The 57,671-nt window shown below is 72.7% G+C and carries 44 protein-coding genes and 1 pseudogene (1 of these 45 running past the window's edge); 22 read left to right on the top strand and 23 right to left on the bottom strand.

Annotated features, from left to right (window positions below; genetic code table 11):
• Nucleotides 1–19 precede the first annotated feature (19 nt).
• From ACH4TG_RS10430 to ACH4TG_RS10420, 3 genes are all read left to right on the top strand, one after another.
• Nucleotides 20–877, top strand: a complete 858-nt coding sequence (locus tag ACH4TG_RS10430; RefSeq protein WP_398241777.1) for a helix-turn-helix domain-containing protein — start codon at nt 20–22, stop codon at nt 875–877.
• Nucleotides 874–1,128, top strand: a complete 255-nt coding sequence (locus tag ACH4TG_RS10425) for a DUF397 domain-containing protein (protein ID WP_398241776.1) — start codon at nt 874–876, stop codon at nt 1,126–1,128. The genes ACH4TG_RS10430 and ACH4TG_RS10425 overlap by 4 nt, the downstream gene beginning before the upstream one ends.
• A gap of 286 nt (nt 1,129–1,414) precedes the next feature.
• On the top strand, nt 1,415–2,677 hold the full coding sequence (locus ACH4TG_RS10420; RefSeq protein ID WP_398241775.1) for a DNRLRE domain-containing protein: 1,263 nt from the start codon (nt 1,415–1,417) through the stop codon (nt 2,675–2,677).
• Between the two features lie 60 nt (nt 2,678–2,737).
• On the opposite strand, the gene ACH4TG_RS10415 is transcribed toward ACH4TG_RS10420, so the two are convergent.
• The 6 genes from ACH4TG_RS10415 to ACH4TG_RS10390 form a co-directional block, all read right to left on the bottom strand.
• Complete coding sequence (locus ACH4TG_RS10415; protein WP_398241774.1) at nt 2,738–3,181, bottom strand: hypothetical protein; 444 nt, start codon at nt 3,179–3,181, stop codon at nt 2,738–2,740.
• Nucleotides 3,182–3,412: 231 nt separating this feature from the next.
• Nucleotides 3,413–4,969, bottom strand: coding sequence for an aromatic amino acid ammonia-lyase (locus ACH4TG_RS10410; RefSeq protein WP_398241773.1), 1,557 nt, complete (start codon nt 4,967–4,969; stop codon nt 3,413–3,415).
• Between the two features lies 1 nt (nt 4,970).
• Nucleotides 4,971–5,924: an ABC transporter substrate-binding protein gene (locus tag ACH4TG_RS10405; protein ID WP_398241772.1), complete on the bottom strand. Its 954-nt coding sequence runs from the start codon at nt 5,922–5,924 to the stop codon at nt 4,971–4,973.
• A gap of 213 nt (nt 5,925–6,137) precedes the next feature.
• Complete coding sequence (locus tag ACH4TG_RS10400; RefSeq protein WP_398241771.1) at nt 6,138–6,809, bottom strand: ABC transporter permease; 672 nt, start codon at nt 6,807–6,809, stop codon at nt 6,138–6,140.
• Nucleotides 6,806–7,561, bottom strand: a complete 756-nt coding sequence (locus ACH4TG_RS10395; protein WP_398241770.1) for an ABC transporter permease — start codon at nt 7,559–7,561, stop codon at nt 6,806–6,808. The genes ACH4TG_RS10400 and ACH4TG_RS10395 overlap by 4 nt, the downstream gene beginning before the upstream one ends.
• Nucleotides 7,558–8,727 (bottom strand): ABC transporter ATP-binding protein, encoded by a 1,170-nt coding sequence (locus ACH4TG_RS10390; protein WP_398241769.1) that lies wholly within the window; start codon nt 8,725–8,727, stop codon nt 7,558–7,560. Before ACH4TG_RS10390 ends, ACH4TG_RS10395 begins: the two co-directional genes overlap by 4 nt.
• A gap of 312 nt (nt 8,728–9,039) precedes the next feature.
• Here ACH4TG_RS10390 and ACH4TG_RS10385 point away from each other — a divergent pair, with 312 nt between their 5' ends.
• A complete protein-coding gene (locus tag ACH4TG_RS10385) occupies nt 9,040–9,855 on the top strand; it encodes a type 1 glutamine amidotransferase (protein WP_398241768.1) in 816 nt (271 codons plus the stop codon).
• 92 nt (nt 9,856–9,947) lie between these two features.
• The gene (locus ACH4TG_RS10380; RefSeq protein ID WP_398242120.1) at nt 9,948–11,777 is read left to right on the top strand and encodes an FG-GAP repeat domain-containing protein; all 1,830 of its coding nucleotides are present in this window, start codon (nt 9,948–9,950) and stop codon (nt 11,775–11,777) included.
• A 19-nt stretch (nt 11,778–11,796) separates the two neighbouring features.
• Here ACH4TG_RS10380 and ACH4TG_RS10375 read toward each other — a convergent pair whose 3' ends face one another.
• Nucleotides 11,797–12,270, bottom strand: coding sequence for a DUF4240 domain-containing protein (locus tag ACH4TG_RS10375; RefSeq protein ID WP_398241767.1), 474 nt, complete (start codon nt 12,268–12,270; stop codon nt 11,797–11,799).
• An 80-nt stretch (nt 12,271–12,350) separates the two neighbouring features.
• Nucleotides 12,351–12,488, bottom strand: coding sequence for a hypothetical protein (locus ACH4TG_RS10370; protein ID WP_398241766.1), 138 nt, complete (start codon nt 12,486–12,488; stop codon nt 12,351–12,353).
• 126 nt (nt 12,489–12,614) lie between these two features.
• Between ACH4TG_RS10370 and ACH4TG_RS10365 the strand changes: the two genes are divergently transcribed.
• Entirely contained in the window at nt 12,615–13,430 is an 816-nt protein-coding gene (locus ACH4TG_RS10365) for an alpha/beta fold hydrolase (RefSeq protein ID WP_398241765.1), read from the top strand.
• A gap of 379 nt (nt 13,431–13,809) precedes the next feature.
• Nucleotides 13,810–15,042: pseudogene (thrS, locus tag ACH4TG_RS10360) on the top strand (threonine--tRNA ligase); the annotation flags it as partial.
• A 754-nt stretch (nt 15,043–15,796) separates the two neighbouring features.
• Here thrS and ACH4TG_RS10355 read toward each other — a convergent pair.
• The 3 genes from ACH4TG_RS10355 to ACH4TG_RS10345 form a co-directional block, all read right to left on the bottom strand.
• The gene (locus ACH4TG_RS10355; RefSeq protein WP_398241764.1) at nt 15,797–16,078 is read right to left on the bottom strand and encodes a hypothetical protein; all 282 of its coding nucleotides are present in this window, start codon (nt 16,076–16,078) and stop codon (nt 15,797–15,799) included.
• Between the two features lie 528 nt (nt 16,079–16,606).
• Nucleotides 16,607–17,137 carry a hypothetical protein gene (locus tag ACH4TG_RS10350; RefSeq protein ID WP_398241763.1) on the bottom strand — a complete coding sequence of 177 codons (531 nt, stop codon included), beginning with the start codon at nt 17,135–17,137 and terminating at the stop codon, nt 16,607–16,609.
• Nucleotides 17,138–17,198: 61 nt separating this feature from the next.
• Nucleotides 17,199–18,173 (bottom strand): WD40 repeat domain-containing protein, encoded by a 975-nt coding sequence (locus ACH4TG_RS10345; RefSeq protein WP_398241762.1) that lies wholly within the window; start codon nt 18,171–18,173, stop codon nt 17,199–17,201.
• 452 nt (nt 18,174–18,625) lie between these two features.
• On the opposite strand from ACH4TG_RS10345, the gene ACH4TG_RS10340 reads away from it, so the two are divergent.
• The 4 genes from ACH4TG_RS10340 (at nt 18,626) to ACH4TG_RS10325 (ending at nt 27,518) form a co-directional block, all read left to right on the top strand.
• Entirely contained in the window at nt 18,626–19,879 is a 1,254-nt protein-coding gene (locus ACH4TG_RS10340) for an ROK family transcriptional regulator (RefSeq protein ID WP_398241761.1), read from the top strand.
• Between the two features lie 124 nt (nt 19,880–20,003).
• Entirely contained in the window at nt 20,004–21,620 is a 1,617-nt protein-coding gene (locus ACH4TG_RS10335) for a beta-N-acetylhexosaminidase (RefSeq protein WP_398241760.1), read from the top strand.
• 79 nt (nt 21,621–21,699) lie between these two features.
• Nucleotides 21,700–24,591, top strand: coding sequence for a discoidin domain-containing protein (locus ACH4TG_RS10330; RefSeq protein ID WP_398241759.1), 2,892 nt, complete (start codon nt 21,700–21,702; stop codon nt 24,589–24,591).
• A 1,526-nt stretch (nt 24,592–26,117) separates the two neighbouring features.
• Nucleotides 26,118–27,518, top strand: a complete 1,401-nt coding sequence (locus ACH4TG_RS10325; RefSeq protein ID WP_398241758.1) for a glycoside hydrolase family 76 protein — start codon at nt 26,118–26,120, stop codon at nt 27,516–27,518.
• A gap of 95 nt (nt 27,519–27,613) precedes the next feature.
• Here ACH4TG_RS10325 and ACH4TG_RS10320 read toward each other — a convergent pair whose 3' ends face one another.
• Nucleotides 27,614–31,051, bottom strand: coding sequence for a glycoside hydrolase family 3 C-terminal domain-containing protein (locus ACH4TG_RS10320; protein ID WP_398241757.1), 3,438 nt, complete (start codon nt 31,049–31,051; stop codon nt 27,614–27,616).
• 372 nt (nt 31,052–31,423) lie between these two features.
• Between ACH4TG_RS10320 and ACH4TG_RS10315 the strand changes: the two genes are divergently transcribed.
• Nucleotides 31,424–33,322 (top strand): M1 family aminopeptidase, encoded by a 1,899-nt coding sequence (locus ACH4TG_RS10315; RefSeq protein ID WP_398241756.1) that lies wholly within the window; start codon nt 31,424–31,426, stop codon nt 33,320–33,322.
• Between the two features lie 276 nt (nt 33,323–33,598).
• Complete coding sequence (locus tag ACH4TG_RS10310; RefSeq protein WP_398241755.1) at nt 33,599–35,503, top strand: LuxR C-terminal-related transcriptional regulator; 1,905 nt, start codon at nt 33,599–33,601, stop codon at nt 35,501–35,503.
• Nucleotides 35,504–36,919: 1,416 nt separating this feature from the next.
• On the opposite strand, the gene ACH4TG_RS10305 is transcribed toward ACH4TG_RS10310, so the two are convergent.
• Nucleotides 36,920–38,038, bottom strand: coding sequence for a Gfo/Idh/MocA family protein (locus ACH4TG_RS10305; protein ID WP_398241754.1), 1,119 nt, complete (start codon nt 38,036–38,038; stop codon nt 36,920–36,922).
• Nucleotides 38,039–38,297: 259 nt separating this feature from the next.
• On the opposite strand from ACH4TG_RS10305, the gene ACH4TG_RS10300 reads away from it, so the two are divergent.
• Together ACH4TG_RS10300 and ACH4TG_RS10295 are read left to right on the top strand one after the other, a co-directional pair.
• A complete protein-coding gene (locus ACH4TG_RS10300; RefSeq protein WP_398241753.1) occupies nt 38,298–39,305 on the top strand; it encodes a LuxR C-terminal-related transcriptional regulator in 1,008 nt (335 codons plus the stop codon).
• A 174-nt stretch (nt 39,306–39,479) separates the two neighbouring features.
• A complete protein-coding gene (locus ACH4TG_RS10295; RefSeq protein ID WP_398241752.1) occupies nt 39,480–39,722 on the top strand; it encodes a hypothetical protein in 243 nt (80 codons plus the stop codon).
• Nucleotides 39,723–39,948: 226 nt separating this feature from the next.
• Here the strand turns inward: ACH4TG_RS10295 and ACH4TG_RS10290 are convergent, their stop codons facing one another.
• The 3 genes from ACH4TG_RS10290 to ACH4TG_RS10280 form a co-directional block, all read right to left on the bottom strand.
• On the bottom strand, nt 39,949–40,518 hold the full coding sequence (locus tag ACH4TG_RS10290; protein ID WP_398241751.1) for a hypothetical protein: 570 nt from the start codon (nt 40,516–40,518) through the stop codon (nt 39,949–39,951).
• 72 nt (nt 40,519–40,590) lie between these two features.
• A complete protein-coding gene (locus ACH4TG_RS10285; RefSeq protein WP_398241750.1) occupies nt 40,591–41,082 on the bottom strand; it encodes a glutathione peroxidase in 492 nt (163 codons plus the stop codon).
• A gap of 155 nt (nt 41,083–41,237) precedes the next feature.
• Nucleotides 41,238–41,891 (bottom strand): pentapeptide repeat-containing protein, encoded by a 654-nt coding sequence (locus tag ACH4TG_RS10280; RefSeq protein WP_398242119.1) that lies wholly within the window; start codon nt 41,889–41,891, stop codon nt 41,238–41,240.
• 107 nt (nt 41,892–41,998) lie between these two features.
• Between ACH4TG_RS10280 and ACH4TG_RS10275 the strand changes: the two genes are divergently transcribed.
• Nucleotides 41,999–43,411, top strand: a complete 1,413-nt coding sequence (locus ACH4TG_RS10275) for an FtsW/RodA/SpoVE family cell cycle protein (RefSeq protein WP_398241749.1) — start codon at nt 41,999–42,001, stop codon at nt 43,409–43,411.
• Nucleotides 43,408–44,904: a penicillin-binding transpeptidase domain-containing protein gene (locus tag ACH4TG_RS10270; protein WP_398241748.1), complete on the top strand. Its 1,497-nt coding sequence runs from the start codon at nt 43,408–43,410 to the stop codon at nt 44,902–44,904. The genes ACH4TG_RS10275 and ACH4TG_RS10270 overlap by 4 nt, the downstream gene beginning before the upstream one ends.
• Here the strand turns inward: ACH4TG_RS10270 and ACH4TG_RS10265 are convergent.
• The 3 genes from ACH4TG_RS10265 to ACH4TG_RS10255 all read right to left on the bottom strand — a co-directional run bounded on the left by ACH4TG_RS10265 (nt 44,882) and on the right by ACH4TG_RS10255 (nt 48,340).
• Nucleotides 44,882–45,736, bottom strand: a complete 855-nt coding sequence (locus ACH4TG_RS10265; protein WP_398241747.1) for a polysaccharide deacetylase family protein — start codon at nt 45,734–45,736, stop codon at nt 44,882–44,884. The genes ACH4TG_RS10270 and ACH4TG_RS10265 overlap by 23 nt on opposite strands.
• A gap of 188 nt (nt 45,737–45,924) precedes the next feature.
• Entirely contained in the window at nt 45,925–47,109 is a 1,185-nt protein-coding gene (locus tag ACH4TG_RS10260) for a CapA family protein (protein ID WP_398241746.1), read from the bottom strand.
• A 121-nt stretch (nt 47,110–47,230) separates the two neighbouring features.
• On the bottom strand, nt 47,231–48,340 hold the full coding sequence (locus tag ACH4TG_RS10255; protein WP_398241745.1) for a ferritin-like domain-containing protein: 1,110 nt from the start codon (nt 48,338–48,340) through the stop codon (nt 47,231–47,233).
• Between the two features lie 108 nt (nt 48,341–48,448).
• Between ACH4TG_RS10255 and ACH4TG_RS10250 the strand changes: the two genes are divergently transcribed.
• Nucleotides 48,449–49,342, top strand: a complete 894-nt coding sequence (locus ACH4TG_RS10250) for a diiron oxygenase (protein ID WP_398241744.1) — start codon at nt 48,449–48,451, stop codon at nt 49,340–49,342.
• Nucleotides 49,343–49,456: 114 nt separating this feature from the next.
• Here the strand turns inward: ACH4TG_RS10250 and ACH4TG_RS10245 are convergent, their stop codons facing one another.
• Nucleotides 49,457–50,179, bottom strand: coding sequence for a TetR/AcrR family transcriptional regulator (locus ACH4TG_RS10245; RefSeq protein ID WP_398241743.1), 723 nt, complete (start codon nt 50,177–50,179; stop codon nt 49,457–49,459).
• A gap of 40 nt (nt 50,180–50,219) precedes the next feature.
• Here ACH4TG_RS10245 and ACH4TG_RS10240 point away from each other — a divergent pair, with 40 nt between their 5' ends.
• The 3 genes from ACH4TG_RS10240 to ACH4TG_RS10230 all read left to right on the top strand — a co-directional run bounded on the left by ACH4TG_RS10240 (nt 50,220) and on the right by ACH4TG_RS10230 (nt 52,922).
• On the top strand, nt 50,220–50,459 hold the full coding sequence (locus ACH4TG_RS10240) for a hypothetical protein (RefSeq protein ID WP_398241742.1): 240 nt from the start codon (nt 50,220–50,222) through the stop codon (nt 50,457–50,459).
• A 157-nt stretch (nt 50,460–50,616) separates the two neighbouring features.
• Nucleotides 50,617–52,236, top strand: a complete 1,620-nt coding sequence (locus ACH4TG_RS10235; RefSeq protein WP_398241741.1) for a chitinase — start codon at nt 50,617–50,619, stop codon at nt 52,234–52,236.
• Between the two features lie 116 nt (nt 52,237–52,352).
• Complete coding sequence (locus tag ACH4TG_RS10230; RefSeq protein WP_398241740.1) at nt 52,353–52,922, top strand: hypothetical protein; 570 nt, start codon at nt 52,353–52,355, stop codon at nt 52,920–52,922.
• A gap of 6 nt (nt 52,923–52,928) precedes the next feature.
• Here ACH4TG_RS10230 and ACH4TG_RS10225 read toward each other — a convergent pair whose 3' ends face one another.
• Together ACH4TG_RS10225 and ACH4TG_RS10220 are read right to left on the bottom strand one after the other, a co-directional pair.
• Nucleotides 52,929–53,903 carry an RNA polymerase subunit sigma-70 gene (locus ACH4TG_RS10225; RefSeq protein WP_398241739.1) on the bottom strand — a complete coding sequence of 325 codons (975 nt, stop codon included), beginning with the start codon at nt 53,901–53,903 and terminating at the stop codon, nt 52,929–52,931.
• 92 nt (nt 53,904–53,995) lie between these two features.
• Nucleotides 53,996–54,844 carry an SDR family NAD(P)-dependent oxidoreductase gene (locus ACH4TG_RS10220; protein WP_398241738.1) on the bottom strand — a complete coding sequence of 283 codons (849 nt, stop codon included), beginning with the start codon at nt 54,842–54,844 and terminating at the stop codon, nt 53,996–53,998.
• A gap of 326 nt (nt 54,845–55,170) precedes the next feature.
• On the opposite strand from ACH4TG_RS10220, the gene ACH4TG_RS10215 reads away from it, so the two are divergent.
• A complete protein-coding gene (locus tag ACH4TG_RS10215; RefSeq protein WP_398241737.1) occupies nt 55,171–56,517 on the top strand; it encodes an NlpC/P60 family protein in 1,347 nt (448 codons plus the stop codon).
• Nucleotides 56,518–56,527: 10 nt separating this feature from the next.
• Here the strand turns inward: ACH4TG_RS10215 and ACH4TG_RS10210 are convergent, their stop codons facing one another.
• On the bottom strand, nt 56,528–57,671 hold the 3' portion of the coding sequence (locus ACH4TG_RS10210; protein ID WP_398241736.1) for a styrene monooxygenase/indole monooxygenase family protein. 122 nt of this gene lie beyond the right edge of the window; only the last 1,144 of its 1,266 coding nucleotides appear in the window; its start codon lies off the right edge, out of view — the gene reads right to left on this strand; it ends in the stop codon at nt 56,528–56,530.

Raw genomic sequence — 57,671 nt, 5'->3', positions numbered from 1 at the left:
CACGCGGGAGGTGGCCGGAGTGGCCGGGTCAGCGGAGAACACGGAGGGGTCGGCGTCGGGCATCGGCGGCGAACCCGAATCGTCCGACAGTCTGCGGACGTTCGGGGCGTTCCTGCAAGCCCTCCGCGAGCACGCGGGGTACTCGCGCGAGGAGTTCGCGGCCGTCGTCCGCTTCTCGAAGCACACGGTGGCCTCCGTCGAGCAGGGCCGCCGCATCCCCGACGTCGACTTCGTCGAACGCTCCGAGCAGGCCACGGGCAACACCGGGGCCTTACGGAGTGCGGCACGCCATATCGCCCGCCAGCCGGGCCTGGCGAGCTGGTTCCGTAGGTGGGCGCGCCTCGAAAGCCATGCGATCACGCTGTACACGTACGAGTGCCGGCTCATCCCTGGCCTGCTCCAGACCGAGGCGTACGCGCGCAGATTGTTCGACCAGCGACTCCCGCCGCTGAGCGACGCCGACATCGACGCGCAGCTAGCTGCCCGGTTGGACAGGCAGAGGCTTTTGAAGGAACGCCCGCACACGGCCTTTGGCTTCGTACTCGACGAGCACCTGTTCACACGGACGACTGGTGGATCGGCGGTCACCCGGGAGCTGATCGACCACGTCCTTGAGGTCGGCGCCCAACGGAACGTGGAAGTACAGGTGTTGCCGACCTCCGTCGACGTTCATCCTGGCCTGGATGGCCCGATCGTTCTCCAGGAGACCCCCGAGAACCGGTGGTTCGCATACAACGAAGGGCAGGAGACGGGACAGTTCATCAGCGACCCGAAAGTGGTCAGCGTGCTCCAGCAACGGTATGTAAAACTGCGCGCACAGGCTCTCACTTCGGAGGACTCCACGAGCCTGCTGGAGCGAATGCGAGGAGCGCTATGAGCACGTCCGCCCTGTCCTGGTTCAAGAGCAGTTACAGCAGCGGCTCCGGCGACAACTGCATAGAGGTCGCTCTGGACTGGCACAAGTCCAGCTACAGCGGCAGCTCCGGAGACAACTGCGTCGAGGTCGCAACCTGCCCGAGCACCGTCCACGTGCGGGACTCCAAGGACAAGGAAGGCCCCCAACTGGCCTTCACGCCCGCGGAGTGGGCGCACTTCGTGGAGTTCGCGCGGGCCGCGGTCGCGGGCTGAGAGCCGGGAGCGGGCCGTCCGCAGCGTGGAGGGCCCGGCGCATTCCATGGACCACGGAGTCGCCCCGCGGACGAGGCCGCTCTGCGGGAGCGGGCCCCCGCGGCGCTAGGATGCTGATCCTTCGTTCGCATGTCCGGTTGCAGCGCTGGGCTTCGACCCCGCAGCGGGCACTCGGATCCCCTGTTCCGCCGAGCTGCCGCATGCGACAGGCTGGATGCGGGGTACGTGGATGCAGGGCACGAGCCGGACCGGACGAACCTTCCGCCGCCGCGGGAGCATCGCCGGGATGATGGAGGGGCTGCCCTGGTGGCAGGCGATGTTCGTCCTGGTGCCGTGGATGCTGGCGCCGACGGCAGGCTCGCAGTTCGGCGGCAAGTTCGGCGGCGGCTTCATCGGCGCGGTGCTCGCCGGGGGAATCGGCGGCGCCATCGGTGGCGGCGCCGCGATGATCTGCTCGAAGCTGGCCCGCCGCCCGGGGAACGCGGGGCTCAAAGTCCTCGCCCTGTCCTGCATCGGCGCGCTCGCCTACGGCACCTTCTTCGGCGTGGCCGACCTGGCGAGCGGTGCGCTCCCCCCGGTGCCCGTATCAGCCGCCTCTCCACCGCCGGGGTCGCTGAGCCCGACAGGCGCCGCGGCGGCTCCACAGACGCCGGTGTACACCCCGACAGCGCCCGTCACTCCGTCCTGGGTGCGCCAGCCGGTCAACCTGAACCCGCCGACGGTCCTTCACGCGACGGGCGCGGAACTGCATTGGCCCGCCGTCTACAACGGCTCGTCTCCGTCGAGCGGCCCCTCCGATCTCGAGGTGTATCGCGGCACGCAGGCAGACTTCACCCCGTCGCGCGCAACGCTGATAGCCAAGCTCGACGCCGAGGCGGTCGGTTTCGTCGACACGACTGCGCCTGCGGCACGCGGCTCACACCTGGACGACTATTACTACATGGTCGCCGTGCGCACGAAGGACGGCGAGCTGATCATCGGCAACTTCCAGTTCGCGCAGCTGCCCGGATTCGGCAAGACCGAGGTCGCCGTACCGGCCACCGTGGCAGCGACACTGAGCTCGGGCTACCCGGACGTCTCGAACCCGGGCCTCATCGGAGTCAATCCTGACATCGCCGGCCACGGCGCAGCGCGTGCGGTATTCGGATTCGGCCCGCTGCGCGCAGTCCCCCGCGGCGCGCACGTATCCAGCGTCCACCTGGGCGTGGCATGCGATGGCAGCGTCCCGGGTCCGCTCGAAGTCTTCGCCTTGACGCGATCCTTCAAGGAGCAGGCGACGTGGAACAGCGCGGCGATCGGCATCGCGTGGTCACATCCCGGTGGGGACTACGCCGGTCCCGCCGCACACATCCTGCCCACCGCGGGCCTTTGCCTGTGGGACGTGACGTCGATCGTGCACGGCTGGAGCGTCTCGCCGAAATCAGAGCACGGACTGCTGCTGCGGTTCATCAACGAGTCGCCCTCGTCTCCGTTCGGCCCGTTCAACGACGGGTCCATGCATCCGGGCCAGGAGCCGCAGCTCCTGTTCACGTACGCCAAGCGCTCCTGACCGAGGCCGGGCCGTCCGCAGCGGTGGACGGCCCGGCGGCTCACCCGGGACGGGACGTTCCTAGTGAACGGGGGCGGGAGGCGACTGAACGTCGCCGTAGTAGCCGTACTTTCCGTCGAGCGTGGCCCAGTAGCCCGCGTGCATGATGTAGTTGCCGGGGCTGGCCGCGTAGCTGCCGTTGTTGCCGTAGGCGCCGTATCCCACGCCCGGGTCGATCCACTTCCCCTCGCAGCCGAAGTCGAACACCTTGGTCCACGACGTGGTGCCGAACGGCTGGTACCAGAGTTGCGCGCAGGGGAAGGCCGGGGTCCCGCCGGGCTGGACGGAGCCATCGATCCAGCCGGAGAGCGTGGTCCCCGAGACCACCAGGCAGGGCCTGATCTGCACGCCAATCGGCTCCCTGGCGAAAGTGTCGCGGCAGTACGCGTCGCCCGCCGATGCCGAGCCCGCGCCCACCACGAGGCCGGCGAGCGCGACCCCGCTCACCGCCGCGCAACTGAGCACGCGCCTGAGCCTCTTCCGCGCTTTCGGTTGTCCGAACATGAACTCCCCCAGTGCTGTCCGGCAGTGCCCTCGGCCGGTCCCCGTGCAGCTGCCATGCGTAACGACCGCGGTAGGCGGCCGTGAATGACGGCTCCGACTCTAGAGCGGCCGACACCCGGCGAGGAGTACCCAATCGGACAGTCCCGCGGGGATCGGGTGCCGAGGCGCAACGAGCCCCGAACCGCAAGGACTTCAGAGGCCGGCCAGTGCGGGGAGCAGTGCGGCGGCCGCGGCGACATCCGCGGTGAGGGGGCGGTCCTCGCCGGCCTCGGGCAGTCCCGCGTCGAGCACGGCGTGGACCGGCGCGGTCGGCGCGAGGGACCGCACCCCGCTCTGCTGCTGGCGCAACGCCCGTATCGCGGCGACGAGTTCACTGGCCAGGACGAGCCGGTAGGCGTCAATGGCCCGCAGCGTCTGGCGGGCGCCCTGCGAGGCGAAGCTCGCGGCCTCCTCCAGCCCGCGGGAGAGCACGGCGTGCCCGGACGACGCCGGGGCAGCGCAGGCCCGCAGTTCGGCGAGGGCCGCGTTGGCGCTGTACTCCAGGATCATGATCCCGGAGCTGGCCGCGGGCCCGTCGGCCAGGAACGGGCGCAGGCCGGTGAGTTCGGGGTCGCCGTAGGAGGACAGGCGGGCCGCGGAGAGCTGGGCGGTCTGGAGCAGCGCCAGGCACAGGCGGTCCAGCGACAGGCCCAGCGGCGTCGCGAAGAACCCGCCGTGGTGGTAGGCGGCCGGGCCGCCGTCGGGGCCGCCGTCCTCGGTGATCAGCGGGTTCTCCGAGGGCGAGTTGAGCTCGACGGCGAGGATCCGGCGCAGTTCGCCGGCCGCCTCCAGCGCCGGACCGTGCGCCTGCGGGAAGGCCCGGAAGCCGTAAGGGTCCTGGATGCGCAGGCCGGTGGAGTGCGGGCGGTCGGGCGCGCCGAGCAGCCGCCGCACCTCCGCGGCGGCGTGCATCGCGCCGGGGTAGGGGCGCAGGGCGTGCACGGGTGCGGCGTACGCCTCCAGGGAGCCGGAGACCGCGGCCAGCGACAGCGCGGCGACGGCGTGCCCGGCGCGCAGCAGCATCTCGACCTCGTGGCAGGCCAGCGCGGCCTGGCCCAGCGTGAGGGCGCTGCTGCTCATCAGGGCGAGGGCGTCGCCGAGTTCGAGGGTGACCGGTGCGGGCACGGCCGTCGGGACGAGCCGCGCGGCGTCGGTCTCGCCGGGCGCCAGGTCCCCGCAGAGCCAGGGGCGTTCGCCGATCAGCGTGAGTCCGGCCTGCGCCAGCGCGGTGAGGTCGCCGGTGCCGACCGCGCCGAACTCGTTGACGGCCGGGTGCACGCCGAGCCGCAGCGCCTCCACCATGGCCTCGACGACGGCGGGTTGCAGGCCCGAGCCGCCGGCGAGCACCTGGTTGGCGCGGATCGCGAGCATGGCCCGCACCTGGCGGGACGGCAGCAGCGCGCCGATGCCGCCGGCGTGGCTGCGCAGCAGCCGCAGGTCCTGTCCCGCCTGGTCCTCGGCGGCGACGAACACCATCCGGTTGGCGCCGACTCCGGTGTGCCGTCCGTAGAGCCGTCCGGACGCGGCGAGCGCGCGGCCGGTGCGCCAGGAGCGGTCGGCGCGGGCGAGGGCGTCGGGCGGGATCGCCGGTTCCGCGTCGCGCCCGGCGAGGGCGGCGACCGCGTCGGGGTCCAGGCTCGCCCCGTCGAGCACCACGAAGGCACCCTCCCCGGGGGAGGGTGCCTTCGTGGGCGGCGACGCGGGGTCCATGTCAGGCCAGGCCGGCCGACTTCAGCCACGCCTGCGCGACGGCCAGCGGGTCCTTCTTGTCGTTCTGCACCTGGGCGTTCATGTCGAGCAGCGCCTCGGTGGTCAGCTTCGCGGAGACCGCGTTGAGCGCGTCCACGCCGTTCTGCTGCAGACCGGTCTTGGAGACCAGCGGCAGCACGTTCTCGAAGCCGAACAGGTTCTTCGGGTCCTTCAGCGAGACCCACTTCTCCTGGGCGATGGTGACGTCGGTGCTGAAGATGTCCGCGGCCTGCACGTTGTCGTTCTTCAGCGCGGCCTCGGTGAGCGGGCCGCCGACGTCGAGGGTCTTGTACGACTTGGGCGTGAGGCCGTACACGGACTTGAGCCCGAGCAGGCCCTGCTGCCGGTTCTTGAACTCCGGCGAGCCGCCGAAGGTGATCTCGTCGCCGTGCTTCGCCAGGTCCGCGATCGTCGAGTCGGCGGTCAGGTGGTACTTGGCGGCGGTGGCCGCGTTGACCGTCACCGAGTCCTTGTCCTCGGCGGGCGCCGGGTTCAGGATCGTGAGCTTCGAGTCGAGCTTCGCGGTGATCGCGGTCGCCGTCGCGTCCACGGTGGCCGGCGTCGCGGTCTTGTCGAGGTACGCCAGCAGCGCGCCGTTGTACTCGGGGAGAACGGTCACCGAGCCGTTCTGCAGCATCTTGTAGGTGGTCTCGCGGGTGCCGATGTTCGGCTTGTAACTGACGGTGATCCCCTTGGCCTTGAGCGCCTCACCGTAGATGTCGCCGATGAGGATGGACTCGGGGAAGTTGTTGGAGCCGACGACGACCGTGCCCGACTTGGCCTTGGGCGCGGCCAGCGGGTCCTTGGAGCCGGAGGAGGAAGAGGAACAGCTCGCCAGCAGGGGGGCTGCGGTGACCGCGGCGACGGCGAGCGCGGCCAGTCGGATGTTCCTCGGGCTGGACAAGGTGTTCTTCACGTGGGGATTCACGATTACCGCTTCCGGACGAAATGGGCTTCGGACATGGATCGCTTGTTCGAGCGGGGCCTGCGGCTACCCCGAAATCCAGCCATGGGCCTTCGGGGCAGTCAAGCGAATAAGGTCACCGATCGGCATGGGATCGGCATCGGATCGGCCTCCGCTCGCGGGAGTTGTGCCTCCGCTTGCCGAGGCCGTCCGGCGGCCGCGGGCTCACCGGCGGCGCCGCACGCCAGGGGACACGACGAGCCGGCCGACCGCCCAGAACAGCCCCATCGTCACGAGCGCCAGCCCGGCGACGAGGACCGCTCCGCCGACCACCTGCGCGTAGGTCTGCTGGGCGAGGCCGTCGATGATGTAGCGGCCGAAGCCGCCGAGGCTGATGTAGGCGGCGATGGTGGCGGTCGACACGACCTGGATCGCCGCCGAGCGCAGGCCGCCGAGGATCAGCGGCAGCGCGACCGGGAGTTCGACCTGGAAGAGCACGCTCAGCGGGCTCATCCCCATGCCGCGGGCCGCGTCGACGGGCGCCGGGTCCACGTTGCGGATCGCCTCGTGCGCGGTGACGAGGATCGGTGCGACGGCCAGCGCCACCAGCGGGACCATCGCCGGCGTGGTGCCCAACTGGCCCAGCCAGACGGTCATCAGCACCAGCAGGCCGAAACTGGGCAGCGCGCGGGCACCGGTGGCGAACGCGGACAGCGCGTAGCCGCCGCGCCCGGTGTGGCCGGTGAACAGGCCCAGCGGCAGCCCGATGGCCGCGGCGATGGCGAGCGCGATCGCGCTGTACTGGACGTGCTCCAGCAGGCGGTGCGGGATGCCGTTCTCGCCGTGCCAGTTGGCGCCGTCGGAGAAGAAGGAGTTGAGGAAGTGCAGGAGGTTCATCGGGCGGCCTCCCCGAGCGCGGCGGTTTCCTTGTCCTTGCCCGCGGCGGGATCGGCGCCGGGCCCGATGTCGTCGCCCGGCCCGGTGCGGGCGGCCCGCCGCGCGGCCGCCCGGCCGTGCGGCTGCCACGGCGTGAGCAGCACCTGCGCCAGCACCAGCAGGCCGTCGACGGCGATCGCCAGCACCGCGGTGGTGACCACGGACGTGACGATCAGCGGATCGCGGTGGTAGATCATGCCGTCGTGCAGCAGGTTGCCGAGCGCACCCTGGTTGCCGATGATCGCGCCGACGCTGACCAGGCTGATGCTGGACACCGCGGCCAGCCGCAGGCCCGCCATGATCGCCGGTACCGCGATGGGCAGTTCGACCTGCACGAACCGCCGGAACGAGCCGAAGCCCATCGCGGTGGCCGCGGCCACCGTGTCCGGCGACACCGCGCGGGTGCCCTCCACGATCGCCGGCACCAGCAGCACCAGGCTGTAGACGGTCAGCGGGATCATCACGGTGGTCTCGGTGGCCCCGGTGTAGTCGATGAGGACGACGAAGAAGGCCAGCGAAGGGATCGCGTACAGCACGGTGGTGACCCACAGCACCGGCGCGTAGAACCAGCTGAAGCGGGCGCACACCAGGGCGATCGGCAGCGCGATGAGCAGGCCGAACAGCACCGGCAGCAGGGCTTCCTGCAGATGCAGGCCGATCAGGCCGGCGTAGGAGTGCTGGAGGTCGCTCGGGATGTCGAAGTACTGGTTCATCGCAGCGCCTTCACCGGCTCCCCCGCGTCCCCGTCGGGGCTGTCGGGTTTGGCCGCGCGCCGGGCGTGCGCGCCGCGGATCGCCGTCGCGATGGTCTCCTGCGAGGTGACGCCGACCGCCTTCCCGGTGCCGTCCACCGCGACCGCCCAGCCGGTCGGCGAGAGCACCGCGCAGTCCAGCGCGTCACGCAAGCTCTCGCGGCCGAGGACGAAGGGACGGCCGTGCGGCAGCAGCGCGGCGGCCGACGCGTCCGCGGCCTGCTCGGCCGGCCGCCCGGCCTCGGCCCAGCCCAGCGGCTTGCCCTCGGCGTCGGTGACCAGCAGGTACGGCAGTTCGGGCAGGGTGCGCTCGGCGATCTGCGCGGCGTCGGCGTCGACCGTGACGATGGGCGTGGCCGTCACGTCCAGGCCGGCCGAGGTGAAGAACGACAGGCGGCGGATGCCGCGGTCGGTACCGAGGAAGTCCTCCACGAACGCGTCCGCGGGCGACGACAGCAGCTCGTCCGGCGGCGCGAACTGCGCCAGGTGCCCGCCGGTGCGCATCACCGCGATCATGTTGCCGAGCTTGATGGCCTCGTCGATGTCGTGCGTGACGAACACGATGGTCTTGCCCAGTTCGGCCTGGATCCGCAGCAGCTCGGCCTGAAGCCCCTTGCGGACGATCGGGTCGACCGCGGAGAACGGCTCGTCCATCAGCAGCACCGGCGGGTCCGCGGCCAGCGCCCGCGCCACGCCCACCCGCTGCTGCTGGCCGCCGGAGAGCTGGTACGGGTAGCGCTTGGCCAGGGCAGCGTCCAGGCCCACCCGCTCCATCAGCTCCGTCGCCCGCTCCCGGGCCCGCCCGCGGTCCCAGCCCAGCATCCGCGGCACGGTCGCGATGTTGTCGATGATCGTGCGGTGCTGGAACAGGCCGGCGTTCTGGATGACGTACCCCATGGAACGGCGGAGCGCCGTGACCGGCTGCTGTGCGATGTCCTGACCGTCGAGCAGGATGCGGCCGCCGCTCGGCTCGACCATCCGGTTGATCATGCGCAGGGTGGTCGTCTTGCCACAGCCGGAGGGACCCACAAGCACGGTGATCGACCCGTCGGGAATGTCCAGGGTGAGGTCGTCCACCGCGACGGTGCCGTCTGGGTACCGCTTGGTGACTGACTCGATGCGTATCAACGTGCTTCCCCTTCGGGGGTGGACGGGCCGTCCCGCGGGAGCCTATCCCGCGGGTACGTCAAGACATGGAGATGCGGATGCCCCGCCACACCGCGTTCACACCTGTGCAACACGTCTCACCCGGGAGGGGTCGGGCGGCCCCGCCCAGGCGTGGCGCGGGCCGCTTCGCAGTGGCGCGGCAGGCTGTGTCCTGGGTCACGGGAGCCCGTCGCCGCCCCCTTCACGCGCCCTTCACGGGCCGGCGCGTCACCGGCCGGCGGAGCGCCGGAGGTGTGAGGCACGTGACAGCGGGGCGCGGGCGCGGGGTGCAGCATGGGGGCGGCATACGGCGAGGTGGAGGAGAAGGACGCGATGGGCGAGGGTACGGAGCAGAACGCCGGCGATGGTGGCGCGACGGCCGGCGGTGCGGGCGCGACGGCGCTGGTGATCCAGAGCACCCCGAACGGCGGCCCGGGCCGCTGGGAGGGCTGGCTCCGCGAGGGCGGCCTCGACCTGGACGTGGTGCCCGCCTACGACGGCGCCCCCGTCCCCGAGTCCCTGGCGGGCCGTCAGGCACTCGTCGTGCTGGGCGGCGGCTACCTGCCGGACGACGACGCCCGCGCGCCCTGGCTGCCCGCGACCCGCGCGCTGGTGCAGGAGGCGCTGGCCACCGGCACGCCCGTCTTCGGGATCTGCCTCGGCGGCCAGATGCTCGCCCACGTCGCCGGCGGCGCGGTCAAGGGCAGCCACGGGCACCCGGAGTACGGCAGCACGCCGCTGCGGCTGCGGGACGCCGCCGCCGAGGACCCGCTGTTCCAGGGCCTGCCCGCCGCACCCACCGCGATCGAGCACCACGTCGACGCGATCACCGAACTGCCGCCCGGCGCCCACTGGCTGGTCGAGTCCGACACCTGCCCGTACCAGGCGTTCCGCCTCGGCGACGGGCCCGCGTGGGGCGTCCAGTTCCACCCCGAGACCACCGCGGACCGCATCCGCCACTGGGACGCCGCCAACGTCGAGTCCCACGGCTTCGACCGCGACACCCTCCACCGCACCGCCCTCGCCGACGAGCCGGCCGCCACCGACGTCTGGCACACCGTGGCCCTCCGCTTCGCCGCGCAGGCGACCGGGCGCGCCGGGGCCGCCTGACGCGGCGTACAACCAATGCGCCCGGCCGGTGGTCCGACCGGTAGGGGCGCACGGATGGCGTCCCGCTCCAGAGGGGGGAGCCTTCCTTGTCTGTGCACGTGTCCCGCCGTCGCCCATCTCCGCACGCCGGCCGGCGCCGGCTCGGCGCCGCGATCGCCACCGTTCTCGCCGTCACGCTGGGCGCGGCCTCGATGACCGCCGTCCCCGCGGATGCGACCCAAGTGCGGTCCGCGACTGCGGAGTCGGGCGGCCTGCTCCCGATGGTGCCCGGCGCGCGGCTCGCCTCCGCGGGCTCCCAGGGCTATCTGACGTCCGTCCCGCACCAAGGTGAGGACGGAAAGCTCCGGTGGACGCCGTACGGGGGCGGAGCGGCGCGCGACATCGTCTTCGACTCCATCGAGGGGCTCGCCTCGCCGTCCGGGGACACGGTGGTCACCGCGAGCGAGATCCACGGGACCGAGGTACGGAACATGGCCACCGGCACGTCGTTCCGCATGCGGACGGTCGACGACGGCCTGGACAGCCTCTACGGAGGCGCCGCAGGCCCGGACCTCTTCACCCGCGGCGCGACGAAGCTGTGGCTTCAGGACGGCGACACCGAACCGCGGGCCGTGCAGGGCCTGGACGCGCATTCCCTCGCCGGCTGGGTGCGGCCGGGCGACGCCACGCACGGCCTGGTCGACACGAAGGACTCGAACGGCGTGAACCACGTCGCCCTCATCGACCTCACCGACGCCACCACCACCTACCCGTATCCCCCGCAGGCGCGGAACCCCGTGATCTCCGGCAACCGCCTGGCCTGGGTCGAGGACGACACGGCCACGCACACGCTCCAAGTGATCGTCCGCGACCGGACCACCGGCGCGGACACGGTCGTCCCCGTCCCGGGGACCACGGCGGGTGCCGACCTGCCGATCGGTCTGCTCGGCGACTGGGTGACGTACGGGACGACGGCCCTGCGCGCCGGGACCGGCGAGAAGGTCACACTCCTGGACAGCGTCGACTCCTCGTCCACCACTCCCGACGGCACCGCGCAGATCGTGCAGGGCGCCAACTCCGTCGACGGCGCAGGGGTCTTCCGGGTCTCGCTCGGCGCGGACGGACGCCCGGCCGTGCGGCTCCTCGCGCACGCGGGCACCATCACCTCCGCCCTGCACGACCTCGACAACGACGGTCTCCCCGATCTGCTGGGCCGGGACGCCGCGGGCGTGCTGTGGCGGGACAGCGCGGGGGACGGTCGGCCGCGGGCCGAGGTCGGCGGCGGCTGGCAGATCTACGACAAGATCGAGGTGGTCGGCGACATCGGCGGGGCGTACTTCACCGGCTTCCTGCCCGAGATCGTCGCCCGCGACAAGGCCGGGGTCCTGTGGCTGTACTCCGGCCGGGAGGACGGCGGAGTCACCAAGCGCATGCGGATCGGCGGGGGTTGGCAGGTCTACACCCACATCACCGGCGGCAGCGACCTCACGGGCGACGGCCGTCCCGACCTCGTCGCCGTCGACACGTCCGGCGTCCTGTGGCTCTACCCCAGCACCGGCACGCCGTCCCGCCCCTTCGAGCCCCGCAAGCGCATCGGCTCCGGCTGGAACATCTACAACCAGCTCACCGCCGTCGGAGACCTCGCCGGAGCACCCGGCGGCGACCTCGTCGCCCGCGACAGGAACGGCGTCCTGTGGCTCTACCTCGGCACGGGCAACGGCACGTTCACCCAGCGCACGAAGATCGGCGGCGGCTGGCAGGTCTACTCCGAACTCGTCGGCGCCGGCGACGTCGACCACGACGGCAAGGCCGATCTCTTCGCCTACTCCCCCGCCACGCGCACCGTCTCCCTCTACTCCGGCACCGCCGACCGCCACCGCCCCTTCGCCCCCCGCACCCCTTCCGACGCTCTCAAGTCCGTCCCCTACAACCACATCAGCTGAGCTTCTCCCTGACGGCGCGTCAGCCCGAGTCGGGATCGGCGGCCGGTGCCCCGGCCCCGGCCCACCCCGCGGTGTTCGCGTACGACTCGTACGAGTAGCGGGTGTGGCGGCCCCATTCCTCACCCGTGATCCGCCGGTACGCCTCGTCCGGGACGTAGAGCAGGCTCTCCGCCCAGACGAGGCCGCGGGCGTACGGGGCGAACAGGCGCGGATCGCCGAGCGCCGCCTCGTACGCCGCCCGGCCGGCGGCCACCACGGCCGCTCGCGTGTAGAGGAAGGCGTCCCCCGACAGGTCCTGGCCGTACTCCCTGCGGTCGAGCCGGTAGAGCGCCCATGCGAGCCGTTCGGCGAAGCCGACGACCGTCGCCGCCGGGCCGGCGGACAGGCGTTCCACGAGTGCCGCCGCCAGCGCGTCGGCGTCCGGGTCGGCGTCCAGGTCGGGCACGGACGGCGTGCAGGCGTCGATGAGTTGCCAGAAGTCGTCCTCGTTCATGCGGTGAGCATGGGGCACGGGTGCGACAGCGGGAGCCGTTCACCGGGCCGGGGAGCGGGAGCGGCGTCCGGCGGCGGGGGTCAGGCGCCGGGGGGGTCCGGGGGCGCGGCGTCTCCGGGGCGGCCGAAGGAGGCGTCGGTCATCAGGTCGGCCTCCTCGGCCCAGCGGGCCCACTCGGCGAGGGCCTCGTTGACGCGGATCGCCGCCTCGATGGCCATGCGCTGGGCGCGGGTGCGGCGGCTCGTTCCCCAGTCGCCGCGGTCCTTGGACGGGTGCTCGCCCGTCGATGGCGGGGACGGCCGCCTTCCGTAACCGGGCCGGCGGCCGGCCCGTTAGGGAGAACCGTGAGGAAGAGGATGGACGCCGGCGACGCGCTGATCACCTACACGGACGAGGGCGAGGGGCCCGCCGTCCTGCTGCTGCACGGCTCGTTCACGGCCGGCTGGTTCACCCCGGCGGGCAGCCGCCTCGCCGCGGACGGCCATCGCGTGCTGACCATGCACCGCGCCGGGTACGGCGGCAGCGAGGACCTGACAGCCGGCGCCTCCGTGGCCGCGCACGCCGGGCACGCCGCGCGGGTGCTGGAGGCGGCAGGGGTGCGGCGCGCCCACCTGGTCGGCCACTCCTCGGGCGCCGCCGTCGCCCTGCAACTCGCCTCGACCCGGCCCGACTTGGCGGCTTCCCTCGTCCTCCTGGACGCCGCCTTCCCCTTCGCGCCGGACGAGCCGGAGCACCCGGCCATGCCCCACGCCGTCGAGGCGGCGGGCCAAGGCGACTACGAGCGGGCCTTCGACCTCTTCTTCGGCGGCGTGAGCGGGCCGCGCTTCCGCGAGGTGGTCGTGCGCGAGCTCGGCGAGGACGGCCTGCGGGAGGCCGTCGCGGGCAGCCGGTACTTCTTCACCGTCGAGGGCCCGGCCATGCGGGCCTGGCCCTTCGGGGCGGCGGAGGCGGCGGCCGTGACCGCGCCGGTGCTGCTGGCCGTGGGTGGGGAGAGCGGGCGGCTCGGCACCGGCTACCGGGCGCGCGCCGCCCAGCTCGCCTCGTGGCTGCCGCACGCCGAACGCCGCCTGCTGCCGGGCCTCAGCCATGCCGCCCCGCTGGAGGACCCGGCAGCGGTCGCCTCCACGATCGAGGAGTTCGTGGCGCGTCACTCCGGATGAGGGCGGATGAGGCCGGATGGGCTCGGACTCGGACGGGCTCCGGGCGCACCGGGGCGCGGTCGGGAGCGGGGGGCAGCTGCCGCACCCGGAGACGGGGGGGACCATCGCGCCCGGCGACGGGGGACCGTGCCGCCCGGGGGCGGGCGGCCACCGCACCCAGGGCCGGACGGCCGCAGCACCTGGGGGCGACGGGAGGACAGCAGCGCCCGGGGACGTGTGCGCGTCGTGCCGTCCTGCTACCGTCTCCGCCATGAAGCGCGCTGCCATGACGACGACGCCGGAGAGTGTCCCGGCGCGCTGACCGATGTCCTAGTCGAAGCCCCGGGGCGAGTGCCCCGGGGCTTCTGCTTGCGGTCACTCGCTCCCTGTCCGCGAGGAGACCGCCATGCACGACCACCGCAAGCTCGGCCGTGAACTGGGCCTGTTCGACACCGACCCGCTCATCGGCGCCGGCCTGCCGTACTGGCTGCCCGACGGCGCCACCGTGCGGCACACCCTGGAGGAGTACATCCGCGCCGCCGAGCGGCGAGCGGGGTACCGCCACGTGTACTCACCGGTACTCGGCAAGCGCGAGCTGTACGAGATCTCCGGGCACTGGGCGCACTACAGCGACGACATGTTCCCCCCGATGGAACTCGGCGGGGAGCAGGTCGTCCTGCGGCCGAGCCTGTGCCCCCACCACGCGGTGATCTACCGCTCCCGCGCCCACAGCTACCGCGAACTCCCCCTGCGGATGGCCGAACTGGGCGGCATGTACCGCTCCGAACTCTCGGGCGTGCTCGGCGGGCTGACCCGGGTGCGGGCCATCCAGCTCAACGACGCGCACATCTTCTGCACCCTGGACCAGGTCGCCGAGGAGGCGCGGGCGGCGCTGGAGCTGATCGGCCGGGCGTACGAGGCGCTCGGCATCACCCCGACCCGCTACCGGCTCTCCCTCCCGGGCGCAGGCGGCAAGTACGTTGCCGCGCCCGACAAGTGGCAGCGGTCCACCGCCCTGCTGACCGACGTCCTCGACCGCTCCGGCCTGCCCTACGAGGCGGCCGAGGGAGAGGCCGCGTTCTACGGCCCCAAGATCGACGTCCAGGTGACCGACGGCGCGGGGCGGGAGTCCACCCTGTCCACCGTCCAGGTCGACTTCCACCAGCCCGAGCAGTTCGACCTGCACTACATCGGCGCGGACGGTGCCAAGCACCGCCCGGTCATGGTCCACCGCAGCATCATCGGCAGCGTGGAACGGGCCGTCGCCCATCTCGTCGAGCAGCACGGCGGCGCCTTCCCTGCCTGGCTCGCCCCGACCCAGCTGGTCGTCCTCCCGATCTCCGACGCCGAACTGCCGGACGCCGCGGCCCTCGCCGAGCGCTGCGCCCGCCTCGGGCTGCGCGCCGAGATCGCGGGACCGGAACGCGGCACCCTGGGCGCCCGGATCCGCGAGGCCCGCCTGGTCCCCTACCAGGCCGTCATCGGCGCCAAGGAGGCCACCGACGAGCACGTCGCGCTGCGCCTGCGCGACGGGCGCAGGCTCGGCCCGCGGCCGGTCGACGAGGTGCTCACCCGTATCGGCGCTCTCGTGTCGGCCCACAGCACCGACCTGTGGACCGACGCGGTCTCGTAGCGGCGCCGCCGTCCCCGTGGACGCGCCCGGTTCCGGCTGGCCGGGCACAACCCGCCCAAGCGGGGTGCGGCGGCCGGCTTGCGCGTCGCGCAGTTCCCCGCGCCCCCTCGGCTTCCGGGGTGCCTCGCGCTGCGCTTGGCCGTGTGCTGGTCTCATCGTGGCTCGTCGCGCGGTTCTCCGCGCCCCTTCGGCTTCCGGGGTGCCCCCGGGGGTGCTTTGCCGTCGGACGGCCTCGTTTGGGCTGGTCGCGCAGTTCCTCGCGCCCCTGGCGGTGCACGTTCGGTGGGTGGGGTCGGGGCCGCCACGGGAGTGTCTCCTCGGAACTGTGCGTGCGGGTTCTTCCCTTGGGTTGCCCGGGTGGATGCACAGTTCCTGCGGGGACACTCCCGCACCGTCCCCTCCCGGGCCGTCCCCCGACTGCGGGAGGAATAGGGGCGGGGGTCACCCCGTACAGGCGCGAGGTCCCCCGGAGCTTCGCCTGGGAGGTGGCTTCAACGCGCCCAGCCACAACGCACCGGGCACCCGGCAACGTGGGCCCGGGGGCGCCCCCGGCCCCCCGCCCCGGAGGGGCGATGCTCCAGGAGCGCGGGGAACTCCGCACCCAGCCACGCACGCACGTCGCAGACGGCAAACCACCCGGCGGGGCACCCCGGTTGCCGAAGGGGCGCGGGGAACTGCGCGACAAGCCCCAATGGGCGGCGCACCCGGCAACGCACCCAAGAGGGCACCCCAGGAAGCGGCCACGCATCAGGCCTCAGCCCCGCTCGAACGTGGGCTCCGTATTGCACCAGAGCTCGTCGCCGATGAAAGGGCTGACCGGCAGCCGCCCATGGAAAGTGCGCACCAGGAACTCGACGATGCCCAGGTCGTAGCGGACCCAGTACGGGCCCGACTGCGGCAGGTGGCGGCGGATGACGATGGGCCATGTGTCCGGATCGCCGACCGGGTTCCAGAAGGCGAAGTCGTCGTCCTGGTTGAGGCCCCACATGAGCAGGCCACCAGGCTCCAGATACGCCGGATCGAGGCCCACGGACATGGACCGCCGGCTGATGGTAGCCGCCCGGACCCCTCCCGCAGACGGGGGCCGGCCGGGAGGGGACGGTGCGGGAGTGTCCCCGCAGGAACTGTGCATCCACCCGGGCAAGCCAAGGGAAGAACCCGCACGCACAGTTCCGAGGAGACACTCCCGTGGCGGCCCCGACCCCACCCACCGAACGTGCACCGCCAGGGGCGCGAGGAACTGCGCGACCAGCCCAAACGAGGCCGTCCGACGGCAAAGCACCCCCGGGGGCACCCCGGAAGCCGAAGGGGCGCGAGGTCCCCCAGCGCTTCGCCTGGGAGGTACCCCCAGCGCGGCCAGCCACAACGCACCGGGCACCCGGCAACGCGGGCCCGGGGGCACCCCCGGCCCCCCGCCCCGAAGGGGCGATGCACCAGGAGCGCGGGGAACTCCGCGCCCAGCCACCCACGCACGTCGCAGACGGCAAACCACCAGGCGGGGCACCCCAGTTGCCGAAGGGGCGCGGGGTCCCCCAGCGCGCACAACCACGGCGAACCGTTGGCCTCAGCCCCGCTCGAAGGTGGGCGACCCATTGCCCCAGAGCGCGTCCCCGCTGAACGGGCTGACCGCTAGCCGCCCATGAAAAGTGCGGACCAGGAATTCGACGATGCCGATGTCGTAGCGGACCCAGTGCGGGCCCGACCGCGGCAGGTGCCGACGGATGACGACCGGCCATGTGTCCGGATCGCCGACCGGGCTCCAGAAGGCGACGTCGTCGTCATGGTTGAAGCCCCACATGAGCAGGCCGCCGGGCTCCAGGTACGCCGGATCGAGGCCCACGTTCTCCTCCTCGAACTCGGACACCTCGCCGGACGTCGGAAAGACACCGGAGCGCGTCCCGATCTCGGAGGCCGGGAGCGGCGGGAAGATGCTGAGGTACCGCGAGATCTCGACCAGCCCGTACGTCTCCGCCAGCCACATGTAGTCGGCGGGAAGTGCGCTGCCGTAGCCCCGCACGATCTCCTCCGCCCCCGGGATCGGCCACTTCTCGGCCGGTGGCTCCAGCAGCCGCACCAGTTCTGCCTTCACCGACACGGAGACCCCCTCCACCAGGACTTTGACCGCCGGCTGATGCTAGCCGCTGGCAGGTGCCCCGTCAGCGCGGCGGGTCCGCCGACACTCGGGTGAGCCTCGCGCATCCGGCGGCAATGTGCACGGTGGCCAGGAGGACCGTGCCGTCGAGGCAGCCAAGAGCCGTGGGATTGACGCCCGGGATCGGGCTGTACGCGGGCTGCCCGGTGACGGCGTCCAGGACCCGTACGACGCCCCCGTCCGGCGACACGAACAGCAGTCCCCGCTCCCCCAGGCACGCCGCGGCGACGTCCCCGCAATCGGAGCCCAACTGCAAAGGCGGGCCCAGCAGTTCGCCCGTGACGGCGTTCCACCGCGAGAGCATGCCGTTCATGTCCAGCGACGCCAGCATGGCCCGCCGGTCGGGAAGGACGAGCGACGTCATCCGCATGTTGTACGCGCCGGGCCCGTCGACGAGCCGGCCGAAACACTCGCCGGTGGCGGCGACCCAACGGAACACCACCCCTGCCTCGTCCTCGGCCGCGATCAGGACGGTGCCGTCGGTGAGTGTCAGCGAGGTGATCGTCTTCAGCGGCCGGTCCGGCCCCCGCAACGGTGGGTCCAGTGCCTCGCCGGTCGCCGCGTCCCAGTAGCCGACGTACGGCTCGCACTGCGTCGCGGCGGCGATGAACGCCCGCCCCCCGGGCAGCATCCCGGTGGTGACGTCCCATATAGAGTCGTCGAAATCGGCCAACGCGCCGTCGCAGATCACTCGTCCGCTCTCGGCGTCGACCCGTAAGACCCCCATGTCCGTCCCCACCGCAACCACCGCGACACGGCCGGCCGGAGTGGCCACGGCGAGCGTCGACACCAGCGCGTCGCCCCGGAAATGCCACAGCGGTTCACCGGTGCGGTGATCCCAACGCCCCACGTCATAACCGGCGTCCGTCGTCAGCAGCACGGGTCGGCCGGCTCCGTTCCGGGACAGCGCCGGCACGACACGGCCCGCCTCGTCCTCGGCGAACGTCGGCCCCAGCTCCATGTGCAGCGAATCCAGCACGGCGCTCCTCTCCTCCATCCCTCCCGCAGACGGGGGCCGGCCCGGGAGGGGACGGTGCGGGAGTGTCCCCGCAGGAACTGTGCACACACCCGGGCACCTTCGCGGAGGGAGCCGCACGCACAGTTCCGAGGAGATACTCCCGTGGCGGCCCCGACCCCACCCACCGAACGTGCACCGCCAGGGCGCGAGGAACTGCGCGACCAGCCCAGACGAGACCAGCAGACGGCCACGCGCAGCAAGAGGCACCCCGGAAGCCGGGGGCGCGACGAGACCAGCAGACGGCCACGCGCAGCGCGAGGCACCCCGGAAGCCGACCCCGGACGACGCCCCGCGGAGCGAACACCCGTTCCGCCGCCGGACCTTGACACCCCCGCGCACCCCCGCCAATATCTAAAGCGTCTTAAGTAAAGCCACTTTAGAGATTGCCCGCGGCAGCGAACGGAGTACCCCCGGTGAAGGAACCGCTCGTTCCGCAGGCGCGGGCACCCCAACCCCGGGCACCCCAACCCCGGGAACCCCAACCGCAGGCACCCCGACCGCAGGCACCCCGCCGAGGGGACGAACTGGCCGCCTCACCAGCCCCGAAGCGCGCCAGCAACCCCCGCACGAAAGCCCAGGCCCAGGACAGCCGCGTCCACAACCGCGCCCTCGTCCTGGCGACCCTCTACCACGGGTCGGCCATGAGCCGGGCGGAACTCTCACGGGTGTCGGGGCTGACCGCCCCCACCGTGTCGGCCCTGGTGGCCGACCTCGAGGCCGACGGGTTGGTGGCGGACGTGGAGCCGCCCCGGGACAGCGGAAGGCGGCGCGGGAAGCCGTCGATGCTGGTGGCGATCCAGGACGACGCCGTGAACCTGGTGACCCTCGACCTCTCCCCGGCCGGGGCCTTCCGCGGGGCGGTGATGAACCTGCGCGGCAAGGTCCTGGCGCGCGGCCGGGTCCCGATCGGGGACGCCCTGGGCGCGCAGGCCGCCGCGCTCGTCCCGCAACTGGCCGCGGAACTGGTGGCCGCCGCACCCGGCAGGGTCCTGGGCATCGGTGTCGCCTCACCCGGGATCATCGACCGCCAGGGCGTGATCCGCCAGGCCGCGCACCTCGGCTGGAACGACCTGCCGGTGGCCGCCGGCCTGGCCGACGCCTTCGGGGTCCCGGCCCATGCCGGCAACGACGTGAACCTCGCCGCCCTGGCGGCCCTGCACTTCGGGAGGACCACCGCGCAGAGCCTGATGGTCGTCGGCATCGAGCACGGCGTGGGAGCCGGCCTGATCGTCGACGGAAAGCTCGTCGAGGGCGAGCAGTTCGCCGCCGGCGAGATCGGCCATCTGACCGTGGACCCCGACGGCGAGCGGTGCGTCTGCGGCCGCCGCGGCTGCCTGGATCCGCTCATCGACGCCGCCCGGCTCAAGGAGAGGCTGGCGGGCGCCACCGCCGACGAACGCGCGAGCGTCCTGAGCACGGCCGGCGTGGCGCTCGGCAGGATCCTGGCCCCCATCGCCAGCGCCCTCAACCTCAACGAGATCGGGGTCATGGGCCCCGCCGACCTGGTGGAAGGCCCGCTGACCGACACCGCGCAACTCACCGCGCGGGCGTACACGCTCTCACCGATCAGCGCGTCACTGCACGTCAGGTCCCTGTCCTCGGATCTGGACCTGCCCCTCCTCGGAGCCGCCTGCAAGGTGCTCTCCGGGGAACTCGGGGTCCTCTGACGGCTGCCGGGCCCCCTCGGCAGCCGGCCCGTCCGGCACCCGCAGCACCGGCAGCACCGCCGTGCCGCGCCCGCCGCCTCCCTCCGGCACGCCCGCCGGAGCGCTGAAAGGCTGACCTCATCCCATGCTGCCCCAACCCGCCTCCGTCCAGTGGCACGACGGCGCGTTCACGCTCGACGGGACCACCACCCTCGTCGCCGACCGCGCACTCGCGCCCACCGCCCACTGGCTTCAGGAGAACCTGCGCCCCGCCACCGGACTGCCGTTGCCGGTCAACGCCCCGGCAGAGCACGGGGACCGCGCCATCGTCCTCCGGCAGTCCCCGGACCTCGCGCAGGAGGCGTACCGCCTCGCGGTGAGCCCCGAGCGGGTCCTGATCGAGGCCGGCTCACGGGCCGGCGCCTTCCACGCCTGCCAGTCCCTGCTGCAGCTGCTGCCTCCCGCGATCCACCGCAAAGCCCGTGTCCAGGCGCGCTGGACGCTGCCGGCGGTCACCGTCGAGGACGCGCCGCGGTTCGCGTGGCGCGGGGTACTGCTCGACGTGGCACGCCACTTCATGCCCAAGCAGGACCTCCTGCGGTTCGTCGACCTGATGGCGATGCACCGGCTCAACGTCCTGCACCTGCACCTCACCGACGACCAGGGCTGGCGGCTGGAGATCGCCCGCTACCCCCGCCTCACGGAGACGGGTTCCTGGCGCCGGGAGTCGCAGCTCGGTGCCGGCGCCGACGCGCCGGGCAACGACCGTCCGCACGGCGGCTATTACACCCAGGACGACATCCGCGAGATCGTCGGCTACGCCGAGGCCCGCCACATCACCGTCGTCCCCGAGATCGACCTGCCCGGACACTCGCAGGCCGCCATCGCCGCCTACCCGCACCTCGGCGTCCACGGCAACGACCTCCCGGTGCACACCCGTTGGGGCGTCAACCCGAACATCTGCAACACCGAGGACAGCACGCTCGACTTCTTCCGCGACGTCCTGGACGAGGTCGTGGACCTCTTCCCCGGCCGCTTCATCGGTGTGGGCGGGGACGAGTGCCCCAAGGACCAGTGGCGGGTGGACCCGCGTACCCAGGAGCTCATGCGGCAGCGGCAGTTGGCGGACGAGAACGAGCTCCAGGCGTGGTTCGTCGGCCGGCTCGGCGCGCACCTGGCGGCCCGCGGACGGCGGGTCCTCGCCTGGGACGACGTTCTGGAGGGCGCGGTCCCGGACGGCGCGGTGATCGCCTCGTGGCGCGGGATGACCGGTGCCCGCACCGCCGCCCGCCGCGGGCACGACGTCGTCTCCTGCCCCGACGACCAGGTCTATCTCGACTACCGCCAGTCCGAGTTGCCGGAGGAACCCATCCCCTTCGCGGTGCCGCTGACCCTGGAGGACGCCTACCGCTTCGATCCCGTGCCGGACGGCCTGACCGGCGACGAGGCCCGGCACATCCTCGGCGGCCAGGCCAACATCTGGACCGAGCACATGGACTCGCCGCGCACCGTCGACTACTTCGCCTTCCCCCGGTTGTGCGCCGTCGCCGAGGCGCTGTGGTCCGGCGCGCAGCGCGACTTCGAGGCGTTCCGCGTCCGCCTCGCCGAGCACCTTCCCCGGCTGGAGGCGCTCGGCGTGGAGTACCGCCGCGAGTCCGGCCCCCTGCCCTGGCAGCGCCGCCCCGGCGTCGCCGGCAAGCCCGCGACCAGGGACGACTGGGCCGCCTTCATCGACGGCCAGGTCGCCGGCATCAAGAGCTGAGCGCCCCCGCCTCAGCACCCACCCAACCCCGACCACCCCACGCACCGCTCCCAACTCCCTTTCGGCAGCAGGAGGAATCGTGCACCGGAGAACCACCGCCACCCGGGCCGTCATCACCGCGGGACTGGCCGCGGCACTGGCGCTCACCGCGACAGGCGCCCTGCCATCAATCGCCACCGCGGCGTCCACGCCCCCAACCGCCTCCCCGACGAGCATCACCATCGGCGGCACGTGCCTGGACGACCCCGGGTCCAGCACGCGCGACGGCGCGACCGTCCAGCTCTCCGCCTGCGACGGGTCCGCAGGCCAGGACTGGACGTGGCAGGACGACGGCCGGCTGACCGTCACACCCGACGGCGCCACCACCAAGTGCCTCGACATCACCGGTGGTTCGAACGCCACCGGCGCTCTCGTCCAGCTCTACCGCTGCGCGAACGGCGCGACCCGGCAGAAGTTCAGCCATCTGCCGGACGGCACCGTCTACAGCCCCAAGTCCGGCAAGTGCCTGGCCGTGCAGGGCGGCGCCGTCGCGGAGGGCGCCCGCGTCGGCCTCGCGGTGTGCGACCCCTCCCAGGCGGTCCAGCAGTGGAGTTCGGGCAGCGCGCGCCGCTCCGCGTACACCCTCAGCGCCGGGGCCGGCCTGTCCTTCTCCAACGGCGACGACTCACCGTCCAGCCCCTACATCGACGCCGACGGCACGTTCTACTACCAGTCCGCCCACGCCCTCTACGGCAACGATCCGCGCAAGTGGAGCTTCTTCTCGGGCACCGACTTCGACCACGTCTCCCTCGACCCGATCAGCAACGCCGTCAACCCGGCCAACCCCTCGGACAGCAACGCCGACACCACCTGGCGCTGCAACAACAGCCCCACCGGGTCGAACGCCACCGCGTCGCCCACCGGCACCACCTACACGCAGCCCAACTACTGCGACCTGATGGGCGTGTGGGTCGACCCGGACACCGGCTGGTGGTACGGCCTGGTGCACAACGAGTTCACCGGGCAGCCGTTCGGCGACGGCCTCCACTACGACGCGATCGACTACGCCGTCTCCAAGGACAAGGGCGCCACGTGGACCATCCGGGACCACGCCCTCACCTCCCCCTACAGCACGGTCCGCGGCGACACCCAGGCATTCCCCCAGCAGACGTACTACTACGGCGACGGTGACCCGCGGCTGTTCGTCGACAACGCCTCCGGCTACTTCTACGTCTTCTACGCCACCCGCGTCGTCACCAAGCCCGGCACGGCGGGCGGTTCGGTCTGGCTCCAGCACGTGGCGCGCGCCCCGATCTCGGGCAAGATGGCCGCCTCGTCGTGGCGCAAGTGGTACGACGGCGCGTGGCAGAGCCCCGGCGTCGGAGGGGCGGAGAGCGACATCATCCCGGCCGACGGCGGCGGCAGCGGCTACGTCACGCCCGGCGAGGACTACCGGCCCACCACCGGCGGCGGCGCCTCCGGCCAGGTCGCGGACGGCACCATGCCCGGCGACTCCCAGCTCACCGTCATGAACATCGCCTGGGACGCCTACCTCGGCAAGTACATCGGCACCCCGCAGAACAACATCGCCCAGCGCACCGGGAACTACACCCCGCTGCACCTCTACACCACGGACGACCTGGCCACCCAGAAGTGGACCGACCTCGGCCTGGTGCCCGGCACCGACAACGCCTCCTGGTACCGCTGGCTCGTCGACTCCGGGAGCAGGACCGGCTCCACGGTCGTCGGGAAGACGTTCCGCTCGTACTGCTCCATCGAGTGCGGCAGCAGCGCGCGGGAGATCACGGTGGCCGCCCGCAGCACCGCCGACCTGCCCAAGTCCCCGGTGGACAGCGGCCTGACGTACACGATCGCCGCCGGGAACACCACCTACCTCCGGCAGTCAGGGGACGCGCCGGCCACCGGGACCGGCGGTTCCGGCACCGGCCGGCAGTGGAGGTTCACCGCGACCGGGGACGGCTTCTACACCGTCACCAACGCCGCCACCGGACAGGCCCTCGGCGTGGGGACGGGCAACGCCGGGCGCGCCTGGAACGCCCCCGTGACCGCGAGCGCCGTCGGTGCCGCCCCGACGATCGGCCAGCAGTGGTCGCTGCAGGCCATCACCCGGGCCCACGGCCCCAAGGGCGCCTCGACGGCCACCGGTGCCTACCGGCTCGTCAACCGCTACAGCGGCCTGGCCCTCAGCCTCACCGAGCAGGGCGGGCAGTCCGTCGTCACCGCTCCTCAGCGCAGCTGGGACAACGTCGGGACGGGCGGCGACACCCGATCGGTCAGGGCGCAGACCCTGACCTTCACGCCGGCCGGCGGCACCAGCACCGGCACCGTCGCCCTCACCGACCCCGGCGACCAGAGCGGGCCGGCGGGCGCGGCCATCACCCCGCTGCAGATCACCGGTACGGACTCCGGGGCGGGGCAGCAGCTCACCTACACGGCCACCGGGCTGCCCCGGGGGCTGACGATCTCCGCGTCCGGCCTCATCACCGGCACGCCGGTCAGTGTCGGCACCACGACCGTCACCATCACCGCGACCGACGCGGGCGGCGCCGCCGGCTCCCTCACCCTGAGCTGGACCGCCACCGGAACGGACCTGGCGCAGGGCCGCCCCACGACGGCGTCCTCGGTCGAGGCCGCGACGTTGCCCGCCTCCAACGCGACGGACGGAAACCCGGCGACCCGCTGGGCCAGCGACTACACCGACCCCCAGTGGCTCCAGGTCGACCTGGGCACTTCGCGCACCATCAACGAGGTCAAGCTCTCCTGGGAGGCTGCCTACGGCAAGTCCTACGAGATCCAGGTCTCGGACGACGCGACCACGTGGACCACGGTCCGTTCGACGACGACGGGCAGTGGGGGTACGGACGATTTCACTGGTCTGAACGCGGAGGGTCGGTACATCCGGATGTACGGGACGGAGCGGGGTAGCGGGTACGGGTACTCCCTGTACTCCTTCGAGGTCTACTCCTTCTGAGCTCCCCTGAGCCCCCCACCGGCCGGCACCCGGGGACATCCCCCGTTCCCCCTCCGGCCGGTGGCCGGGCCCCGACCCATCCGCCCCACGGGGGGCGGTGGCCCGGCCACGAACCCGTCTGCCCCACGGGGGCGGTGACGACCTGACGGCCGCGCCGTGGCTGGTCGCGCAGTTCCCCGCGCCCCTGGCGGTGCACCTTCGGTGGGTGGGGTCGGGGCCGCCACGGGAGTGTCTCCTCGGAACTGTGCGTGCGGGTCCTTTCGTGAAGTGACCCGGGGGGATGCACAGTTCCTGCGGGGACACTCCCGCACCGTCCCCTCCCAGCCCGGCCCCCGTCTGCGGGAGGAATGGGGACGGCGTCCATCCATGGGGGCGCGGGGTCCCCCAGCGCGACCAGCCACCACCGGTCCGCACCCGGCAACGCACCTCCTGGGGTACCCCGGCTGCCCGCCCCGAAGGGGCGATGCTCCAGGAGCGCGGGGAACTCCGCGCCCAGCCACAACGCATGCCGCGCACGGCAAACCACCGGGCGGGGCACCCCGGTTGCCGAAGGGGCGCGGGGAACTGCGCGACCAGCCACAGCGGGCCGAAGGACGGCAACGACGCCCAAGGGGCAGCCCGGTTGCCGTGGGGCGCGGGGAATTGAGGCGGCGGCGGCAACCGGGCTGCCCGTGCCCGTGTTTTGCCGTCTGCCGCACCGTCGTGGTTGCCCGCGGAGTTCCCCGCGCCCCTGGAGCATCGCCCCTCCGGGGCGGGGGTCGGGGCTGCCCCCCGAGGTTGCGTGCCGGGCGCGCGCACCGGGTGGGCAGGGAAGCCCGGACCCATTCCTCCCGCAGACGGGGGCCGGCCCGGGAGGGGACGGTGCGGGAGTGTCCCCGCAGGAACTGTGCACACACCCGGGCAAGCCAAGGGAAGAACCCGCACGCACAGTTCCGAGGAGACACTCCCGTGGCGGCCCCGACCCCACCCACCGAAGGTGCACCGCCAGGGGCGCGAGGAACTGCGCCACCAGCCGAGACGAGACCAGCACACGGCAGAGCAGGCCCGGGGGCACCCCGGACCCCGCCAGGGGCGCGGGGTCCCCCAGCGCTTCGCCTGGGAGGTGCCCCCAGCGCGACCAGCCACGACGAGACCAGCAGACGGCAACGCGCAGCGCGAGGCACCTCGGTTGCCGAGGGCAACCCGGATGCGGAGCAGCCAGAACCAGACCAGCAGACGGCCACGCGCAGCCAAAGGCACGCCCCGACACCACCCCCGGATGGGGGCCGGGCGCCGTTGACATGAACCGGGCAAGGCGGTGTCCTGAAGGGGCCCCCAGGTCCGCCCACACCCCCCACCGTCGGAACGGCGGCGCCCGCCGCCAAGGAAGCGGAGCCATGGTCCCTCTGACCCCACGTCACGCCCGCCGCGCAGGCAAGAGCGCGCCGCCCAACGACCCCGCCCGCCGCGCAGGCTCAACCCCGCGCACTCCAGGAAAAGCCGCGGCCGCGGCCACAAGCACGCTCGCCGCCCTCCTCCTGAGCCTCGTGCCCGGAGCCGTCCTGCCCGCCGGCCAAGCGCAAGCGGCAACCGCGATCTGCAACAACTACTGCGACGGCCGCGACCCGGCCGCCGCCCCCTCCGAGCGCGTCCCGGTCAGCACCTCGATCTACTCCCGCAGCATTCAACTCCACATAGATGACAACGATGCCATGGGCTGGGCCAGCATCGACAACGGCAACCCGGGCGACGAGGTCTGGCTCGACCGGTCCTTCGACGGGGGCGCCACCTGGGCCTCCGGCAGCAAGCTCGGGGACACCTCGACGCCGTCCGGATCCCGCGGCTGGCGCACCCTGATGTACAACGTGGACGACTGGAGCAACACCGGCGTCGGCGCCCTCCGCGCGTGCGGGAAGGCCGGCGACCGCCCGGAGATCGCGTGCACCGCCTGGGCCCGGTCCAACTGGAACGCGTGGAGCCCGAGCACCGCCGCGGCCACCACGCTGATGATGAGCTGGGACCGCGGCACTGGCCTGTTCGGCGGCAACGGCTGGTGGACCGCCGCCAACGCCCTGACCTCCGTGATCGACAACATCCGCACCAGCGGCATGCCCAGCTACACGTACGCCGTCTCCCGCACGTACGACCTCAACGTCAACGCGCGCGAGGGCAGTTTCCGCAACGACTACCTCGACGACACCGGATGGTGGGGGCTGGCGTGGGTCGACGCCTACGACCTGACCGGTGACAGCCGCTACCTGAACACCGCCCGCGCCGACGCGGACCACATGTTCGCGTACTGGAACGGCACGTGCGGCGGCGGCGTGCAGTGGAACGAGACCAACGCCTACAAGAACGCCATCACCAACGAGCTGTACCTGGAGCTGAACGCGGCCCTGCACAACCGGATCTCGGGCGACTCGGTCTACCTGGGCCGCGCGCAGAGCGAGTGGTCGTGGTTCCAGGCCAGCGGGATGATCAACTCCTCGCATCTGATCAACGACGGTCTCAACGGCAGTTGCGTCAACAACGGGCAGCCCACCTGGACGTACAACCAGGGCGTGGTGCTCGGCGGCCTCACCGAGCTGTACAAGGCCACCGGCGACAGCGGCCTGCTGACCACCGCCCGCACGCTGGCGAACGCCTCGACGACCGCGTCCGCCATCAACTCCTCGGGTGTGCTGCACGATCCGGGCGAGTCGGACGCGTGCGACAACGACGGGGCGTCGTTCAAGGGCGCGTACATCCGCGGCCTGCGCGACCTCGACAAGCAGCTGTCCGACCACCCGTACAACGGCTACCTGGACACCCAGGCGAACGCGGCGCACGCCAACGACCGCAACGCCCTGGACTCCTACGGACCGCACTGGAACGGCCCGTTGACCGGCACGGGGTACGGCTGCCAGCAGAGCGCGCTGGACGCGCTCACCGCGTCCGAGGCCACCTGACCGCGGCCCCGGAGCATCCGCAACCGTGAGATGCCGCCGCCCGCCCCGGAGTTCCGGGGCGGGCGGCGGTCATGTGCGGGTGGTGCGGAGGACGGTCAGCCGATGGAGACGGCGAACACGTGGATGCCGCTGTCGTTCGGCAGCGTCACCAGTGCGACCGTCTTGGACGGGTCGAGCGCCCCGCCGGTGGTGTAGAGGCTCACCGCGTGGTTGCCGAGGGTGTCGGTCGGCGGGCGGTTCCAGTTGGCGGTGGTGACCGCCAACTGGCTGTTGCCGCTGGCCTTGTTGCTGTACCAGTCGGGGAAGTCCACCGCGACGTCGGCGGTCGTCCCGTCGGTGTACGTGACGTGGACCGTGCCGGAGTGGGCCGAGCTGATGCCGGTGCCCAGCAGTCCGATCCTGCTGCCCTGCCCGGAGACCCGGATGGCCTGCCCGGCGGTGGCCACGTTGTCGGGCTGTCCCGGCGTGGTGTTCGGCCAGGCGTAGGTCAGGCCGTTCGCGGTGACCTGCGCGCCGGGCGTGTAGCCGACCGCGGCCAGCTGGGTGGCGGACAGGCTGTAGCCGCCCGGGTCCAGCTTGCCGGTGCTCGGGTCGCTGTCGGCGCTGATCCCGGCGTTGTTGAACGCGGCGGCGACCGACGCGTAGGGCACGGTGGTGCCGGCCTTGGCGCTGCGCGACTGGCTGCCGCCCAGGTCGTACGCGGCGGTGCCGGTGAACGCGGCCGCGCCCGGGGTGGCGCCGGCCGGCGCGGTGACCTTCCAGGTGGTGGTGGCGGTGCCGTGCGGGCCGACGGCGGGCACGGTCGTGGAGGAGCCGGCCGCGGGGGTCGCGGTCCAGCCGTCCGGCACGGTCAGCCCGAGGCGCAGGCCGGCGGCGGTGAAGTCACCGTCGTTGGTGAACTTCGTGGTGACCGTCTGGGTGCTGCCCGCGTCGGTGGTGGCCGGCGCGCCGACCGCGACGGACTGCACGCCGATGCTCTTGTGCACGGTCACGGCCGTGGTCAGCGGGGTGTCGGCGGACGACTCGCCGACGTACAGCGGGTAACGGCCGTCGAGCACCGTCCAGCCGTGGGCGCTGCTGTCCCACACCCGCAGGTCGTCGGCGTGCAGGGTGAGCTGCACCGTCCTGGTCTGGCCGGGCTTGACGGTGACCTTGGCGAACGTGGCGAGCGTCTTGGGCGGTTCGCCGGAGCCCGCGGGGTGGCCGAGGTAGAGCTGGACCACGTCGGAGCCCGTGCGCCGGCCGGTGTTGGTGACGTCGACGGACACGTTCACCGGGGCGCTGCCGTCGGGGGCGACGGTCAGGACGCCGGGCGCGGCGCGCAGGTTCGACAGCCGGAAGGAGGTGTACGCCAGGCCGTAGCCGAAGGGGAACAGCGGGGTCTGGTTCTCCTGCTGGTACCAGCGGTAGCCGACCTCCAGGCCCTCGCTGTAGGTGTAGACGCCGTTGACGGCCGGGTAGCGGCCGGGGGCGGCGGCGGTGGGGGTCTGGGTGTTGCTGGCGGGGAAGCTGACCGGCAGGCGGCCGCCGGGCTCGGCGTCGCCGGTGAGCAGCGCGGCGAGCGCGTTGCCGTCCTCTTGGCCCGGGTACCACATGTCGAGGACCGCGGGGACGTCGGACAGCCACGGCATCAGCACCGGGGCGCCGGCCCTGACGACCACGATGGTGCGGGGGTTGGCGGCGGCGACGGCCCGGATCAGGTCGTCCTCGTTGCCGGGCAGCGCGAGGGTGGTGCGGTCCGAGCCCTCGCTGGAGGAGTCGCCCACGACGACGACCGCGGCGTCGGAATTGGCGGCCGCGGCGGCCGCGGCCTGCAGGGTCGGGTCGGGCACGCCGGGCGCGGACCAGCCGATGGAGACCGAGGCGCCGCCGGCGTTCTCGTAGTACTCCACCTTCAGGGCGTGCGGCTCGCCGGCGGTCAGCTGCACCGCGGCGCTCTTGACGGTGCTGACGCCGTGGTCGCTCCAGTTGTCGGCGATCAGCTTGCCGTCGAGGTAGATCCGGCTGCCGTCGTCGCTGGTGGCGGCGAAGGTGTACGCGGCCGTGGCGGGCGCGGTGACGGTGCCGGTCCAGCGGGCCGAGAAGCCGTCGGCGGGCACCGACGGGTCGGGCGAGCCGGTGCCCCAGTCGAAGTCGATCGTGCTGTCGTTGCGGGTCAGCACGGGGGTGCCGGAGAGCGTCTTGTTGGCGAAGTACTGGCCCTGCAGGCCGCTCAGCGCGGATGCCGGGATCGGCGGGAAGCCGCTGCCCTGGCCGGCCTTGACGGCGGTGATGTCGACGCCGGAGCCGAGCCGGGAGCGCAGCCCGGTCAGCGGGTCGACCTTCTTGTACGGGGTGACCGCGGAGCTGCCGCCGCCGCCGGTGATCGCGGTGTCGGCGTTGGGGCCGATGACCGCGAGCGAGGTCAGCTCGGAGGTGTCCAGCGGGAGCGTGGCGTGGTCGTTCTTCAGCAGGACGCTGCCGTCCTCGGCGGCCTGCCGGGCGAACGCGCTGTCCGCCTCGTAGTCCACGGTGGGCGGCGGCTTCGGGTCGAACAGCCCGGTGCGGAACTCCAGTCGCAGGATGCGGCGGGCCGCCTCGTCCAGCACGGACTGCGGGACCTGCCCGGCGGCGACGGCGGCCGGCAGCTGCTGGAAGTAGGTGGTGCCGCTGAACTCCTGGTCGAGGCCGGCGAGCGCGGAGGCGACGGTGGAGTGGTTGGCCGGGTAGTCGGTGTCGATGACGCCGTCGAACTTCCAGGTGTCGACCAGGATGTCCTTGAGGATCTGCGCGTTCTCGCAGGCGTAGGTCCCGTTGACCTTGTTGTACGCGCACATCACGGACCAGACGTGGGCGTCCTTGACCGCCTTCTCGAAGGCGGGCAGGTAGATCTCGTGCAGGGTCCGCTCGTCGATGTTCGAGCTGGAGGTGGTGCGGGCGTTCTCCTGGTTGTTGCCGGCGTAGTGCTTGACCTGCGCGCCGACGCCCTGCGCCTGGATGCCCTCGATCTCGGACGCGGCGATGCCGCCGGCCAGTTGGGGGTCCTCGCCGAACGTCTCGAAGTCGCGGCCGCCGAGCGGGGTGCGGACGATGTTCACCATCGGCCCGTAGATCACCTGGTATCCGCGGGACTTGGCCTCGGTGCCCATCACCGTGCCGTACTGGCGGGCGAGTTCGGTGTCGAAGGAGGCGGCCAGGGAGACCGGGGAGGGCAGGGCGGTGGACGGCTGGCCGTCGCGGACGCCACCGGGCCCGTCGGTGAAGCTCATTCCGGGGATGCCCAGCCGGTCGACGCCGGGGGTGTAGCCCGTGGCGTGCGAGCCGGCCGGCTTGCCGACGGCCGTCATCAGGCCGGCCTTCTCGGCGTTGGTCATCTGCTGGAGCAGCAGGTCGATCCGCTGCTCCACGGGAAGGGTGGTGTCCAGCCAGGGCCGGGCGGCGGTGCCTCCGGCGGTCTCGGTTCCAGAACCGCTTCCGGCGGCAGCGGGCACTGCCAGGGGTATGGCCAGCGCGGCGGCTGCTGCTGCCGCGACGGCCAGACGGGCCATGCGCATGCGACTCTCCAAAAGTTCGTCCGCGGTGCGGGTTCACAGGATGAACGCAAACGAGTCGCAGTCTGCGCGTGAGCCGACAGTGCGTCAAGAACTTGAACGCTATTCCCATGGCTGAACGTTCACGTGTCCACTACTGCACGTGCGGGGCCAGGGTGCTCCGGTTGCGGGCCACGGGGGAAGGGCCGCAGGTGGCGTAGGGAAATCCCTAGAGCTGGGCGGCGGGGGTTACCGGCGGGTCGCCACGGGCCCAGACTCTCGGGGCGTCCAGGTGGTTCCGCCACCGGGCGTCGGACCTCGCCCCCCACTCCCGGCACCGGCCCTTCGGACCGCGGCGCCGCCACGAGAGGAACCGATGCAACGATGAGACGACCGATGAGACGCCGACGGCTGCTGCCCCTGGTGGCGGCCGCGGGCGCCGCGGGACTGGTCGTGACCGCGGCCGTCGCGGGCGTCGCCCAGGCCGGGACGCGGGCCGCCGCACCGGCCACGGCCTGCACGCCCACCCAGGTCGTGGCCAACGGCGGCTTCGAGAACGGGACGTCGCCCTGGACGAGCTCCAGCGGCGTCATCACCAGCGGCGGCGGTCAGAGCGCGCACGGCGGCACCCGGTTCGCCTGGCTGGACGGCTACGGCTCGGCGCACACCGACACCCTGTCGCAGGCGCTGGCGATCCCGGCCGGCTGCGGCACCGCCACCCTCACCGTCTGGCTGCACGTCGACACCGCCGAGACCACCGCGACGACCGCCTACGACACGCTCACCGCGAAGCTCGGCGGAACCACCCTGGCCACCTACTCGAACCTGGACGCCGGCAGCGGCTACGTCCAACGCACCTTCGACGTCTCGTCGTTCATCGGGCAGAACGCCAGCCTGTCCTTCACCGGCACCGAGGACTCCGGCCTTCAGACCAGCTTCGTCGTCGACGACGTCGCGCTCGGCACCTCCGGCGACGGCGGCACCACCCCGCCCACCACGCCACCGACCACTCCCCCGACGACCCCGCCGGCCGCCGACAGCACGCGCACGCCCGCGTCCCCGGCCTACACGGTGAACCTCAGCAGCGACACCGCCGGCACCACCTGGACCGGGCACGAGAGCGTCACCTTCACCAACGCCTCCGCGGCGCCGCTGGGCGACGTCTACCTGCGGCTGTGGGACAACTACCACGGCAGCTGCCCCTCCACCCCGATCACCGTGACGAACGTGACCGGAGGCACCCCGTCGGCGCTGTCCGTGGGCTGCACCGCCCTGGACGTGGCCCTGCCGACCCCACTGCAGCAGGGCCAGAGCGGCACGATCGGCTTCGACCTGCGGATCGTGGTGCCCAGCGGCGCCGACCGGTTCGGGCACGACGGGGCGTTCGCGTTCCTCGGCAACGCCCTTCCGGTGCTGGCGATCCGCGACGGCTCCGGCTGGCACCTGGACCCGTACACCAACAACGGCGAGTCCTTCTACTCGCTGGCCGCCGACTTCCACGTCACGCTCGACCACCCGTCGAACCTGCTCGTGCCGGCCACCGGCACCTCGGTGGACACCCCGGGCGCCGCCGGCCGCACGGTCACCACCGCGACCGCCGCCAAGGTCCGCGACTTCGCCTGGGCGGCCGGGGCGTTCAGCAAGGTGTCGGGCACCTCGCCGGGCGGCGTGCCGGTCAACGTGTACGCGGTGAGCGGGATTTCGGCCGCCAGCGCGCAGTCGATGCTCAGCACCGCGGAGTCCGCGATCGACGCCCACGCGGCACGCTTCGGCGCGTACCCCTACGGCGAGGTCGACGCGGTGCTGGACAACAACTTCTGGTTCGGCGGCATGGAGTACCCCGGCTTCGTGCTGGACCTGGTGAGCACCAACGCGCTCACCCACGAGCTCGGCCACCAGTGGTTCTACGGGATCGTCGGCGACGACGAGTACAACAGCCCCTGGCTTGACGAGGCGTTCACCGACTACGCCACCGACCTCGCCGAGGGCAAGACCGGCTCCGGCTGCTGGAGCAGCGTCTCCTGGCAGTCCTCCGCCGAGAAGATCACCAACTCGATGGCGTACTGGGACGCGCACTCCTCCCGGTACTCCACCGTCGTCTACGGCTACGGCAAGTGCGCGCTGCACGACCTGCGCCGGCTGATCGGCGACAGCGCGATGACCACGCTGCTGCACGACTACGCCCAGTCCCACTGGTACGGGGTGTCCACCACCGCGGAGTTCAAAGCCGCGGCCCAGGCGGCGACCAGCACGGACCTGACGTCCTTCTGGACCCAGCACCGGATCGACGGGTAGCGCCCGGGGCCGCGTCCCGGCGGGAACGGCCTGCGGCCCGCCCCGGACGCAGAGCCCGTCCCCCGAACCGCCCCGCCCGGCAGGTCCCCCACGCTGCCGGGCGGGGCGCACCACTTCCCGTCCTGCCCTCCCTGTCACCGCCCTTGGCGTTTCCTGTGGCGCCATTGACCGGCGGCCCAAGCCTTCCGACACTGGGATCACCCGCCCCACTTGTCAGGAGCACGATCGGCCGGCCGCCGCATGCCGCCGAACGGGCCGGATCCGGAAGGACCCGGGATGACCGAAGCGACGGGCCCCACCCCGTACAGCGCCCCCGAGCCGCGGGGCACCACCGGCAACGTCCCCGCACCCCCAGGACTCGCGGACGCCGCCCCCGCGCCGCCGGGACTCGCGGACGTGGCCCCGGCGCCATCGGGACCGGCCGACGCCGCCGCTCCCGCGACAGTCGACACCGCCTCGGAGCCGCCGGAGTTCACGGACGGCCAGAACCGCTGGCTGCTCGCGTCCGTGTCCGGCGCGCTGGCCGACGCCGCCTCCGCCGCCCGTCTTCGCGGCGCCCCCGCGGTCGCTGCCCGGCTCGCCCAACTCGCCGCGGACCACGCCCCTTCGGGCGGGCAGGTGCCCGGCGTCGCGCTGCGTCTTGCGGCCGCCGAGGACGCCGTCGCGGCCGGCGACTACCCGCTCGCCCGGCGCCTGGCCCACCAGGTGCTCGCCAGGACCGAGCGGCCGGCCGACCGCGTCCGCGCCTGGATCGTCGTCGTCGACTCCAGCGGGCAGGCCATGGCCGAGATCGCCGACGTCTTCCCGCAGGCGCTCAGAGACGCCCGCGACGACCCCGAGCTGCTGGCCCGCCTCCACCACCGGCTGGCCTGGCGCGCCTGGATGGTGTCCGGCTCGGCGGCCAAGGCCCTTGACCACGCGGCGCGTTCGGCGGTCCTGGCGCGCGCGGCCGGCGACCGCCGCACCGAGACCCTCGCCCTCACCCAGCAGGCCGCGCTGGAGTTCTACCTCGGGCGGCCCGAGGCCGAACGCACCCTCGCCGACGCCCTGGCCGCCCCGCAGGACCCGCGCGTGCTCTTCGACCACAACGGCCCGGTGTTCCTCAAACACCGCCGGCACCTGCTGCACGACCGCACCGACGAGGCGCGCACCGAGCTGCGGGCCCTCATCTACACGGTGCGGTACCGGGGTTCGGCCGAGAGCCTGTGCCAGTGCCTGTCCGGGCTCGCGCAGGTGGAGATCCTGCGCGGGCGGTGCGCGCGGGCCCTGGACCTGGCGCAGCAGTGCCTCGAGGTGACCGAGCGGGCCGGTCTGAGCGAGGGGCCCGCCTGGTACGCGGCCGCCCTCGCGGAGGCGGCCGGCGGCAGCACCGAACGCGCGCTGGCCGCGGCCGAACGGGCCCGGCGGCACAGCGAGGACGACGACGACCAGCTGTTCCTGCCGCGCGCCCTGCACGCCGAGGGCCATGTGCGGCTGCTGCGCGGGGAGACGGCGGAGGCGGTACGGGCGCTGCGGCGCGCCCGGCGGCTCGAACTCGCCCAGGGCCAGGGCGATCCCGCCGTGCGGCGCTGGCACGGCGACCTGGTCGAGGCGCTCGTCGCGGCCGGCCGCACGGAGGAGGCGGCGGGCGTGATCGCCGAGACGCGGACGCAGGCGGTGCGGCTGGGGCGGCGCGGGGTGCTGGCCGTGCTCGACCGCTGCGGGGCGCTGGTCAGCGCGTCGCGAGGTGAACTGGACCTGGCTCTTGTGCAGTTGGGAAGGGCTCTGGCCGGGCTGGCGGCCGTTCCCTATCCCCTGGAGGAGGGGCGCACGCGGCTCGCCCTGGGGCGGGTCCGTCTTCGCGCGGGTGAGGTCGCCTTGGCGCGGGCGGCCTTCACCGAGGCGGTGCGGGTGTTCACGCGGTGCGGGGCGGGGCCGTGGCGCGAGGTCGCTCTCGCTGAGGTGGACGCCTTGGCCCTTCCCGGACCGGGGTCGGACGGAGCGGGCGGGCCCGCTCTCGATCGGCTCACCCCCGTGGAGCGGCGGGTCGCTCTCCTCGTCGCGCGAGGGGCCACCAATCGCGAGACGGCGGCGGCTCTTTCTGTCAGCGTGAAGACGGTCGAGGCGGCTCTGACCCGTACGTACCGCAAGTTGGGGCTGCGGTCGCGGGTGGCCCTCACCCGCACTTTTCTCACTCCGTGAGGGTTCGCCGCTTCTCCTTGCCCCCCACCGGGCCTCGCTTTCCCCCACTCCCCCCGGCCCCGTCCGGCCGCCCCTCCCAGGGCCGTGCCCCCCTGTCCACGGCGTTCCCCCGGCCTACGGTTCCCCGCGCCCCTCGGCAACCGGAGTGCCTCGCGTTGCGCGTTGCCGTCTGCTGGTCTCGTCGTGGCTGGTCGCGCTGGGGGCACCTCCCAGGCGAAGCGCTGGGGGACCCCGCGCCCCTGGCGGGGTCCGGGGTGCCCCCGGGGCGCCATCGCCGTGTGCGGCGCCGTTGTGGCTGGTCGCGCAGTTCCCCGCGCCCCTGGCGGTGCACCTTCGGTGGGTGGGGTCGGGGCCGCCACGGGAGTGTCTCCTCGGAACTGTGCGTGCGGGTTCTTCCCTTGGGTTGCCCGGGTGGATGCACAGTTCCTGCGGGGACACTCCCGCACCGTCCCCTCCCAGCGCGGCCCCCGTCTGCGGGAGGAATGGGTCCGGGCTTCCCTGCCCACCCGGTGCGCGCGCCCGGCAACGCACCCTCGGGGGGCAGCCCCGACCCCCGCCCCGGAGGGGCGATGCTCCAGGAGCGCGGGGAACTCCGCGAGCAATCACGACGGTGCGGCAGACGGCAAAACACGGGCACGGGCAGCCCGGTTGCCGCCGACGACGCCGCCGCAATTCCCCGCGCCCCACGGCAACCGGGCTGCCCCTTGGGCGTCGTTGCCGTCCTTCGGCCCGCTGTGGCTGGTCGCGCAGTTCCCCGCGCCCCTTCGGCAACCGGGGTGCCCCGCCCGGTGGTTTGCCGTCTGCGGCATGCGTTGTGGCTGGGCGCGGAGTTCCCCGCGCTCCTGGAGCATCGCCCCTCCGGGGCGGGCAGCCGGGGTACCCCAGAGGTGCGTTGCCGGGTGCGGACCGGTGGTGGCTGGTCGCGCTGGGGGACCCCGCGCCCCTGCGGGGTGGACGCCGTCCCCATTCCTCCCGCAGACGGGGGCCGGGCTGGGAGGGGACGGTGCGGGAGTGTCCCCGCAGGAACTGTGCATCCACCCGGCCCACCCAATGGGGAGAGCCGCACGCACAGTTCCGAGGAGACACTCCCGTGGCGGCCCCGACCCCACCCACCGAAGGTGCACCGCCAGGGGCGCGAGGAACTGCGCGACCAGCCACGACGAGACCAGCGGACGGCCACGCGCAGCGCGAGGCACCCCGGTTGCCGAGGAGCGGGCCCAGAGCGGCCCCGCGGTCTCCGCGCCCTGCCCGCAGGGCAGGGTCGGCACGTATACGTACCGGCTGGCCGCCGCCCTCGACGTGGCGGGCTACAGCGGCCTGGCGGACACCCCGGCCTCCGGCCGCACCGTGCGCCAGGACTGCGGCACCGGGATCAGCTGAGCCGCCCCGCCTCCGGACGCGCCCCGTGGAACATCGTCAGCTGAGCCGCCGCGCGGCCTCGTGGAGGACGCGGGTGTCGCGGCGGACGTCGGCGAGGCCGGGCAGGGGCGGCGCCGCGTCCTCGCTGAGGCTGCGCGCCCACGCGATGAGTTGCCGCCGGAAGCCGGTGCGGCCCGGCTCCGCGGTCCGCAGGCTCACCGTGCCGATGCCGCCGGCCGCCTCCCAGCTCTCCACGCGCAGGGTGGCCGTCTCGTCGCGGGCGTAGGGCGACGGCAGGGTGAGCGTGGCCACCGAGTCCTCGGCGGTGAACTCCAGCACCTCGCGGTAGCGCCGGTGCGCGGGCAGCCGCGCGTGGGTGGCGTCCACCACCAGGCCGTCGGACGGCCGCCAGCGGCAGCTGACGGTGTCGCCGCCGGCCCACCCGTCGGCGTGCAGCAGGTTCCCGTACAGGCCGGGACCGCCGTCCAGCACGGCGTGCACGAGGTTGATCTGGTGGACCAGGGAGCCGCCGAGGCCGCGGGCGTACGCCTCGCCCTGCGCGGCGTCCGCGCCCGGCCCGAGCGCGCGTGCCAGCGCCTCACGCGCGGGCGGCGGCTGCGGTCCGAAGGGCGGCGGCTCGTACGGCAGCAGGTGCGCGACCTGGTGCGGCGCGTTGGGGTCGTGGATGTCGACCACCAGGCGGCGGCCGTGCGCCAGTTGCTCCTTGCAGTGCTCGACGAACAGGCCGACGACCGGGTCGTGCCGCTTCATGTACGCCGCGGCCACCGGAACGCCCGCGGCCCGCTCCGCCGCGGCCAGTTCGTCGATCTCGGCGAGGTCCAGGCTCACCGGCTTCTCGCACAGCACGGGCAGCCCGCGGGCGAGGCAGGCGAGCACCACGTCGCGGTGCGTCCACCACGGCGTGCACACCAGGGCGGCGCGGGCGCCGGCCCTGACCGCCTCGTCCAGGTCCGCGCAGACCGCCGTGTCCGAAAACCCCTGGGCGACGACGGCCGCGATCCGCGCCGGATCGGCCTCGATCACCGCGGCCAGTCGCACGATGTGACGGAGATCACGTAGCTCCCGTAGATGGGCGGCATGGGCCACCTTGCCGGCTCCGATCAGCGCGACCGGAACCGGAATCGCCTGCGCCGCTTCGTCCATCGCTCCGTGCACGCCCGCCGCACCTCCGCCACCCCGCGTCTCCCTGGCGTCCCAGGCTTACCACTGCCTGGTCGGCCGGAAGAAATCGTCCGGCAAGCTGGCGGTAAAGACCTCCTTGTCCGACGATGAAGGGGACGTGCCACCGCTTCAGAGCGGAACCCCGCCGGCAGGGCCGCTGGCAGGGGACCGATCAGTTGCTAGAGTCGCTTCGGGTCCAGGTCGCGAGCGCGGACCCGAACAGCAAGGCGCATGGTGGCGAAAGGGGGAACTCGTGGCCAATTCTGCTCGAAACAGCGGTCCGGACGCCGGAGACATCGGACTCGCCCTGTACCAGGTATTGCGCAGCCATGGCTCCTCCGTACCGGCGAAGGCCACGGCCGCCGCCGGGATGACCGAGGACGAGGCCGCCCCCGGCTGGGCCGAGCTGGAGAGCCTGGGACTGATACGTCCGGGCCGCATGCCGGACGAAGTGGACCCCATCGAGCCGGACACCGCGCTGATCGGCCTGCTGGCCAGGCAGCGCGAGGAACTGCGCCACCAGCGCGAGGAGCTGACCGGACTCCTGGACGCGGCCGAGTCGCTCATGGAGCGGTACCGGCCGACCGTGCAGCGGGAGTCCGACAAGATCGAGGTGCGGCTCGCGAGTAGCGACGAGCGGAAGCGGCAGACCCTCGCGGAATTCAATGCGTCGATCGTCGCGTCGACGAGTTCCATGCATCCCGGTCCGCTGCCCTCTTCCGAAGTTCTCTCGTATTCCATCAAGGCCGACGAGGAACTCATTCAGCGCGGCATCAAAGTGCGCGCCATCTACAGCCAGAGTGTGGATTCCGCACCACGGCAGCGTAAATACCTGGCGCAGCTTTCCGCCACCGGCGTGGAAGTCCGGCTGGCCCCGCAACTGCCTTTCGATCTGCTGCTCGCGGACACGCACACCGCATTTCTCACGGCGAATCCGGAAAACCCGTCGGAGGCGGCCATCGTGGTGCGCGGTACGGCCCTCATCCGGTCGTACGTGGCCCTCTTCGAGGACTGCTGGCTGCGCTCCGTGCCGTACTCGTCACAGGCCAGCGGCGCCCTTGAACAGGAGGGCGAGCTGACCGACCAGCACCGCACGACGATGCGATTGTTGGCGAACGGGCTGACAGACGAGCGGATCGCCCGCAAACTGGGAGTGTCTCTGCGCACGGTGAGTCGCCTGGTGTCGGAGATCATGAGATACCTCCAGGCGGACAGTCGATTTCAGGCCGGGGTCCTTGCGGTGACCCACGGGTTGGTCTGAGTTGCGCATTCCCGCCATTGCGTATTTACGCAGAAGCGGAACATGGCCGTCAGCTCTGGGTCTTTGCCATCCTTGATCCGAGTACGACCCCGCACGAGGCCCCCCGAGTCTCCGATCCGAAGGACCACAATGTCGCGTTCCCGGCGCAAGATTGAGATAGCTGCGGTTGCAGCCTTGGTCCTCGGCCTGTCGACGATCGGCGCCGTCGCCGCGATCGCCGAAAGCGCGCCGGCCGCGCCGGCCGCCACAGCCGCAGACCCCACCCCGGACAACTGGATTCCGAACGCCGAGCCGGACAACTGGATCCCCAACGCCGCTCCGGCGAACTGGATTCCGAACGCGCCGGAGGCCCCGGCCGATGACGCGTCTCCGGACAACTGGATCCCCAACGCCGCTCCGGCCAACTGGATCCCGTAGTCCGGCACTTTCCTCGTCAGCTGTACGGCCCGCGAATCATCGCGGGCCGTACAGCTTTTTCCTGTGGGGGGAGTTCGCCCGGACACGTCGGAACGCACGGCGACGGATGCCGGGGCACGAGTGGGGCGAGCCGGCCGGAGGAGCGGTGGGGGCGACCAGGCGCGCAGGCGGCGGGAGCGGTGGGGGGAAGGAGCGGAAGGGGTGGGGGGGAAGGGGTAGCGGCCGCTCAGGCGGCGTCGCGCCCGCCCGCGGCCAGGGTCTCCGGCTGGGAGCGGGCGATCGCGAGCGACCGCTGCAGGAGTGCGTCGATCTCCGTCGCCGCCTCGTCCGCGGCCGGGTGAACGGCCAGCCAGCCGAGGTGGCGCCGGAGGAAGGCTGCGAGGGCCGGCACCGTCCGTAGGGGGAGACGGACGGTGCGGCCCTCGACTATCAGATCGGCCCAGGAGGCGAGAGTGCCTCGAATTGCGGCGCGCGCCTCGACAGCCGGCCCGTTCAGGGGGATGCCGGGCCGGGCAGTGCCGGTCCATCGGTCGCCGGAGTCCGGCGCCGGTACGAGCGCAACCTCCAACTCGCCGTATACCCGGGGAAGCAAGGCGAGTTGCCGATCCAACCGCTCCTGGCAAGGAACGCACAGGGCAGGGTCCGTGTCGACACACAGGTGTCCGCTACGGAACTCGATCTCCTGCACTGCCACTGTCCCTTCCTCGTCGAGGCGGTACTCAGAGCGTTCCAGGAAGGGGGTGATCCGGACAATGTCCACCGACGGGCCGGATTCTGCCATGGCGCGTTCGCGCATCTAGGGCACCCCGGGAGGGGACGAACCCCTGGTCACACGGGGTCACACGTGCCCCGGAGTGCCCTGCAGCGGTCACTTCTCCAGCTGTGCCTCGATCGCCCCGGTGACCTCCGCCGCCTCCGGCTCGGTGCGCGGGCGGAACCGCCCGACGACCTCGCCGCCGGGGCCGACGAGGAACTTCTCGAAGTTCCAGGTGATGTCGCCGGCCTCGCCCGACGCGTCCGGGACCTGCGTCAGCACGTCGTACAGCGGGTGCCGGCCGGCGCCGTTGACCTCGATCTTCTCCAGCATCGGGAAGCTGACGCCGTAGGTCGTGGAGCAGAAGGTCTGGATCTCCTCGGCGGTACCGGGCTCCTGGCCGCCGAACTGGTTGCAGGGCACGCCGAGGACGGTGAAGCCGCGGTCGGCGTAACGCTTCTGCAGCCGCTCCAGGCCCTCGTACTGCGGCGTCAGTCCGCACTTGGACGCGACGTTCACCACCAGGACGGCCTTGCCGCGGTGGTCGGCGAGCGAGGTGGCGGCGCCGTCCAGGGTGCGCAGCGGGATGTCGTACACAGTGCTCACGGGGTTCTCCTGAGGAGGGTGGGGTTGCGAAGTGGCGCCGGAACGCGCGCCCGCGCCGTGGTGCGGGAACGCGCACCCGTGCCCTTGTGCGGGAACGCGCACCGGTTCTGCGGTTGTTCCGGCCGCCGGGACGGCAGGCGTTCCGGCGGCCCGGTTCAACGGTCCGCGACGGTGATGCCGAGCGTGGCGGCCAGCGCGGGCGCCAGGTCGAGCAGCTGGCTGGAGCTGATGACCGCGCCGCGCAGGCTGTCGTAGCCGTCGGCGAGGTCGATGGCCACCGCGCCGCGCAGGTCGGCCTTGGCCAGGGTGGCCCGGCCGAACCGGGCCCGCTCCAGCCGGCTGCCGGGGAAGGTCACGCCGGCCAGCTTCGCCTCCCCGAAGTCCACGTCCTTCAGCACGCAGTCCTCGAAGACCACGTCGTGCAGGGCGGTGCCGCGCAGGTTGACCGAGTCGAGCTTGCAGCGGCGCAGCACCACGCGGCGCAGCACGGCGCCGAAGAACTCCACGCCGGCCAGCGAGCAGCCGGTCAGCGCGGAGTCGAGCCAGTCGGTCTCGGCGAGGGAGACGCCGGTGAACCGGGTCCCGGAGGCCCAGACGTCGTTGAAGCGGGTGCGCCGCAGGTTGGTGTCGGCGAACAGGCAGTCGGTGACGGCGGACTCCAGGAAGCGCGAGCCGTTGGCCGCCTCGCCGTCCTGGTACGTGAGGCCGTCGAAGTGGACCGTGTCGTAGTCGCCTTCGACGGTCAACGGGCCGGTGTGGGGCTGCAGCAGGTCCGCGTACGGCAGGTCGGCGAGTTCGTCGGGAACCATCACACCGGTCACCCTACGTCCCTGCTGCCGCCCACCGGAGGGACAGCCCGGGGCCGCATGCCGCACCTAACGGACATATGGGTCACCGGTTGCTACCGTGGCCGCCCATGAGCGCCCCGTCGGCGACCGCCCCCACCGCTCCTCCCCCGCCGGCCCCGCAGCGGCCCCGCCGCCGCGGGGTCGAGCTGTCGCTGATCGTCGCCGCCGTGCTGGTCTCCATGTACGGGTACGCCGAGGTCGGGCTGGCCAGGAACGGCGCGGTGCCGCCCGGCACGCTCGGCTACGGCGCCGGACTGGCGGGCCTGGCCCTGCTCGCCCATCTCGCGGTGCGCACCAGCGCCGCGTACGCCGACCCGCTGCTGCTGCCGATCGCCGTGCTGCTCAACGGCATCGGGCTGGTGCTGATCTACCGGCTGGACCTGGAGCCGTCGCTGGGCCCGAAGGCCGCGCCGGCGCAGCTGATCTGGTCGGCGACCGGGGTGGGGCTGTTCATCGTCGTGGTGCTGGCGCTGCGCGACCACCGGCTGCTGGCCAGGTACGCCTACATCTGCGTGACGCTCGCGCTGGTGCTGCTGGTGGCGCCGATCGCCTTCCCCGCGGTGAACGGCGCCAAGATCTGGGTGCGGTTCGCCGGATTCTCCCTCCAGCCGGGCGAGTTCGCGAAGGTGCTGCTCGCGGTGTTCTTCGCCGCCTACCTGTCGGCCAACCGCGCGGCGCTGGCGTACACCGGCCGCCGGGTGCTGCGCCGCATGCAGCTGCCCACCGGCCGGGTGCTCGGCCCGGTGCTGGCGATCTGGCTGATGAGCGTGGGCGTGCTGGCCGTCGAGCGGGACCTGGGCACCTCGCTGCTGTTCTTCTGCCTGTTCGTGGTGATGCTGTACGTGGCCACCGGCCGCACCGGCTGGATCGCGGTGGGGCTGCTGCTGGCCTCGCTGGGGGCGTACGCGGCGGGGCGCCTGGAGCCGCACGTGCACAGCCGGGTGCTGGACTGGCTGCACCCGTTCCGGACCATCGACGCCGGGCTCGGTCCCAGCCAGCTCGCCCAGTCGCTGTTCGCGTTCGCCGACGGCGGGGTGCTGGGCACCGGTCTCGGCCAGGGCTACTCGTACCTGATCGGCTTCGCCGCCAAGTCCGACTTCGTGCTGGCCACCGCCGGCGAGGAGTTGGGGCTGGTCGGACTGAGCGCCCTGCTGCTGCTGTACGCGCTGCTGGTCAACCGGGGCTTCAAGGCCGGGCTGTCGCTGCGCGACCCGTTCGGGCGGCTGCTGGCGGCCGGGCTCGCCTCCATCCTGGCGCTCCAGGTGTTCGTGATCGCCGGCGGGGTGATGGACCTGATCCCGCTGACCGGCATGGCGATGCCGTTCCTGGCGCAGGGCGGCTCGTCGGTGGTGACCAACTGGATCATCGTGGCGGTGCTGATCAGGATCAGCGACCGGGCCCGCCGGCCCGAACCCGCGGACGGTCCCGGCCCCGACGTCCCCGCCCCGACGGCGGCGCGCACCGGGGAGGCGCCGCGGTGAACCGCTGCATGCGGCACGCCGCCGTCTTCTGCGCCCTGCTGCTGGCCGCGGTGCTGGTCAACACCGCCCGCGTCCAGGTGCTGCAGGCCGGGAAGTTCACCGGGAACCCGGCCAACCGCCGGATCGCCATCGAGCGGTACCACCAGCCGCGCGGCAACATCCTGGTGGGCGGGCAGCGGGTCACCGGATCACGGGCCACCCTGGGGCAGTTGCGCTACGAGCGCACGTACCTGGAGGGCCCGCTGTACGCGCCGGTGACCGGCTTCGCCTCCCAGACCTACGGCGCCACGCTGCTGGAGGGCACCGAGGACGCCCTGCTGGCCGGCACCAGCCCGGCGCTGGACACCACCCCGCTGTGGCACGAGCTGACCCGGGCCCGGCAGCGCGGCGGCGACGTGGACACCACCATCGACCCGGCGGCGCAGCGGGCCGCGTACGCGGGCCTGGCCGGGCGCCGGGGCGCGGTGGCCGCGCTCGACCCGGCCACCGGCCGGATCCTGGCGCTGGTCTCGTCGCCGTCGTACGACCCGTCGCTGCTGTCCGGCAGCGGGCCCGGGGTGACCGCGGCCTGGACGCGGCTGAACGCGGACCGGAACCAGCCGATGCTGGACCGGGCGATCCGGCAGACGTACCCGCCCGGTTCGACCTTCAAGGTGGTGACCGCCGCCGCGGCGCTGCAGCAGGGCCTGGTCAAGGACGTGATGGCGCCGACGAACTCCCCGGACCCGTACCGGCTGGAGGGCACCCTGGTGGACCTGACGAACGAGTCCGACGGGTGCCGCGACGCGAGCGTCTACGACGCGTTCCGGATCTCCTGCAACACCGTGTTCGCCAAGCTCGGCACCGATCTGGGGCCGCACGGGGTGGTCGACCAGGCGCAGGCGTTCGGCTTCAACGACACCCGGCTGCGGATCCCGGCGAGCGTCGCCAAGAGCACGGTGGACACCGCCATGGGCCCCGACCAGGTGGGCCTGTCCTCGATCGGGCAGTTCGACACCACCGCGACGCCGCTGCAGATGGCGATGGTGGCGGCCGCGGTCGGCGACGGCGGCAGGCTGATGCGGCCCTATCTGGTGGACCGGGTGACCAACCACAACGGGATCACCGTCTCCACCGGCCGCCCCTCGCTGCTGCACCAGGCGGTCAGCGCCAGGACGGCCCGGCAGTTGCAGATGCTGATGGAGGCGGTGGTCACCGACGGCACCGGCGGGAACGCCGCGATCCCGGGGGCGGTGGTCGGCGGCAAGACCGGCACCGCTCAGCACGGCCTGGCCAACACCGGTACGCCGTATGCCTGGTTCATCAGCTACGCAAGGCCGGAGAACGTCGGCCACGCGACGGTGGCGGTGGCCGTGGTGGTGGAGGACGCGGAGGCCCAGCGGGCGGACATCTCCGGCGGCGGCAACGCGGCGCCGATCGCCAGGGCGGTGATGCAGGCGGTGCTGTCCTCGCCGGAGCCGACCGGGGAGTTCAGCTCACCTTCGGGAAACTGAACGTGTAGCCCTGCCCCTTGAGCCAGGTCAGCGTCTTGTCGAGGGCGGCGACCGTCTGGGCGCGCTGCCCGCCGCCGTCGTGGAAGAGGATCGTCGGGCCGTTGTGGATCTCGTCCTTCACGGTGTCGACGATCGCCGAGACGCCGGGACGGTCGAAGTCCTTGGTGTCGACGTTCCAGCCGAGCGGCCGCATGCCGTTCTGCGCGGCGAGCGCGCGGCTGGCCGGGGTGAACGCGCCGCCGGGCGCGCGGTAGTAGTACACGCGGGCGCCGCCGGAGGCGGTCTCGATCATCTGCAGCGCGTCCATGATCTCGGACTTCTGGTACGCGTACGGCTTGTGGTCCATGCCCGTGTCGTGGTGCACGGTGTGGTCGCACAGCCGGTGGCCCGCGGCGACGACCTGCCGGACGATGTCGGGGTGGGCGGCGGCCTGCGGGCCGATCATGCAGAACGTGGCGTGCACGTGGTGCTGCTTGAGCACCTGGAGGACCTGCGGGGTCCACACCGGGTCGGGCCCGTCGTCGATGGTGATGTTGACGGCCGGGCCGGCCGCCTCGGCCGCGTGCACGATCGAGTCGGGCACCACGGGCGGCTTCGCGCTGTGGGCCGGCGGCTTCGCGGAGCTGCCGGGAGAGCCGGCCGTGCTCGCGGACGTCGCCGGCTGCCCGCCGGGCACGACCGGCGCGGCGGCCTGCGCGGATCCGCCGTGCGGACCGGGCGCGACGAGCGCGGTGGTCACCGCGGCGACGACGACCACGACGACGGCCGCGCTGACGGCCACCCACTGCGGCGCCGTCCTGAAACGCGCCCGTATTCCCCGCTGTTCGGTCATCGTGTGTTCCCCGTCCCCACCTGTGGTCCTTCGGCCCCTGGTGCGCTGGTCTGGTGCGTGCGCCGGGCCGCGCAACGTGAGATGCGGCGTCCCGTGGACGCGGTTCCGCGCAGGTCGCCGCGCGGCCCGGCCGTTACAGAATCCGGACGTATGTGCGTCCGCGACCGCCGGAAGGCGCTCCGACGATATTACGGCGCGGCCGTCAGACCGGTGCACCCCCGCAGGGAGTTGTACCGGTCGGTGACGGTCCTGCCGGCCGTGCCGGTCTGCGGTTCGGGCACGCCCTGGCCGTCCACCACCGCCGGGGTGAACCGGGCCCCGGCGACCCGGCCGTGGGTGATGGTGAGCGTGGTCACCCCGGTCTGGTCGGAGTGCGGGTACGGAGAGGAGCCGTACCAGAGGAAGTTGCCGAAGCCGTAGGCGACGTAGGTCGGTCCGAGCATGCCGGAGCCGAGCATGACGTGCGCGTGGGTGCCGACGACGGCGGTGGCGCCGGCCGCGGACAGGTCGGCGGCGATCGACTTCTGCTCGGGCCCCGGGCAGCTCTGGCCCTCGGTGCCCCAGTGCAGGTACACGACCACGACGTCGGCGTGGGCGCGGGCGGCGCGGACCGCCTTCAGCAGCCGGGGCCGGTCGAGCGCGGAGGCTATGCCCGGTTTGCCCGGCCCCGCGCGCCAGTTCTGGTTGGTGATGTCGTACACCTGGCTGGCGGCGAGGACGGCGAGCCGCACGCCGTTGATGGTGGTGGTGTACGGGCGGTACGCCTCGGTGTCGTCGGCGCCTATGCCCACCACGGGTATCGGCGAGGCGTGCTTGGCGTCGATGCTGTCGGCCAGGCCCTGCGCGCCGTAGTCCACCGAGTGGTTGTTGGCCATGGTGACGGCGTCGATGCCGGAGCGGCGCAGCGCGTCGAGAGCCTGCGGGGTGGTCCTGAAGTGGTACTTCTTCGGCTGCGGCACGCCCCGGGTGGTGATCGCCGACTCCAGGTTGACCATGGCGAAGTCGGCGGCGGACAGCGGCGCGGCCATCGGGCCGAGCGCCGGGTCGACACCGAGCCGCGCGGCGGTGCGCTCGGTGAAGTGGACGTCGCCGGCGAACGCGAGGGTGAGGGTGCCGGACGGCTCGGCGGGGTGCGTGGGGGTCTTCCCTGCCGCGGGCACCCCGGCGGGGGCGGCCGTTCCGCCGGGGGCGGGGGCGCCCTGCGAGGGAGTCGCGTCGGCGGCGTCGGCGGACCCGCCGCCCCGGCCGGCCACCAGGTAGACCCCGGCGCCGACGACGAGCAGCCCGGCGGTCAGCGCCAGCGCGGTGTTCCGGCGCCGGCGGCGCTGCCGGGCCCGGCGGGCGGCACGACGCGATCTCGGTCCCTCGATCATCGGACAAGCGTACGGACAGTCTGTCCGTGATCTTCCGGGGGTCCCGGAATGCGCGGTTCACCCCGTGCGCCCGCCCCGTGCGGCGCCGCGCCTCACCCCGCGGCCCGGCTCGCCCCCCGGCTCACGCCCCGGCCGCGCCCTCGGCGATCGCGTCCGTCACCTCGGCGACCCGTGCGGCCTCCTCGGCGGCGAAGCGCTCGGCGTCCAGCTGCTCGGCGACCTCCTCGTCCTGGGCCATCAGCAGGTCGAGGTTGGAGTCGCCGAGATCGAAGACGCCCATGTCCAGGTAGGCCTTCTGCAGCCGCGGGCCCCACAGCCCGATGTCCTTCACGCACGGCACGATCCGGCTGAACAGCAGCTTCCTGAACAGGTGCAGGAACTCCGACTTCTCGGTCAGCTCGGACGCCTCGGCGGCCGGGATGCCGAAGTTCTCCAGCACCTCCACCCCGCGCAGCCGGTCGCGCATCAGGTAGCAGCCCTCGATCACGAACTCCTCGCGCTCGCGCAGTTCGGCGTCGGTCAGCTGCCGGTAGTGGTCGCGCAGCGCCATCCGGCCGAACGCGACGTGCCGGGCCTCGTCCTGCATCACGTAGGCGAGGATCTGCTTGGGCAGCGGCTTGGTGGTGGTGTCGCGGATCATGCCGAACGCGGCCAGCGCCAGGCCCTCGATGAGCACCTGCATCCCGAGGTAGGGCATGTCCCAGCGGGAGTCGCGCAGCGTGTCGCCGAGCAGGCTCTGCAGGTTGTCGTTGATCGGGTAGAGCATCCCGACCTTCTCGTGCAGGAAGCGGCCGTAGACCTCGGCGTGCCGGGCCTCGTCCATGGTCTGGGTCGCCGAGTAGAACTTCGCGTCCAGGTCGGGGGCCGACTCCACGATCCGCGCCGCGCACACCATCGCGCCCTGCTCGCCGTGCAGGAACTGGCTGAACTGCCAGGCGGTGTAGTGCTGGCGCAGCAGCCCGCGGTCCTTCTCGGTCATCGCGTCCCAGTAGCGGGTGCCGTACAGGGTCATGGCCTCGTCGGGGGTGCCCAGCGGATCGGTCGGGTCGACCTCCAGGTCCCAGTCGATCCGCCGGACCGCGTCCCACTGCTTGTCCTTGCCCTTCTGGTACAGGGCGAGCAGCCGCTCGCGCCCGTCGTCGTACTCCCAGGAGAAGCGGGCCGAGCCGTGCGCCGGCACCTGCCAGCTCCACTCGGCGGGCGGCTGCGTGTAGAGGCCTTCGGTCGACATGGGCGGCTCCCATCACTTGCTGCACGAGGGGTTGACGGCCTTGTTGACACAGAGTCTCATAAGACTGGTACCGACGGTAACCCTCATGCACCGGAGGCATGTTCACCCATGGACGCCACGCTCATCGACCGCGAGAAGACCGCGGAGCGGCTGCTCGCCGCCTCCGCGAAGCACTCCTTCGACCCCGACACGGAGCTCGACTGGGAGGCGCCCTTCGAGGAGGGCCGCTGGTTCTGGCCGCCGGAGCTGGTCTCGCTCTACGACACGCCGCTGTGGAGGACGATGTCCCCGGAGCAGCAGATCGAGCTGAGCAAGCACGAGGCCGCGTCGCTGTGTTCGGTCGGCGTCTGGTTCGAGACGATCCTGATGCAGCTGCTGCTGCGGCACACCTACGACCTGGAGCCGACCTCGGCGCACGTGCGGTACGCGCTCACCGAGATCGCCGACGAGTGCCGGCACAGCAAGATGTTCGCCCGCGCGGTGACGAAGATGGGCACCCCGACGTACCGGCCGTCCCGGCTCGACCACGCGCTGGGCCGGGCCATCAAGACCATCTCCACCACGCCGGGTTCGTTCACCGGCACCCTGCTGGCCGAGGAGATCCTCGACTGGATGCAGCGGCTGACCTTCCCGGACGAGCGGATCCAGCCGTTCGTGCGCGGCGTGACCCGCATCCACGTCGTCGAGGAGGCCCGGCACATCCGCTACGCGCGCGAGGAACTGCGCCGCCAGATGACCGTCGCGCCGCGCTGGGAGGTCGCGTTCACCCGCACCTCGGGCGGGCAGGCCGCGCGGGTCATCGCCCGGTCGCTGATCAGCCCGCAGGTCTACGCGGCGGTCGGGCTCGACCCGCGGCAGGCGGCGGAGGCGGCCCGCACCAGCCCCCACCGGCAGGACGTGATGCGGCAGTCGGCCAAGCGCCTGATGGACTTCTTCGAGGAGATCGGGATGTTCCGCGGGCCCAGCCGGCGGTTGTGGAAGGCGTCGGGGCTGCTGGGCTGACCGCGGCGCCGCGCCGGGCACTCCCGCCGGGTGAGCGCGGCCACGCGGCGGGTGACGAGCGCGGCCGGAGGGCGCGTCAGGCGACGGGCGGCCACCCGGCCTTAAGACGACAGGTCACTCCACGAGTGCGGCGACCGCGGGAGCCAGCGGGGCCAGCCGCCTCAGCAGCACCCCCGCCGGGCTGTCCGCCGTCTCCGACTCCAGTGCGCGGGCGGCCGCTTCGGCGGCCTCCGGGTCGCCGGCCGCGGTGACCAGCAGCACTCCGGTGAACTGGTCCACCAGCCAGGTCCGCAGCTCGGCCACCGGCGGCTGCTTGCCCTCGTCCAGCCAGATCAGCGAGACCGCCTCCACCGAGGCGATCCACGACCTGACCATCATCGACAGCCGCGGCCCGGCCGAGGTCACCCCGAGGTGGTGCAGCACCTGCTCGGCGGCCTTGCGGCGGACGTCGTCCACGATCGCGTCCGTGCGGCTGGTCCCGGCCACGCTGCCGCCGCGCAGCAGGGCGCCGTAGGCCGCGTCGTGCTCGTCGACGTACGCCAGGTAGCTGTCCAGGGCGTTCGCCAGCCGCTGGGTGGGCGGGCCCTCGCTCGGCACCGCGAACCGGCCGATCAGCTCCTGCGCCGCGCCGTGCACCGCGGCCTCGTACAACTGCTGCTTGCCGCCCGGGAAGTAGCGGTAGACCAGCGGGCGGGAGACGCCCGCGGCGGCCGCCACGTCGTCCACCGACACGTCCTCCGGGCTCCGGTGCCCGAAGAGGTCCACGGCCGCGGCGAGAAGCTGCTTGCGGCGCGCCTCGACGCTCATCCTCCGGTACGCCGGCGCCTCGCTGCTCATGCGCGCAGCGTATCTGCCCGGCCCGTGGCACAGTGGGCCCGTGCGACACGAGGAGACCGAGTTCCTGGGCGGCCCGCTGGACGGGCGCGCCCTGGAGGTGCTGGTGGGGATGACGGGCCAGCCGCCGAAGGTGTACAAGGTGCCGGTCGGCGAGACCACCTACGTCTACCACCGCCAGGCGGGCGTCCGCGGCACCCACCGCACCCGCTGGATCTTCGTCTACGACCCGGAGGGCAAGCCGCCGCCGGGGCCCAAGTGGCCCTGGAGCAAGCGCTCCTGAGACGCTGCGGCGGCGCTACCGGGAACGGCCCCGCGAGGGCGGCGCGGCGCGGCACGGGAGCAGCGGTGTTGGTCCGGACCATTGACACGATTGGTCTGGACCTGTTTGCTGCGCGGTGACATGCTCATGCGCCCTCCTCCCGAAGGAGCATCCCCCCATGCTCACCTCTGCCCTGCGCAGACGATCGGTCGTCGCGGCGACGGCGGCCCTCGCGGGCGCCGTCGCGATCGGCGGCCTCGTCGCCCTCGCACCGACCGCCAGTGCCGGTGAGTTCCTGACCAACGGCGGGTTCGAGTCCGGCAACCTGTCCGGCTGGACCTGCGACGCGGGATCCGCGGCGGTCACCGGCCACGCCCACTCCGGCAGTTACGCGCTCCAGGGCGCGCCCTCGGCGAGCGCCACCGGCCAGTGCAAGCAGACCGTCAGCGTCCAGCCCAACACCACGTACACCCTGTCCGCCCAGGTCAACGGCTCCTACGTCTACATCGGCGTGGACGGCGGCACCAGCACCTGGACGGCCGGCACCGGTGGCGCCTACGCGCCGCTGAGCGTGTCGTTCACCACCGGCGCGAGCCAGACCACCGCGGCGGTCTACGTGCACGGCTGGTACGGGCAGCCCGCGTACTACGCCGACGACATCTCGCTCCAGGGCCCGGGCAGCGGCACCACCACGCCGCCGACGACGCCTCCCACGACGCCCCCCACCACTCCCCCGACCACGCCTCCCACCACTCCCCCGACCTCCCCGCCGTCCTCCGGCGGACTGCCGACCCACGCGCTCGTCGGCTACCTGCACGAGACGTTCGCCAACGGCTCCGGCTACACCAAGCTGGCGGACGTGCCGAGCAGTTGGGACGTCATCGACCTGGCCTTCGGCGAGACGGACTCGCCGACCTCGGGCAACATCCACTTCAACCGGTGCTCGGTCAGCGAGTGCCCGTCGGTGGAGTCCGACGCCGACTTCAAGGCCGCGATCAAGGCCAAGCAGGCGGCCGGCAAGAAGGTGCTGCTGTCGATCGGCGGCGCCAACGGCGAGGTGCAGCTGACCACCACCGCGGCCCGCGACGCCTTCGTCTCCTCGGTGAGCGGCATCGTCGACCAGTGGGGCCTGGACGGCATCGACATCGACTTCGAGGGCCACTCGCTGTCGCTGAACACCGGTGACACGGACTTCAAGAACCCGACGACGCCGGTGATCGTCAACCTCATCTCCGCGCTGAAGACGCTCAAGGCCAAGTACGGCAGCGGGTTCGTGCTGACGATGGCGCCCGAGACGTTCTTCGTGCAGATGGGCTACCAGTTCTACGGCTCCGGGCCGTTCGGCGGGCAGGACCCGCGGTGCGGCGCGTACCTGCCGGTGATCTACGCCCTGCGCAACGACCTGACGCTGCTGACCGTCCAGGACTACAACTCCGGCCCGATCATGGGCCTGGACAACCAGTATCACACCATGGGCGGCGCGGACTTCCACATCGCCATGACGGACATGCTGCTCACCGGCTTCCCGGTGGCCGGCAACACCGCCAACATGTTCCCGGCGCTGGCCCCCTCGCAGGTCGGCATCGGCCTGCCCGCCTCCGTCAACGCCGGCAACGGCTACACCGCCCCCGCCCAGGTCGACCAGGCCCTCGACTGCCTGACCAAGAAGGCCAGTTGCGGCGGCTACACCACCCACGGCAGCTGGCCCGCCCTGCGCGGCCTGATGACGTGGTCCATCAACTGGGACAAGTACAGCAACTGGGAGTTCAGCACCAACTTCCACAGCTACTTCGGCTGAGTTTCTTGTTGTCCCCCTGAACGCGTACGGCCTGGTCCCCGAGGGCGGTGGACCGGGCCGTACGCCTGTCCGCCCTCGCACGCCCTATCCTCGGCCCAGCACTGGGGAGGGTGGCGATGGGGGCCAAGGGTGGGGATGTTCCGGTCACGGGGCCGCTGGAGATACGGACCAGGAAGCTGCGCACGATCCTGCTGCCCATGGTGTGGATGGTGCCCACGTACGTCCTGATGATGCGGCACGGCGGCTGGGACCGGGCGCTGGGCGGGGTCGTCCTGGCCCTGTTCGGCCTGGCCGTGGTCACGACCGTCGCCACCCACTGGCGCCTTCGGCGGCAGGGGTGCGTGCTGCGGATCGACGACTCCGGGATCACCGTCGTGGGGAAGCGGACCGTGGGATGGGACGAGATCAGGGTCGTCCGGGTGGTGCGGCGCTCGGCTGTGACCGCCGTGGTGCCGGTGCCCCGGGAGGGCGTCGAGCTGCCGATGCTGGACCTGAGCCTGTTCCGGCTACGGACCGCCGGGCGGGCCGCCCGCACCGCGCGGCGGTGGGGCGGCCCGCTTGTCCTGCTACCGAAGGCGCTGGACGCCGACGAGGTCCGGATCGCCGCGGCCGTCCGGCAGTTCGGGCACGGCGTGCCGGTCGTGGACGCTCCGGACCGTGCGACGAGCCTGCCGGGGACGGGGTGAGGGCGGTCAGAGGGTCGGGGGGAGGCCGAAGGCGGGGAAGAGTTCGGGGCCGAAGGTGGTGATCTCGGCGATGCGGCCCTCGCGGGTGCGCAGCACGTCGAACTTGAAGGCGCGGAAGAGGGTGTCGCCGGGGCGCCGCAGGTAACTGGCGGCGCACGGCATGCGGTTGGCGCGGGTCGGCACCAGGCGCCAGTCGCCGCCCAGTTCGGGGCCGAACGCCTGGGCCATCAGCGGGCGCAGGGACGCCAGCCCGTCGTACACCATCGGCATCGGCGGCATGGTGATCCGCAGGTCCTCGGCGGAGATCGCCACCGCCGCCTCCAGGTCACCGCTCTCGTGCGCCGCGATGAACCGCTCCAGCACCTCGCGTTCCTCGGCGCTCGGGTCACCGGCCGTCCAGTCCGCCCGCCGTTCCGGCACATGGGCGCGCATCGTCGCACGGGCCCGCTGCAGCGCGCTGTTGGCGGCGGCCACCGACGTGCCGAGGAGCGCGGCGCACTCGTTGGCCGGCCAGCCCAGCACGTCCCGGGCCACGAACGCGGCCCGCTGCCGCGGCGGCAGGACCTGCAGCGCGGCCAGGAAGGCCAGTTCGATGGTCTCCCGGTCGACCACGACCGCGTCCGGCTCCTCCGCGGCCGGCGCGATCTCGTCCAGCAGCCCGTCGGGGTACGGCTGGAGCCACGGCACCTCGGCGAACGACGAGACGGTGGTCAGGCGGCGGGAGGTGCGGCGCAACTGGTCCAGGCAGACGTTGGTGGCGATCTTGTACAGCCAGGCCCGCAGGTGCTCCCCCTCGAAGGAGTCGCGGGACTTCCAGGCGCGCAGCAGCGTCTCCTGGACGGCGTCCTCGGCCTCGTCGAACGAGGCGAGCATGCGGTAGCAGTGCACGTGCAGCTCCCGCCGGTACTGCTCGGCGCGGGCCGCGAAGCCGGCGGCGTCGCCGGTGGGCTGCTCCGGGGTGTCCCCGGTGGCGGCGGTCATGAGGGCCTCCTCGTGGGCCTACGGGGGCGATGCCCCGGGGTCGTGTCGCGCGCGGGACGGGTCCGGCGGGTCCGGGCCGACTCCGCCACGGCCTAGCGCAGGACCAGTCCGGCCGTCACGTTCATCACGGTCCCGGTCAGGCCGCTCGCCTGGTCCGAGGCCAGGAAGACGGCGGCGCCGGTCACGTCGGCCAGGGTGGGCGTGCGGTGCAGCGCGGACATGGAGGCGATGCCGGCCAGCGCGGCCTCCGGGTCGGGCGCGTTCGCGCCGGCGACCTTGGCCAGCTTCTCCTTGGTGAGGGTCTCGGCGACCCCGGCCGTCCAGATCCCGCACACCCGCACCCCGGCCGCGCCGGTCTCCGCGGCCAGGTAGCGCATGAAGGTCTCCACGGCTGCGTCGGCCGGTCCCGTGCTGCCCATGCCGGGCATCGCCCCGTGCGCGGAACCGGAGTTGAGGTGCAGGATCACCCCGGAGCCCTGCTCGCTCATCCGGCGGGCGGCGGCCCGCGCGGTCAGGAAGTTGCCGCGCAGACCGGCGTCGACGGCCCGCAGCAGGTCGTCGGGCGTCATCGCGAGCAGCGGCACGCCCTGGACGTCGCCGCGGGTGATGAGGTTGAAGGAGACGTCCACCCGGCCGGTCTCCTCGACGACCCGCGCGAGGTGGTCCTCGACGGCCTGCTCGTCCAGGGCGTCCAGCACGGTGGCGTCCGCCAGGCCGCCGACCGCGGTGATCGCCGCGGCCGCCTCCTCCAGGGGGCCGCGGGTGCGGCCGGCGAGGAAGACCCGGGCGCCCTGGCGGGCGAACTCCAGCCCGACCGCCGCCCCCAGGCTGCCGCCTCCGCCGTAGACCACCGCGGTCCGGCCGGCGAGCAGCCCGGCCTGGCCGGAACCCGAGGCAGCGGACGAGGCAGAAGTGGCAGAGGATGCGGAAGTGGTGTTCATTGGTGCCTCCGAGACTGGGTAGGAGGCCCGTGCGGGACACGGGCCGTCGCGCTTCTGACAGGTGAAACGCGGCAGCCGCGAAAAACTCATCGGTGCACCGGAGATTCGGTGAAACCGGGCGGGATCGCGGGAGCGCGAAGGACGGCAGGCGGCAGGCGGAGGACGGCGGGGACGACACGCCGACGGGACGCACACCCGGCGGGACGACTTCACTCACGGGGGTGAGGGACTTGGGCGGAATCACCCAACACCTCTGTCCAATATATGACTAACCATGACATCATCCTGAGCTTACGGCCGTTACTCGCCGGTAGAGAAGTGAGGGGATGTCAGTGACCCGTCCGACCAACGGGTGGACGAAGGCATGGGCCCAGGGGTGGAGCCGCCGGGGACGGCTCCGCTGCGCGGCGGTCTGCGGGGCCCTGCTCGCCGCCGCCGCGCTCTCGCTGCCCGCGGCGACCACCGCCGCCGCCGCGCGGCCGTACGACCCGGCGCCGCCGGGCGGCACGGACAACGCACCTGCCGCGCCGTCCTCGACGCCCACCGGGACCGCCGCGCCCGCGACGCCGGGCACGCCCACCGGTTCCGCCGCACCCGCCGCGGGCGATCCGTCCGCGCCCACGGCCACCTCCGCCGTCTCCCTGACGCAGCTGCTCTCCCAGCTGCAGTCCCTGTACCTGCGGGCGGAATCCGCCACCGAGTCGTACAACCAGGCCAAGCAACTCGCTGACCAGCAGCGGACGAAGGCCGAGACGATCGACCGGCAGCTCGCCGACCAGAAGGTCGCGGTCGCCGCGAGCCGCGACGAGATCGGGCTGATGGCCCGCCAGATGTACCAGGACGGCGGCGTGTCGCCGTACCTGTCGATGCTCACCGGCGAGACCCCGCAGGACTTCTTCGGCCGCAAGCACGTGCTGGACCGGGCCGCCGGGCACCAGCGCCAGGTGCTCGGCCGGCTGAACAGCGGCGTGACGCGGCTGAACGACCTCAACACCCAGGCGCAGCACGCCCTGGACCAGGCGCAGCGCGCGCAGGACACGCAGGCGGCGAAGAAGACCCAGGTCGAGAACGACCTGCACCAGGTCGAGGCGACGCTCGCCGGGCTGACCGGCGCGCAGATCAGCGAGCTGCAGACGCTGGAGCAGCGCGGCGCCGACCAGGCCCAGCAGGACTTCATGGACTCCAAGGCGCTGGGCGACGACCCGGGCCTGCGTGCGCCCTCCACGAACGGCGACCGGGCGATCGGCTACGCCTTCCAGCAGCTCGGCAAGCCGTACCAGTGGGGTGCGCAGGGCCCGGCCACCTTCGACTGCTCGGGCCTGACCTCGCAGGCGTGGGACCACGCCGGGGTGCCGATCCCGCGCACCAGCCAGCAGCAGTGGGCGAAGCTGCCGCACGTCCCGCTGGAACTCCTGCGCCCGGGCGACCTGGTGATCTACTTCTCCGGCGCCACCCATGTGGCCCTCTACATCGGCGACGGCCTGGTGATCCAGGCGCCCCGCCCCGGCGCCGTGGTCAAGGTCTCGCCGATCGCGGCCAATCCGATCCTCGGCGCCGTCCGCCCCGACCTCGGGAAGCTGCCCCTCCCCCACTACACCGCCCGCCGGATCCCGGCCACGGCCGAAGCCCCCACCCCGATCGCCCCGTCCGGGCAGCAGGCGACCGCGGAATGACCGCCGCGGGTCAGGCCTGGGCGGACGCCTTGAGGTAGGCGTCCGCCTCGGCCGGGTCGTAGAACCACCCGGCGAAGTCGGCGGGCTCGTCGAAGCCGTTGGCGATGCGGTCGGCCACCGCCGGGTGTGTCCCGCCCGCTTCGAGCAGCGCCATGACGTGGTCCTCCGGGGGCACCAGCACCGTGTTGGTCCACGTCGTCGCGGGCTCGGCCAGCGACCAGAAGGCGTCGAACGCGCCCTGCATCCAGGCCTCGTCGAACGGCCGCTCGGCGTGCTCCAGGATGCTCGCCAGGTACACCGCGGCGCACCTGGCGGCACTGTTCGACCCCTGCCCGGTGACCGGGTCATTGGCGACGACCACGTCGGCGACGCCCAGCACCAGCCCGCCGGTGGGGAGTTGGGCCACCGGCCGCCGCACGGTCGGTGCGAAGCGGCCGGTGAGCGTGGCGCCCGCGTCGGTCAACTCCACTCCGGTGGCCCGCTCGTACTCCCACGGCGTGAACCGGCGCATGGCGTCCAGGGTGAGCTTGAGTATCCGCGCCGGGTCCTTGACGCCCTCGAAGACGTCCAGCGGGCCGTCGGGCACGGCCTCCCAGAACAGGATGTCGCAGGGCCCGGTGGTGGTCAGCGCGGGGATCACCATCAACTCGCCCACGCCCGGCAGCAGATTGCAGCGCACGGCCGGCACGTCCGGGTGCTCTGGGCGCGGCCCGAGGCCGTTGACGTAGCTGACCGCCAGGGCGCGCTGCGGGGTGCCGTACGGCGACCGCGCCACGTCGCGGGGGAAGAGGGACACCACGTCGCCGCGCCCGGCGGCGACAAGCACCAGGTCGTACGCCTGGGAGAAGTAGTCGAGGTCGGACACCGACGCGCCGTGCACGACGACCTTCCCGCCGCGCTCGGCGAAGGTCTCCAGCCAGCCGGCCATCTTCACCCGCTGGTCGACGGACTGCGCCGTGTGCCGCAGCCGGCCCAGCCAGTCGATGGAGCGCGCGTACGGCGCCGCCCCGCCACCGGTGCCGCCGGGGCCGGGCGTCCCGACGGTGATGCCGAGGCCGTGGATGTCGGGGGCCTGCGCCTCCCAGAAGTTGAGCCCCAGGTCCCGCTCGTGCTGCAGCGCGGTCCCGAACATGCACTGGGTGGAGGTCACATGG

Origin of the sequence: Streptomyces sp. NPDC020917, from assembly GCF_044333795.1 — a bacterium.
Classification (GTDB): Bacteria; Actinomycetota; Actinomycetes; order Streptomycetales; family Streptomycetaceae; genus Actinacidiphila.
This window is presented reverse-complemented; position numbering and strand designations above follow the sequence as displayed.

Excerpts from the sequence above, each read along its gene's own strand:
- ACH4TG_RS10425 (WP_398241776.1), top strand. The coding sequence starts at position 874 with ATGAGCACGTCCGCCCTGTCCTGGTTCAAGAGCAGTTACAGCAGCGGC.
- ACH4TG_RS10420 (WP_398241775.1), top strand. The coding sequence starts at position 1,415 with ATGATGGAGGGGCTGCCCTGGTGGCAGGCGATGTTCGTCCTGGTGCCG.
- ACH4TG_RS10410 (WP_398241773.1), bottom strand. The coding sequence starts at position 4,969 with ATGGACCCCGCGTCGCCGCCCACGAAGGCACCCTCCCCCGGGGAGGGT.
- ACH4TG_RS10400 (WP_398241771.1), bottom strand. The coding sequence starts at position 6,809 with ATGAACCTCCTGCACTTCCTCAACTCCTTCTTCTCCGACGGCGCCAAC.
- ACH4TG_RS10395 (WP_398241770.1), bottom strand. The coding sequence starts at position 7,561 with ATGAACCAGTACTTCGACATCCCGAGCGACCTCCAGCACTCCTACGCC.
- ACH4TG_RS10385 (WP_398241768.1), top strand. The coding sequence starts at position 9,040 with ATGGGGGCGGCATACGGCGAGGTGGAGGAGAAGGACGCGATGGGCGAG.
- ACH4TG_RS10375 (WP_398241767.1), bottom strand. The coding sequence starts at position 12,270 with ATGAACGAGGACGACTTCTGGCAACTCATCGACGCCTGCACGCCGTCC.
- ACH4TG_RS10370 (WP_398241766.1), bottom strand. The coding sequence starts at position 12,488 with ATGGCCATCGAGGCGGCGATCCGCGTCAACGAGGCCCTCGCCGAGTGG.
- ACH4TG_RS10355 (WP_398241764.1), bottom strand. The coding sequence starts at position 16,078 with ATGTCCGTGGGCCTCGATCCGGCGTATCTGGAGCCTGGTGGCCTGCTC.
- ACH4TG_RS10335 (WP_398241760.1), top strand. The coding sequence starts at position 20,004 with ATGCTGCCCCAACCCGCCTCCGTCCAGTGGCACGACGGCGCGTTCACG.
- ACH4TG_RS10320 (WP_398241757.1), bottom strand. The coding sequence starts at position 31,051 with ATGCGCATGGCCCGTCTGGCCGTCGCGGCAGCAGCAGCCGCCGCGCTG.
- ACH4TG_RS10315 (WP_398241756.1), top strand. The coding sequence starts at position 31,424 with ATGAGACGCCGACGGCTGCTGCCCCTGGTGGCGGCCGCGGGCGCCGCG.
- ACH4TG_RS10310 (WP_398241755.1), top strand. The coding sequence starts at position 33,599 with ATGACCGAAGCGACGGGCCCCACCCCGTACAGCGCCCCCGAGCCGCGG.
- ACH4TG_RS10290 (WP_398241751.1), bottom strand. The coding sequence starts at position 40,518 with ATGCGCGAACGCGCCATGGCAGAATCCGGCCCGTCGGTGGACATTGTC.
- ACH4TG_RS10280 (WP_398242119.1), bottom strand. The coding sequence starts at position 41,891 with ATGGTTCCCGACGAACTCGCCGACCTGCCGTACGCGGACCTGCTGCAG.
- ACH4TG_RS10275 (WP_398241749.1), top strand. The coding sequence starts at position 41,999 with ATGAGCGCCCCGTCGGCGACCGCCCCCACCGCTCCTCCCCCGCCGGCC.
- ACH4TG_RS10265 (WP_398241747.1), bottom strand. The coding sequence starts at position 45,736 with ATGACCGAACAGCGGGGAATACGGGCGCGTTTCAGGACGGCGCCGCAG.
- ACH4TG_RS10260 (WP_398241746.1), bottom strand. The coding sequence starts at position 47,109 with ATGATCGAGGGACCGAGATCGCGTCGTGCCGCCCGCCGGGCCCGGCAG.
- ACH4TG_RS10255 (WP_398241745.1), bottom strand. The coding sequence starts at position 48,340 with ATGTCGACCGAAGGCCTCTACACGCAGCCGCCCGCCGAGTGGAGCTGG.
- ACH4TG_RS10250 (WP_398241744.1), top strand. The coding sequence starts at position 48,449 with ATGGACGCCACGCTCATCGACCGCGAGAAGACCGCGGAGCGGCTGCTC.
- ACH4TG_RS10245 (WP_398241743.1), bottom strand. The coding sequence starts at position 50,179 with ATGAGCAGCGAGGCGCCGGCGTACCGGAGGATGAGCGTCGAGGCGCGC.
- ACH4TG_RS10235 (WP_398241741.1), top strand. The coding sequence starts at position 50,617 with ATGCTCACCTCTGCCCTGCGCAGACGATCGGTCGTCGCGGCGACGGCG.
- ACH4TG_RS10230 (WP_398241740.1), top strand. The coding sequence starts at position 52,353 with ATGGGGGCCAAGGGTGGGGATGTTCCGGTCACGGGGCCGCTGGAGATA.
- ACH4TG_RS10225 (WP_398241739.1), bottom strand. The coding sequence starts at position 53,903 with ATGACCGCCGCCACCGGGGACACCCCGGAGCAGCCCACCGGCGACGCC.
- ACH4TG_RS10220 (WP_398241738.1), bottom strand. The coding sequence starts at position 54,844 with ATGAACACCACTTCCGCATCCTCTGCCACTTCTGCCTCGTCCGCTGCC.
- ACH4TG_RS10215 (WP_398241737.1), top strand. The coding sequence starts at position 55,171 with ATGTCAGTGACCCGTCCGACCAACGGGTGGACGAAGGCATGGGCCCAG.